This window comes from Streptomyces sp. NPDC051243 (assembly GCF_044455405.1).
GTDB lineage: Bacteria > Actinomycetota > Actinomycetes > Streptomycetales > Streptomycetaceae > Streptomyces.
Map to the genome: position 1 here is coordinate 1 of NZ_JBITES010000015.1, position 57,671 is coordinate 57,671.

Annotated in this window: 48 protein-coding genes and 1 pseudogene (1 of these 49 running past the window's edge); 17 read left to right on the forward strand and 32 right to left on the reverse strand. The window is 70.7% G+C overall.

Annotated elements, in window-relative coordinates; translation table 11 throughout:
- Positions 1-338 precede the first annotated feature (338 nt).
- The gene (locus tag ACIBAG_RS33220) at positions 339-1,577 is read right to left on the reverse strand and encodes a glycosyltransferase family 39 protein (RefSeq protein WP_399110245.1); all 1,239 of its coding nucleotides are present in this window, start codon (positions 1,575-1,577) and stop codon (positions 339-341) included.
- 228 nt (positions 1,578-1,805) lie between these two features.
- Between ACIBAG_RS33220 and ACIBAG_RS33225 the strand changes: the two genes are divergently transcribed.
- A complete protein-coding gene (locus tag ACIBAG_RS33225) occupies positions 1,806-3,686 on the forward strand; it encodes a protein kinase (protein WP_399110247.1) in 1,881 nt (626 codons plus the stop codon).
- 33 nt (positions 3,687-3,719) lie between these two features.
- On the opposite strand, the gene ACIBAG_RS33230 is transcribed toward ACIBAG_RS33225, so the two are convergent.
- The 4 genes from ACIBAG_RS33230 to ACIBAG_RS33245 all read right to left on the reverse strand — a co-directional run bounded on the left by ACIBAG_RS33230 (position 3,720) and on the right by ACIBAG_RS33245 (position 6,893).
- Positions 3,720-4,190 carry a DUF6099 family protein gene (locus tag ACIBAG_RS33230; protein WP_399110581.1) on the reverse strand — a complete coding sequence of 157 codons (471 nt, stop codon included), beginning with the start codon at positions 4,188-4,190 and terminating at the stop codon, positions 3,720-3,722.
- A 319-nt stretch (positions 4,191-4,509) separates the two neighbouring features.
- Positions 4,510-4,836: a nucleotide pyrophosphohydrolase gene (locus tag ACIBAG_RS33235; RefSeq protein ID WP_399110248.1), complete on the reverse strand. Its 327-nt coding sequence runs from the start codon at positions 4,834-4,836 to the stop codon at positions 4,510-4,512.
- On the reverse strand, positions 4,833-5,954 hold the full coding sequence (locus ACIBAG_RS33240) for an AAA family ATPase (protein ID WP_399110250.1): 1,122 nt from the start codon (positions 5,952-5,954) through the stop codon (positions 4,833-4,835). The genes ACIBAG_RS33235 and ACIBAG_RS33240 overlap by 4 nt, the downstream gene beginning before the upstream one ends.
- 549 nt (positions 5,955-6,503) lie before the next feature.
- Positions 6,504-6,893: a cell division protein SepF gene (locus ACIBAG_RS33245; protein WP_399110252.1), complete on the reverse strand. Its 390-nt coding sequence runs from the start codon at positions 6,891-6,893 to the stop codon at positions 6,504-6,506.
- Positions 6,894-7,146: 253 nt separating this feature from the next.
- On the opposite strand from ACIBAG_RS33245, the gene ACIBAG_RS33250 reads away from it, so the two are divergent.
- Both ACIBAG_RS33250 and ACIBAG_RS33255 read left to right on the forward strand, forming a co-directional pair.
- Positions 7,147-11,193 carry a molybdopterin-dependent oxidoreductase gene (locus tag ACIBAG_RS33250; protein ID WP_399110254.1) on the forward strand — a complete coding sequence of 1,349 codons (4,047 nt, stop codon included), beginning with the start codon at positions 7,147-7,149 and terminating at the stop codon, positions 11,191-11,193.
- 106 nt (positions 11,194-11,299) lie between these two features.
- A complete protein-coding gene (locus ACIBAG_RS33255) occupies positions 11,300-13,012 on the forward strand; it encodes a hypothetical protein (protein ID WP_399110582.1) in 1,713 nt (570 codons plus the stop codon).
- On the opposite strand, the gene ACIBAG_RS33260 is transcribed toward ACIBAG_RS33255, so the two are convergent.
- Complete coding sequence (locus ACIBAG_RS33260) at positions 12,990-13,508, reverse strand: YceI family protein (RefSeq protein ID WP_399110256.1); 519 nt, start codon at positions 13,506-13,508, stop codon at positions 12,990-12,992. The two genes, ACIBAG_RS33255 and ACIBAG_RS33260, sit on opposite strands and share 23 nt — an antisense overlap.
- A gap of 117 nt (positions 13,509-13,625) precedes the next feature.
- Here ACIBAG_RS33260 and ACIBAG_RS33265 point away from each other — a divergent pair, with 117 nt between their 5' ends.
- Positions 13,626-14,183, forward strand: a complete 558-nt coding sequence (locus tag ACIBAG_RS33265; protein ID WP_399110258.1) for a MarR family winged helix-turn-helix transcriptional regulator — start codon at positions 13,626-13,628, stop codon at positions 14,181-14,183.
- 63 nt (positions 14,184-14,246) lie between these two features.
- Here the strand turns inward: ACIBAG_RS33265 and ACIBAG_RS33270 are convergent, their stop codons facing one another.
- Positions 14,247-15,017 carry a carbonic anhydrase gene (locus tag ACIBAG_RS33270; protein ID WP_399110260.1) on the reverse strand — a complete coding sequence of 257 codons (771 nt, stop codon included), beginning with the start codon at positions 15,015-15,017 and terminating at the stop codon, positions 14,247-14,249.
- Positions 15,018-15,204: 187 nt separating this feature from the next.
- Here ACIBAG_RS33270 and ACIBAG_RS33275 point away from each other — a divergent pair, with 187 nt between their 5' ends.
- From ACIBAG_RS33275 to ACIBAG_RS33285, 3 genes are all read left to right on the forward strand, one after another.
- On the forward strand, positions 15,205-15,699 hold the full coding sequence (locus ACIBAG_RS33275; protein ID WP_399110262.1) for a DUF6174 domain-containing protein: 495 nt from the start codon (positions 15,205-15,207) through the stop codon (positions 15,697-15,699).
- Positions 15,700-15,911: 212 nt separating this feature from the next.
- Positions 15,912-18,965, forward strand: coding sequence for an FAD-binding and (Fe-S)-binding domain-containing protein (locus ACIBAG_RS33280; RefSeq protein ID WP_399110263.1), 3,054 nt, complete (start codon positions 15,912-15,914; stop codon positions 18,963-18,965).
- A gap of 26 nt (positions 18,966-18,991) precedes the next feature.
- A complete protein-coding gene (locus ACIBAG_RS33285; RefSeq protein ID WP_399110264.1) occupies positions 18,992-20,797 on the forward strand; it encodes a thiamine pyrophosphate-requiring protein in 1,806 nt (601 codons plus the stop codon).
- Positions 20,798-20,821: 24 nt separating this feature from the next.
- Here the strand turns inward: ACIBAG_RS33285 and ACIBAG_RS33290 are convergent, their stop codons facing one another.
- From ACIBAG_RS33290 to ACIBAG_RS33320, 7 genes are all read right to left on the reverse strand, one after another.
- The gene (locus ACIBAG_RS33290; protein WP_399110266.1) at positions 20,822-22,573 is read right to left on the reverse strand and encodes a complex I subunit 5 family protein; all 1,752 of its coding nucleotides are present in this window, start codon (positions 22,571-22,573) and stop codon (positions 20,822-20,824) included.
- Positions 22,573-22,923: an NADH-quinone oxidoreductase subunit K gene (locus ACIBAG_RS33295; protein ID WP_399110268.1), complete on the reverse strand. Its 351-nt coding sequence runs from the start codon at positions 22,921-22,923 to the stop codon at positions 22,573-22,575. Before ACIBAG_RS33295 ends, ACIBAG_RS33290 begins: the two co-directional genes overlap by 1 nt.
- Positions 22,924-22,930: 7 nt before the next feature.
- Positions 22,931-23,671 (reverse strand): MnhB domain-containing protein, encoded by a 741-nt coding sequence (locus ACIBAG_RS33300; RefSeq protein WP_399110270.1) that lies wholly within the window; start codon positions 23,669-23,671, stop codon positions 22,931-22,933.
- Positions 23,668-23,934, reverse strand: a complete 267-nt coding sequence (locus tag ACIBAG_RS33305; protein ID WP_399110271.1) for a Na(+)/H(+) antiporter subunit B — start codon at positions 23,932-23,934, stop codon at positions 23,668-23,670. Before ACIBAG_RS33305 ends, ACIBAG_RS33300 begins: the two co-directional genes overlap by 4 nt.
- Positions 23,927-24,379 (reverse strand): monovalent cation/H+ antiporter complex subunit F, encoded by a 453-nt coding sequence (locus ACIBAG_RS33310; RefSeq protein WP_399110272.1) that lies wholly within the window; start codon positions 24,377-24,379, stop codon positions 23,927-23,929. The genes ACIBAG_RS33305 and ACIBAG_RS33310 overlap by 8 nt, the downstream gene beginning before the upstream one ends.
- Positions 24,376-24,558, reverse strand: a complete 183-nt coding sequence (locus tag ACIBAG_RS33315; RefSeq protein ID WP_399110274.1) for a hypothetical protein — start codon at positions 24,556-24,558, stop codon at positions 24,376-24,378. The genes ACIBAG_RS33310 and ACIBAG_RS33315 overlap by 4 nt, the downstream gene beginning before the upstream one ends.
- 87 nt (positions 24,559-24,645) lie before the next feature.
- Positions 24,646-25,068, reverse strand: a complete 423-nt coding sequence (locus ACIBAG_RS33320; protein ID WP_399110276.1) for a CBS domain-containing protein — start codon at positions 25,066-25,068, stop codon at positions 24,646-24,648.
- Positions 25,069-25,289: 221 nt separating this feature from the next.
- On the opposite strand from ACIBAG_RS33320, the gene ACIBAG_RS33325 reads away from it, so the two are divergent.
- Positions 25,290-26,309 carry an SDR family oxidoreductase gene (locus ACIBAG_RS33325; RefSeq protein ID WP_399110277.1) on the forward strand — a complete coding sequence of 340 codons (1,020 nt, stop codon included), beginning with the start codon at positions 25,290-25,292 and terminating at the stop codon, positions 26,307-26,309.
- 463 nt (positions 26,310-26,772) lie between these two features.
- Here the strand turns inward: ACIBAG_RS33325 and ACIBAG_RS33330 are convergent, their stop codons facing one another.
- A complete protein-coding gene (locus tag ACIBAG_RS33330) occupies positions 26,773-27,069 on the reverse strand; it encodes a hypothetical protein (protein ID WP_399110278.1) in 297 nt (98 codons plus the stop codon).
- A gap of 280 nt (positions 27,070-27,349) precedes the next feature.
- Between ACIBAG_RS33330 and ACIBAG_RS33335 the strand changes: the two genes are divergently transcribed.
- Positions 27,350-28,363, forward strand: a complete 1,014-nt coding sequence (locus ACIBAG_RS33335) for a hypothetical protein (protein WP_399110280.1) — start codon at positions 27,350-27,352, stop codon at positions 28,361-28,363.
- A 118-nt stretch (positions 28,364-28,481) separates the two neighbouring features.
- Here ACIBAG_RS33335 and ACIBAG_RS33340 read toward each other — a convergent pair whose 3' ends face one another.
- Positions 28,482-29,555 carry a zinc-dependent alcohol dehydrogenase family protein gene (locus ACIBAG_RS33340; RefSeq protein WP_399110282.1) on the reverse strand — a complete coding sequence of 358 codons (1,074 nt, stop codon included), beginning with the start codon at positions 29,553-29,555 and terminating at the stop codon, positions 28,482-28,484.
- Between the two features lie 227 nt (positions 29,556-29,782).
- On the opposite strand from ACIBAG_RS33340, the gene ACIBAG_RS33345 reads away from it, so the two are divergent.
- The 3 genes from ACIBAG_RS33345 (at position 29,783) to ACIBAG_RS33355 (ending at position 32,128) form a co-directional block, all read left to right on the forward strand.
- A complete protein-coding gene (locus ACIBAG_RS33345; protein WP_399110584.1) occupies positions 29,783-30,436 on the forward strand; it encodes a DNA alkylation repair protein in 654 nt (217 codons plus the stop codon).
- Between the two features lie 250 nt (positions 30,437-30,686).
- A complete protein-coding gene (locus ACIBAG_RS33350) occupies positions 30,687-31,583 on the forward strand; it encodes a LysR family transcriptional regulator (RefSeq protein WP_399110284.1) in 897 nt (298 codons plus the stop codon).
- A gap of 122 nt (positions 31,584-31,705) precedes the next feature.
- Positions 31,706-32,128 (forward strand): CBS domain-containing protein, encoded by a 423-nt coding sequence (locus ACIBAG_RS33355; protein WP_399110286.1) that lies wholly within the window; start codon positions 31,706-31,708, stop codon positions 32,126-32,128.
- A gap of 127 nt (positions 32,129-32,255) precedes the next feature.
- Here ACIBAG_RS33355 and ACIBAG_RS33360 read toward each other — a convergent pair whose 3' ends face one another.
- From ACIBAG_RS33360 to ACIBAG_RS33370, 3 genes are read right to left on the reverse strand one after another with little or no spacing between them, the layout of a single operon-like run.
- Positions 32,256-33,065, reverse strand: a complete 810-nt coding sequence (locus ACIBAG_RS33360) for a TIGR03943 family putative permease subunit (RefSeq protein WP_399110288.1) — start codon at positions 33,063-33,065, stop codon at positions 32,256-32,258.
- The gene (locus ACIBAG_RS33365) at positions 33,062-34,078 is read right to left on the reverse strand and encodes a permease (RefSeq protein ID WP_399110289.1); all 1,017 of its coding nucleotides are present in this window, start codon (positions 34,076-34,078) and stop codon (positions 33,062-33,064) included. Before ACIBAG_RS33365 ends, ACIBAG_RS33360 begins: the two co-directional genes overlap by 4 nt.
- A complete protein-coding gene (locus ACIBAG_RS33370) occupies positions 34,044-34,502 on the reverse strand; it encodes a hypothetical protein (protein WP_399110291.1) in 459 nt (152 codons plus the stop codon). The genes ACIBAG_RS33365 and ACIBAG_RS33370 overlap by 35 nt, the downstream gene beginning before the upstream one ends.
- Before the next feature lie 185 nt (positions 34,503-34,687).
- Here ACIBAG_RS33370 and ACIBAG_RS33375 point away from each other — a divergent pair.
- Positions 34,688-35,628, forward strand: a pseudogene (locus ACIBAG_RS33375) (AMP-binding protein); the annotation flags it as partial.
- Here ACIBAG_RS33375 and ACIBAG_RS33380 read toward each other — a convergent pair.
- Positions 35,574-36,725 carry an RNA-binding protein gene (locus ACIBAG_RS33380; protein WP_399110293.1) on the reverse strand — a complete coding sequence of 384 codons (1,152 nt, stop codon included), beginning with the start codon at positions 36,723-36,725 and terminating at the stop codon, positions 35,574-35,576. The pseudogene ACIBAG_RS33375 and the gene ACIBAG_RS33380 overlap by 55 nt on opposite strands.
- 183 nt (positions 36,726-36,908) lie before the next feature.
- On the opposite strand from ACIBAG_RS33380, the gene ACIBAG_RS33385 reads away from it, so the two are divergent.
- Positions 36,909-38,021 carry a hypothetical protein gene (locus ACIBAG_RS33385; RefSeq protein WP_399110295.1) on the forward strand — a complete coding sequence of 371 codons (1,113 nt, stop codon included), beginning with the start codon at positions 36,909-36,911 and terminating at the stop codon, positions 38,019-38,021.
- A gap of 287 nt (positions 38,022-38,308) precedes the next feature.
- Here the strand turns inward: ACIBAG_RS33385 and ACIBAG_RS33390 are convergent, their stop codons facing one another.
- Together ACIBAG_RS33390 and ACIBAG_RS33395 are read right to left on the reverse strand one after the other, a co-directional pair.
- Positions 38,309-39,025: a cellulase B precursor gene (locus ACIBAG_RS33390; protein ID WP_399110297.1), complete on the reverse strand. Its 717-nt coding sequence runs from the start codon at positions 39,023-39,025 to the stop codon at positions 38,309-38,311.
- A gap of 129 nt (positions 39,026-39,154) precedes the next feature.
- Positions 39,155-41,512, reverse strand: coding sequence for a xyloglucanase (locus ACIBAG_RS33395; protein WP_399110298.1), 2,358 nt, complete (start codon positions 41,510-41,512; stop codon positions 39,155-39,157).
- Between the two features lie 908 nt (positions 41,513-42,420).
- On the opposite strand from ACIBAG_RS33395, the gene ACIBAG_RS33400 reads away from it, so the two are divergent.
- A complete protein-coding gene (locus ACIBAG_RS33400) occupies positions 42,421-43,806 on the forward strand; it encodes a condensation protein (protein ID WP_399110299.1) in 1,386 nt (461 codons plus the stop codon).
- Between the two features lie 323 nt (positions 43,807-44,129).
- Here ACIBAG_RS33400 and ACIBAG_RS33405 read toward each other — a convergent pair whose 3' ends face one another.
- Positions 44,130-45,458, reverse strand: a complete 1,329-nt coding sequence (locus ACIBAG_RS33405; protein ID WP_399110301.1) for a class I SAM-dependent RNA methyltransferase — start codon at positions 45,456-45,458, stop codon at positions 44,130-44,132.
- Between the two features lie 121 nt (positions 45,459-45,579).
- Positions 45,580-47,628, reverse strand: coding sequence for an APC family permease (locus ACIBAG_RS33410; RefSeq protein WP_399110303.1), 2,049 nt, complete (start codon positions 47,626-47,628; stop codon positions 45,580-45,582).
- 504 nt (positions 47,629-48,132) lie between these two features.
- Here ACIBAG_RS33410 and ACIBAG_RS33415 point away from each other — a divergent pair.
- Together ACIBAG_RS33415 and ACIBAG_RS33420 are read left to right on the forward strand one after the other, a co-directional pair.
- Positions 48,133-48,804 carry a potassium channel family protein gene (locus tag ACIBAG_RS33415; RefSeq protein ID WP_399110305.1) on the forward strand — a complete coding sequence of 224 codons (672 nt, stop codon included), beginning with the start codon at positions 48,133-48,135 and terminating at the stop codon, positions 48,802-48,804.
- The gene (locus ACIBAG_RS33420) at positions 48,804-49,481 is read left to right on the forward strand and encodes a potassium channel family protein (protein ID WP_399110306.1); all 678 of its coding nucleotides are present in this window, start codon (positions 48,804-48,806) and stop codon (positions 49,479-49,481) included. Before ACIBAG_RS33415 ends, ACIBAG_RS33420 begins: the two co-directional genes overlap by 1 nt.
- Before the next feature lie 128 nt (positions 49,482-49,609).
- On the opposite strand, the gene ACIBAG_RS33425 is transcribed toward ACIBAG_RS33420, so the two are convergent.
- The 8 genes from ACIBAG_RS33425 to ACIBAG_RS33460 form a co-directional block, all read right to left on the reverse strand.
- Entirely contained in the window at positions 49,610-50,335 is a 726-nt protein-coding gene (locus ACIBAG_RS33425) for a DUF3159 domain-containing protein (protein ID WP_399110308.1), read from the reverse strand.
- A 3-nt stretch (positions 50,336-50,338) separates the two neighbouring features.
- Positions 50,339-50,737, reverse strand: coding sequence for an OB-fold nucleic acid binding domain-containing protein (locus tag ACIBAG_RS33430; RefSeq protein WP_399110310.1), 399 nt, complete (start codon positions 50,735-50,737; stop codon positions 50,339-50,341).
- A gap of 77 nt (positions 50,738-50,814) precedes the next feature.
- Positions 50,815-51,498 (reverse strand): response regulator, encoded by a 684-nt coding sequence (locus ACIBAG_RS33435; protein WP_399110312.1) that lies wholly within the window; start codon positions 51,496-51,498, stop codon positions 50,815-50,817.
- Complete coding sequence (locus tag ACIBAG_RS33440) at positions 51,495-54,224, reverse strand: DUF4118 domain-containing protein (RefSeq protein WP_399110314.1); 2,730 nt, start codon at positions 54,222-54,224, stop codon at positions 51,495-51,497. The genes ACIBAG_RS33435 and ACIBAG_RS33440 overlap by 4 nt, the downstream gene beginning before the upstream one ends.
- Before the next feature lie 135 nt (positions 54,225-54,359).
- Entirely contained in the window at positions 54,360-55,523 is a 1,164-nt protein-coding gene (locus ACIBAG_RS33445) for an alginate lyase family protein (RefSeq protein WP_399110315.1), read from the reverse strand.
- Between the two features lie 262 nt (positions 55,524-55,785).
- Positions 55,786-56,544 (reverse strand): DUF3710 domain-containing protein, encoded by a 759-nt coding sequence (locus ACIBAG_RS33450; RefSeq protein ID WP_399110317.1) that lies wholly within the window; start codon positions 56,542-56,544, stop codon positions 55,786-55,788.
- 1 nt (position 56,545) lies between these two features.
- Positions 56,546-57,097, reverse strand: coding sequence for a dUTP diphosphatase (gene dut, locus ACIBAG_RS33455; protein WP_399110318.1), 552 nt, complete (start codon positions 57,095-57,097; stop codon positions 56,546-56,548).
- Positions 57,094-57,671, reverse strand: partial view of a PaaI family thioesterase gene (locus tag ACIBAG_RS33460; RefSeq protein ID WP_399110320.1) — the 3' portion only. 7 nt of this gene lie beyond the right edge of the window; only the last 578 of its 585 coding nucleotides appear in the window; its start codon lies off the right edge, out of view — the gene reads right to left on this strand; its stop codon occupies positions 57,094-57,096. Before ACIBAG_RS33460 ends, dut begins: the two co-directional genes overlap by 4 nt.

Genomic DNA, 57,671 nt, shown 5'->3' on the forward strand with positions numbered 1-57,671 from the left:
GCCCTCGTACTGGTTGTACGTGGGCTTTCGCCCGGTGCGGCGAGAGTGCGTGCCAGGCGTCGCGGGGCAGGCGGGACTTTGCGGACACGGCCTAGTGCATCCGTTCCGCAGTGGGAACTTTCGGTCGACGTCGAGGATCTGGACAGCGTCGCCGTACGCGCGCAGAAACACGGCCAAGACTCGGCCACCTGGTCCGACAAAACCGATCGTCGTGTTGTGCGGTTGAGCAGCCCGGAGGGACTGACATTCCTGGTTCGCTGCCTTGAGCAGTGACTCGGCCGTCGATCAGGCGGTGCTCGCATCCTGGCCCAACCCGGCGGACCTATGTGGTCACAGCACTAAACGCGGCTGCGCGGGCGGGGATTGTTGCCCGATGCGCTCGCCGAGGTGTCTGTGCTGCGCGACGAAAGGAACCCGCAGCCCGCGAGGACCGCGAACACCGGCATGAGAGGGAAGCGGAAGCGGTCCCAGGTCGGGAAGAGGCACCAAAGCGCCGTGTAGAACACGAGGAAGCCACCGAGCAGTGACAGCGCCTGCCGTCTACGGCGCCCCAGTGCGAGGGCTCCCACGCAGGCCACCGCCATGAGCGACCAGTACACGAGGTCAGCGGCCCGCTGCCACCGGCGGTAGGTTTCCGGCGACCAGTCCCCGTGGATGTGCAGCCAGCGGAACGGGGTCTCATTGCCGCTGTACAGCCCGGCGATCCTCGACGGCGCCTCTGCCACGAGTCTGCCCGGATGTTCCGACCAGAACTCGAAGGCCAGGTCGGTGCCCATCTGATCGCGTACCACCTCGTCGTCGGTGCGCAGCAATGGGTTGTCCGCCGGATCACTCGACCACCAGTAACCGGATGTGGTCCGCGTCCCCTGATAGAGGTTGATGCCGCCGTTGGTCGAGACCGGCACCGGCGAGCCCAGCACAACCGCGTTCCGCGACGTCCACGGAGCGATGACCACCGACATCGCCAGGGTGAACGCCACGGTGTGGAGCAACGCTCTGCGCAGGGCGCACCGGCGCAGCAACTCAATGAGGAGCAGTGCCGGCGGGAAGACGAGAAGGGTCGGGCGAACCAGGCAGGCGAGTCCGGCCAGGGCGCCCGCCACGGCGAACCGCGACGAGCCCTCCGCACCGGCCAGCACCAGTAGCATCGCGACGACAAGCACGGTGAAGGTCTGTTCCGAGCCCAGTTGGGAATCCCAGGCCCAGCCGGACGGCAGAAGCGTGTACGCCACACCGGCGGCGACCGCGACCCGCAGGTCGCCGGTCAACCGATGGGCGAGCACCGTGACGAGTGCGGCGGTAACCGCGGAGAGCACCGTCTGCAAAACGAGCCCCGCTGCCACCGAAGGGCCGGTGAACCGGAAAATCACGGAGAGGGTGAAAGGCCATCCCACGGGCCAGAACGCTGTGGGTTCCCCGTTCCCCTGTACATAACCGAGGCCGTCGGCGAGACGGGTTGCCGCGTTGAAATACCAGGCGTAGTCACTGGACGGGTCCGGATGAACAGCCGCGATCCACGTGCCACGAATCGCCAGGTTCACTGCGGCAATACAGGCTGCCGCCAACCACAGTCGCACCCCAACTCCCGCGCATTTCCTTCCGACTTTCCTTCCAGCCACCCCCGTTCCACCCTGGCGCAATGCGAAATCCCCCTTCATTCAACCTCCTTTCCTCAACCCAGCGTAGCGAATTTTGTCCGGAATTCTTCTATTTGCGGATCTATGGGAGGCAATCTAACCTTATAGGGGGTTACTCGGGGTGACGGTGGGCCTTCCGTGTACCGGAAACGCCTTGGAGGTGCTGCTGTGTCACCGACGGATGACGGCGTCGGCCGCGTCATCGCGAGGCGGTATCGCCTGGTCCGCAGGCTCGGCGCCGGCGGCATGGGGAGAGTCTGGCTCGCCATCGATCTCGATCTGGCATGCGAAGTGGCCGTCAAGGAGATGGCCTTGCCACCGGGTGTGTCCGAGCAGGAACTGACCGCCCGAATCGCGAGGGTCCGCGGAGAAGCCCGACTCGCCGCCAGCCTGCGCGGCCATCCGCACGCCGTCACCGTGCACGACGTCTTCGAGGAGGACAGCCTGCCGTGGATCGTCATGGAGTATGTCCCGGGAGCCGTCGACCTGTATGAGCTCGTGCGAGCCCAGGGGCCGTTGTCGAGGCCTGAGGTCACACAGATCGGACTCGGCGTACTGGACGCGCTGACTGCCGGTCACCGGCTCGGCATCCTCCACCGGGACGTCAAACCGGCCAACATCCTGGTCACTCGTGAGCCACGCCCCACGACCCCGGGCAGGTACCGGATCGGCCGAGTGCTTCTGACCGACTACGGGATCGCGCTGCGCCCGGACTCCGGAGAACCCAGACTCACGGCCGACTCCCGCATCATCGGAACGCCCGGGTTCCTGGCTCCGGAGAGGGCCCGCGGATCGCCTCCGAGCCTGGCGGCCGACCTCTTCTCACTGGGCGCCACACTGTACTTCGCCGCGGTCGGGGAGGGGCCGTTCGACCGTGACACGGAAGTCTCCACACTGACCGCGCTGCTCTTCGAGGAGCCCCGGGAAATGCACCTGACGGGGGAGCTGGAGCCTGTCCTGCGCGGCCTTTTGCAAAAGGATCCGGCCCGGCGCATGAACGGCACCGAGGCGACGGTTCTTCTCGAAGGGCTTCCCGGGGACGGCCCAGCGAAGGCCGCACCGGACACCCACCCGCCCACACAGCGGGTGGAGCGGCCGGCGCCTTCCCCAGCCGATCGCCCTCCACCGACCGCTCCACAGCAGGACGGGAGGGCACCGGGGAGGGGTCCGCGGAGCGAACCGGTGGTCGAGCCGGCCGGGGAACCGGAGCCGTCCGGGAAGAAGCCGACAGCCACCGTCATCGCCGTGGCGGCTGCTGCGGTGCTGATCGTCGGCGGTGGCGTATGGGCGGCGACCGCGCTGCTCGGGAGGGGGGCGGAGGACCAGGCGGAACAGCCGACTCCCACCGGGAGCATGCCGTATGGAGACCAGGTCGAGCTCAGCCGCGCACTGCGGCCCGGCGAGTGCGTTTCGGCGGCCTGGGACGAAGGCAAGTTCAAAGGGCTTCCTCGCCTCGCCCTGGTGGACTGCGTCAAGGAGCACGAAGAAGTGGACGCGCAGGTCGTGCGGAAGGATGCGGCGAGTTCCCTCGAAGATGCCCAGCAGAACGGGCCCGAACGCTGCGAGTCACTGCTGCGTGAGACCGTGGACAGCCTCGCCGACGCCCATCCCTTCTCACTGGTACCCAGCGAGAAGGGATGGGACCGCGGCGTCCACGACACCGCATGCCTGGTCTTCAACAAGAGCGTCGCCCTCAAGGGTGAGGTAGGCGGTTACAGAGCCGTCGGTGAAGAGGTCTACCTCCAGAACATCTCGGTCGGCGACTGCCTGAACTGGAGGAAGGAAAGGACCTATTATTCCGCTTTCCTGGCCGACTGCGATGCTCCGCACGACGAAGAGGTCGTAGGTTTTGTCAGGGCTCCCGACGGCATGGGATTCAAGAAGGCGATCGACGAAGCGCCCGTGCTCTGCTCGAACACCTATCAAGCGGAGGTGAAGAGCCAGGAGTACGGCCTTGACGCCTGGTACCTGCTGGAGGATTCCTGGGACCAAGGGTTTCGATACATCATGTGCGCGTTGCAGCGCACCGACAAACAGAAGCTCCCCTGACCCTGTCCTGAGACACCAGTGCACACCGGGGCCTCAGCCCGCCTCCCTCTCCGCCAAAACCTGATCCCGGTCCGCCAGTCTTCGCAGCATCTCCACCACGCGGTCCCGGGACTCGTCCGCCGCGTCGATCGCCTCCATGCACTGCCAGTACGTCGTCTCGTCGTCCGCCGCGCTGGCCATGCCCACCAGGGCGATGCCCACCTCCCCGAGCAGGCTTCCCAGGTGCATCAGTGCCTGGCGTGCGTCCCCCAACTCCGTGAGCTGGGCGGCGCGTAAGTCGGCCTCGGCGAGATCCGGCGCCTCCAGCACTCCGCAGCCACGCCCCGCCAGTTCCGTCAATCCCAGGGCCTCGCCGCGCAGTTCCGGTGGGCCGAAGACCGCCAGCCGACTCCCTATCGCCTGGGCCAGGGCCTGCGCCTGCCACACCTCGGTCATGGTTTCCGGCACGCCCCCACTACCGGCCAGCGCACGCCTGCTCGTCACGATGAGCCGCACCGCGTCCATCCGCTGTCCCCGTCTGTCGGGACGCGCTGCCCACGCGTCCACCCGAACTCCCTTGTCCACTACCCAGAGTGAAGGGCTCTGAGACGAAAAGCCAGAGGAAGACGGAAATCTCTGGACAACTTTTCGGCTACGGGCGCTGAAATTAATACGGAGCGTGAAAGTGGACGGATCTCCTCCCATGCCGGACGGTGAACCTCCGAGCGGTGCACGGTGAACCTCCGAGCGGTGGAAGGTGAACCTCCGAGCGCCGGGCGGTGGGCCGCCGAGCACCGGGCGGTGAACCTCCGAGCGCCGTAAGCCGCCCCTGCACGCGACCTCCCTACGGCGCCGGAAATCTCCGCTCGTTGCGGTCGATCTTCGCGTCCAGCGCCGCGAGCGGATCGATCCCGAGCACCTCGCACAGCTGCAGCAGATACGCCAGGACGTCCGCGACCTCGTCCGTCACCCGCTCCGCGGTCTCCGCGTCGTCCATGACCCGCGCCGACTCCTCCGGCGTCAACCACTGGAAGATCTCCACCAGTTCGGACGCCTCGACGCTCAGCGCCGCGACGAGGTTCTTCGGCGTGTGATACGGCTGCCAGTTGCGCGCGGCGGCGAACTCGGCCAGCCTGCGCTGCAGCTTGGCCACGTCAAGAGGTTCGGTCACGGCTCCAGGTGTACCACCGTCACCCCGTCCGCCTCCGCCAACCCCGAGGCGTCGCTCACCGCCCCGACGACCCGGATGTGTCCGCGCTCGCACATCCGCGCCGCCAGCCGCACCACCTCCGCCCGCTGCCCGGGGTCCAGGCCCCGATCCAGCCCGTCGGCGAGCACGGTCAACGTCTGCATGGCCTCCGGCACCTCGCCCACCGGGTCGACCTCCAGCACCCCGGGCCCGGTCAGCAGCACCAGCGACAGCGCGAGATACCGCAGCTCACCGTCGCCCAGCCGGCCGAGCTCCGTGCGGACCCCGTCCCCGCGGTCGAGCAGCGCCCGCACCGTCCCGTCGCCCAGCACCTCCGAGGCCACATCCGCCACCGGCCCGGCACACCCCGCCCGTACCGCGGCCACCAACTGCGCATGCCGCCGCCCGCACTCGACCCGGGTCCGCCACAGCACATCGGCGAGGTTGTCGCAGCCGCCGAGGAGGCGACCGGAGCCGACCGGCACCCGGCCTCGCATCCGGTCGGGCCGCGGGTCGCAGGCGAAGACCGACCGTAACGCCACGACCATCTGCTCCGCGGCGGCGAGCACGCGCCGCTGCCCGTCCGTCTTGCCCGCCACGCGCAGCGGCAGCAGCGCCGTGCCGAGCCGGTCGTCGGGCAGGGGCGCCCGGGTCACCGGCGACTGACCGGCCGTGTGCCAGGCGGCCTGCACCCAGGGCCGGCTCGGATCGCGCAGGGCCGTCTGCAGCAGCACCACGCCGTCCGCGCTCAACCGCTCCCCGACGATGCGGAGTTCGGGCTCGGCCTGCACGGCGACATCGAGCCGGACCGGCCCTTGGGGACCGTCGGCGGTACAGCCGATCCGAAAGCCCCGCCGGCGCTGGGCATCGGGCCGGGCCCGCTCGGGCACACAGCCGACCGGATCGGGGAACGCCTCACCGAGCCCGATACCGCCGGCGAGCCGCGCCAGCGCCTCGTACGCCCGCAAGGCACTCGACTTCCCGCACCCGCTCGGCCCGGCGAAGAGCGTGAACGGCCCGAGCGGCAGCGCCACCCGCCGATGCCCGGCGAACGCGGACAGCCGAAGCTCGGTGAGGTGGGACCGACCGGAGCGCACCACATGCGGCTCACCAGCAGAGCGCGCCGCAGATCGCTCACCACCGGGGCGCACCGCAGACGACCCCCCACCGGGGCGCACCGCGGACGACGCCCCACCGGGGCGCACCGCAGACGACCCATCACCGGGGCGCACCGCAGACGACCCATCACCGGGGCGCACCGCGGACGGCTCACCACCGGGGCGCACCGCGGACGACCCCCCACCGGGGCGCACCGCAGACGACGCCCCACCGGGGCGCACCGCAGACGGCTCACCACCGGGCCGTTCCCGCGGCGGCGGGGAGACCCCACGGCCTTCCCCCGACGGCAGGGAGACCCCACCGCCCTCCCCCGACGGCAGGGAGACCCCACCGCCCTCCCCCGACGGCAGGGAGACCCCACCGCCCTCCCCCGACGGCAGGGAGACCCCACCGCCTTCCCGGGACGGCGGGAAAACGGCACCAGACGCAGATGACACGGTCATTCCCGGACCGTAGGACCGCCGCCGTCAGACGAACCGTTCCACCCCGGGACCCTTCCTACGATCGAGGGACCGCCCGGCCGGCGCGCCTCAGGTGCCGGGCACCCCCGCACCCTCCATCAGCCCGCTCACCTCGGTCCCCGGAGGGGTCAGCAGGAACACGTTCCGGTCCACCCGGTGCATCCCGCTCCCCAGTCCGAAGACGACACCCGTGCTGAAGTCCAGCACCCGCTTGGCGACGTCGTTCTCCGCCCCGGTCAGATCCAGCAGCACCGGAATCCCCGCCATCAGCGTCTCGGCGACCTCACGGGCGTCCCCGAACACATTGACCCGCAGGACGACGAAGCGGCGACGCGGCTCGGTCTCCGCTTCCGGCATCGCACGGTGATCCACCGCTGACGGCCAGGCGTCGCGGCCGCGCAGCGGCACGACCTGGGCGAGCCCCTCCCACTGTTCATCGGTGACGTCGTGGCTGTTCACCGGCTCCCCCCGCCCTGACTCGCCTTCATTGCCTGCACCTGCCAATTCTTACGCCAAGTCACCCGTTCGGCCCAACAGCGACACGGTGCGCGACCGCCTCACACCCCGCTCATCGCGCCCCCGCGCCCCCTCACATCGGACATCGGGCGGCTGTGTGGCCGACGTAACTCCTCATGATCAAGGGATGTGACATCGACGTAACGGGCAATTCGTACGCTCGGGGCACACCCCGGCCGCAGGAGAAGGGCAGCACGTGACCTCGACCACCTCCACGACTCAGGTCAGGACGGTCTGCACGTACTGCGGGGTCGGCTGCGGAATCCTGCTGGACGTCGGGATGGGGCCCGACGGTCGGCGTACGGTCCTGAAGGCCTCCGGTGACAAGGCGCACCCGGCGAACGCGGGACGGCTGTGCACGAAGGGCGCGACGACGGCGGAGATGCTGGCCGCGCCCGGGCGGCTGACGACCGCGCTGGTCAGGGGTGAGCGGGGCGAGGAGGCGGTGCCCGCGCCGATGGCCGACGCCATCGCCGAGACCGCCCGCCGGCTGCGCGCGATCATCGACGAGCACGGGCCGGACGCGGTGGCCTTCTATGTCTCCGGGCAGATGAGCCTGGAGGCGCAGTACCTGTCCAACAAGCTGGCCAAGGGGTTCGTGCGGACGAACCAGATCGAGTCGAACTCGCGGCTGTGCATGGCGAGCGCCGGCATGGGTTACAAGCTGTCCCTGGGCGCGGACGGGCCGCCCGGGTCGTACGAGGACTTCGACCGCGCCGACGTCTTTCTCGTCATCGGCTCCAACATGGCCGACTGCCATCCCATCCTCTTCCTGCGGATGATGGAGCGGGTCAAGGCGGGTGCGAAGCTGATCGTGGTCGATCCGCGGCGCACTGCCACCGCCGCCAAGGCCGATCTGTTCCTGCAGGTCAAGCCGGGGACGGACCTCGCACTGCTCAACGGCCTGCTGCACCTGCTGGTCGAGAACGGCCACACCGACCCCGACTTCATCGCCGACCGCACCGAGGGCTGGGAGGCGATGCCAGGGTTCCTCGCCGACTACGCCCCGGCCGCCGTGGCGGAGATCACCGGCATCGACGAGAACGACCTGCGCGCCGCCGCCCGGCTGATCGGTGAGGCCGGCGAGTGGATGAGCTGCTGGACGATGGGACTCAACCAGTCCACGCACGGCACCTGGAACACGAACGCCCTCGTCAACCTGCATCTGGCCACCGGGGCCATCTGCCGGCCGGGGTCCGGCCCGTTCTCCCTCACCGGGCAGCCCAACGCCATGGGCGGGCGCGAGATGGGCTACATGGGGCCGGGGCTGCCGGGGCAGCGGTCGGTCGCCGTCGAGGCCGAGCGGGCCTTCGTCGAGGAGCTGTGGGAGCTTTCGCCGGGGACCCTGCGCGCCGACGGGGTCGGCAAGGGCACCGTGGAGATGTTCCGGAAGATGGCCGACGGCGAGATCAAGGCCTGCTGGATCATCTGCACCAACCCCGTCGCCTCGGTCGCCAACCGCCGTACGGTCATCGAGGGTCTTGAGGCCGCCGAGTTCGTCGTCACGCAGGACGTCTTCGGTGAGACCGAGACCAACGCGTACGCCGACGTCGTCCTGCCCGGCGCCATGTGGACCGAGGGCGAGGGCGTCTTCGTCAACAGCGAGCGCAATCTCACCCTGACCGCGCCGGTGGCGGACCCGCCGGGCGAGGCGATGGCGGACTGGCGGATCATCGCGGCCGTCGCGTGTGCGATGGGGTACGAGAAGGGGTTCTCGTACGACAGTGCCGAGGACGTCTTCGAGGAGATACGGCGGGCCTGGAACCCGGTGACCGGCTGGGATCTGCGCGGGGTGACGTACGAGCGGCTGCGGGCCACGCCCGTGCAGTGGCCGGCCGCCGATGTGGAGGGTCCGGAGCGCAATCCGATCCGGTACGTCGACGCGGACGGCGGGCTGCGGTTCCCGACCGCGAGTGGGCGGGGCGTCTTCCACGCTCGGCCGCACCTGCCGGCCGCCGAGATGCCGGACGACGACTATCCCTTCGTACTGAACACCGGGCGGGTGCAGCATCAGTGGCACACGCTGACCAAGACGGGGAAGGTCGGCAAGCTCAACAAGCTGAACCCGGGGCCGTTCGTGGAGGTGCATCCCGAGGACGCGCGTGCGCTGGGGATCGCCGACGGGGACCGGGTGGAGGTCGCCTCGCGGCGGGGGCGGGCGGTGCTGCCGGCGGTGGTGACCGAGCGGGTGCGGCCGGGCGGCTGTTTCGCGCCGTTCCACTGGAACGACCTGTTCGGGGAGTATCTGAGCGTCAACGCGGTGACCAGCGACGCGGTGGATCCGATCTCCTTCCAGCCCGAGTTCAAGGTGTGCGCCGTGTCGCTGGCCAAGGTCCATGAGCCGGCCTCGGCGGAGCCCGCCGAGGTGATCGTCCCGACCGCAGTCACCCCGACCGCCGTCACCCCGGGCGCCAACCCCTTCGGGCTCGAGCCCGCCCCGCCGCCCGTCCTGACCGCGCAGGAACGCCTCTATCTGACCGGCTTCCTGGCCGGCATCGAGACCGGCGCGCCCGGCATCCCTGTCCTGCCGCCGGACGCGCCCTTCAGCCCCGAGCACGCGATGTGGGTCAACGGCGTACTCGCCGGGATGTACTCGCGATCGGCGGGCGAGCCCGCCGCGACACGCCAGCCCGGCCGCGAGGTCGTCGTGCTGTGGGCCTCGCAGACCGGCAACGCCGAGGAGTTCGCCACCAGCACCGTCGAGCGGCTCGGCGCGGCAGGACACCGGACCACGCTGGTCGGCATGGACGAGGCCGACGTCGGCACGCTCGCGCGTACGGCCGACCTGCTCTTCATCACGAGCACCTTCGGCGACGGCGACGCGCCCGACAACGGGTCCGGCTTCTGGGACACGCTGTCCGCCGAACAGGCTCCGCGGCTGGAGGGCGTGCGGTACGCCGTGCTCGCCTTCGGTGACTCCTCGTACGACGACTTCTGCGGACACGGCCGCCGCCTCGACGCGCGGCTGGACGAACTGGGCGCGGTGCGCCTGGCTCCCCGTACCGACTGCGAACCGGACTACGAGCCGTCCGCCGGGGCGTGGCTCGACCAGGTCCTCACGGCGCTGGCCGGCACCGACGCCCCCGCCGTCGGGAACCCGAAGGCCGAGCCCGCCGCGCGTCCCGCCAGGCCCGCCCCCACCACCGCCCGCCTCGTCGGCAACCGGCTGCTCAGCCTGCCCGGCGCGGGCAAGGAGGTGCGGCGCTTCACCTTCGACACGAGCGGGACCCCGCTCACGTACGAGGCGGGCGACGCGCTCGGCGTGCGGCCGGTCAACTCGCCCGCGCTGGTGGCGGAATGGCTGGCGGTGACCGGCGTGGACGGGGCAACGGCCGTGGAGCTGGACGGCGTCGGTGAAGTCACCTTCAGCGAGGCCCTGTACCGGCATCTCGACATCACGAAGATCACCCCGGACCTGCTCCGCTTCGTCGCCGAACGCGTCCGTGACGACCGGGAGCTGCGCCGCCTGCTGCGACCGGACAACAAGGACGGGCTGGCGCAGTGGAGTTGGGGGCGGCAGGCCGTGGACGTCCTCGCCGAGCACCCCGTACGGGCGGGTGCCGAGGAATGGGCCGGTGTGCTGAGGAAGCTCCAGCCGCGGCTGTACTCGATATCGTCCAGCCCGCTCGTCGACCCGCACAGCGTCTCGCTGACGGTCTCCGTCGTGCGGTACGAGAACCTGCACGGCCGGCCGCGCGGGGGCGTCTGCTCGCCGTTCCTCGCCGACGCCGAGCCGGGCACCGAGGTGCCGGTCTTCGTGCAGCGCTCCCCGCACTTCCGGCCGCCCGCCGACGCCTCGACGCCGATGGTGATGGTCGGCCCCGGCACGGGCGTCGCGCCGTTCGTCGGCTTCCTGCAGGAGCGGCGCGCGCTCGGGCACCGGGCGCCCAACTGGCTGTTCTTCGGCGAGCAGCACCGGGCCAGCGACTTCTACTACGAGGACGAGCTGACCGCGCTGCTCGACGAAGGCACCCTCGCCCGCCTCGACACCGCCTTCTCCCGCGACCAGCGCAACAAGGTGTACGTCCAGGACAGGATGCGCGAACACGGCCCGGAGCTGTGGCGCTGGCTGCAGGACGGCGCCCACTTCTACGTCTGCGGGGACGCCTCGCGCATGGCCAAGGACGTGGACCAGGCGCTGAGGGACATCGCGGTCACGCACGGCGGGCTGGCGCAGGACGAGGCGTCGGCGTACGTGAAGCAGCTGGCGGCGGCGAAGCGGTACGTCCGGGACGTCTACTGACGGCCCTCGCGAGGGCTGAGGTCTCTTCTCACCCGCCTCACACCGGACTCTTCACCTCCGGCGGCACCCCCTTCACCAGGCCTGATTACGGTCCGGTGCCGTGCAGTTGACAGAACAGCGGCTGGTGACGCCCGCCCTTCGGACACGCCCCGCGGCGCCCGCCGCCCCGGAACCCCCCGCCCAGTGGCACCGCGTCCTGACCCTCCTCGCGGACGTCAGCCTGTTCATCGGCACGCGGGCGACCTGGACACAGGCGGCGAGCCACCGTCTCATCGTGGCCGCCGCCATCACGGCGTGCTACGCCTCGATCCTGGTCTGCGGGGTGCTGGCGCTGGTCGTACGGCGGGCGAGGTCGCTGGCGCGGCTGGACCTGTGTGTCCTGGTGACCGCCGTTGCGCTGACGCTGTGCGCGTGGGCGATGAACCACGCGGGCAGCGACGAGGCGATCCTCACCACCCAGGCAGCCCGTGAACTGGTCGCCGGGCACCCCGTCTACGGGCAGCCCTGGCCCTGGCTCTTCGGTCACGGCGTCGCGCTCACCCCGACGGTGACGGGCGGCTACGACTTCACCTACGGCTATCCGCCCCTGGCCCCGCTGCTGACGGCCCCGCTGCTGTGGCTGGGGCACGGGGGCACGCCCGCGACAGCGGTGAGCACTGCGGCCCTCGTCGCCGGGGCCGTCGCGCTGTGGCGGGCACTGCCCACGCCGTGGCGGTCGGCGGCGACCATGGTGTGTCTCGGCTTCGGGTTCCTGCCGTCGTACGGCCGCCTCGGTTATCCGGCGATCGTGGCGCTGGCCCTGCTGGTGCCGGTGGTGGTGCGGTGGCCGCGGATCGGGCGGGGCGGGCGGCTGGGGGCGTCCGGGATGGCGCGCGCGGCGTGTCTGGGGGCGGCGTGCGCGGCCCAGCAACTGCCGTGGTTCGTGGCGCCGTTCCTGCTGGCCGGGAGCTACGCCGTGCGGCGCGGGGAGCTGGGCGGGCGGGCGGCGGCGCTGGTGGTGGGGAGGTTCGCCGGGGCGGCCGGGGTCGTATGGCTTCTGGTGAACACGTACTTCGTCGTCAGCGAACCGGGGACCTGGATCCGGGGCATAGCGCTGCCGCTGACGCAGGACGCGGTGATCCACGGGCAGGGCGTGGTCGGGATCTCCCTGTACTTCACCGACGGCAGCGACCGGCTGGACTGGTACTCCCACGCGAGCATGCTGCTGGCGGCGGGACTGCTCGCGCTGTTCGTGCTGTTCGTACGGCGGTTGGGGCCCGCGGCGACGGTGCTGCCATGGTGCGCGTTCTTCGTGGCGACCCGGTCGCAGGACGGCTACTACCTGATGATGACGCCGCTGTGGCTGGCGGCGGCCGTCACCGCGCCCGCGTCGGAGTTCACCACGGCCTGGCAGCCGCGCCCGCGGGTACTCGCCGGGAGACCGGCACGGATCGCGGCGGCCGTTGTGCTGCTCACCCCGGCCCTGGCGAGCGTGGCGTGGGCCGCGACGGGGACGCCTCCGCTGGGCATGCGGGTGACGTCGGTCCGGTGGGCGACGCCGACTGCCGTGGCCCGGCTGGACGTCGAGGTCCGCAACACGGGCGCCGCCGCGCTCGCGCCCCACTTCACGCTCACCACGGGCCAGGGCATGAACGCGTACTGGACGGTCGTCCGGGGCCCGGCCACGCTGCCCGCACACGCGGCGGCGCGCTATGAACTCCGGCCGCCCGCGGGCCGGTTCCCGCTGCCCCGTCCGGGCGTACGCATCCGGCTGCGGGCCTTCACGGCCGTACCGCAGACGCTGTCGAGTGCCGACGTCAGGCTGTCGCGGTCCGGGTGAAGCGGAGCGTGGCGGCGACCGTGGCGTGGCCGCGCATCATGCCGAGCTGGTTCCAGCCCATGCCGAACTGCTCGCGGTCCACGGTGAACTCGGCGTCCAGGGTGAGCGCTTCGGCGTCCGCGCCGACGAGGCGGGCGGTGAAGGACTTGGGGCGGCTGATGCCGCGGGCGGTGAGCTGGCCGACGACGTGCACGCCGTCGCCGTCGCGGAGTTCGGCGCTGCGGACCGAGAAGGTGATCTCGGGGTGGTTGGCGGCGTCGAAGAAGTCGGCGGAGCGCAGGTGCTCGTCGCGCTTGGCGTTGCGGGTGTCGAAGGAGGCGACGTCCAGGGTGATCGTGCCCACGGATGAGCCGTCGGGCCGCACCTCGCATTTGCCGGTGACGGCGGCGAAGGTGCCCTTCACGTTGACCAGGCCCCACATGGTCCGGTGCCGGACGGTGACGGTGGTGGCGGCGGGGTCGAGCTGCCACAGGCCTGTTTCCACGGCGACGGTCATGATCGGTCTCCTGGTGTCGTTCAAATTTGGATGACTGCGACGAGACCGCACGCTAGCCCATAATCCAAAACTGAACAACCCTGTCGTCCAAAAATGAACGACAGGTAGGATCGAGCCATGTCCGCCGCACAGGAACACCCCGCCGACCAGCTCGAATGCCCCTCCGCCCAGGGCGGCGGTCTGCTCCCGCCGGAACTGCGCGGATGGATGCTGCTGCTGGCCGCGACGGGGGCCGTGGAGCAGCAGCTGCGGACCGTCGTCAAGGAGCGGCTGGACGTCTCCCACGACGAGTTCCTCATCCTGTGCCTGCTGGCCGAGCAGCCCCCGGCGGGCAGCCTGCGCATGACCCGGATCGCCGAGCTCCTCGGCCGCCCCAAGACCCGGCTCACCTACCAGATCGCCTGCCTGCAGCACGCCGGCCTCGTCACCCGCAAGTCGGTCTGCGGGGACAAGCGCGGCGTCGAGGTGGCCCTGACGGAGAAGGCGCGCCGGCTGCTGACGGAGTCCTCGCAGGCACTCGGCGAGACGGTCAAGGCGGCCCTCGCGCGCTTCGTGGGGGCGGAACAGCGGGAGGCGCTGTGCCATCTGCTGCCGGATCTCGCCGTGGAGGCGGGGCGGGAGGACGCGGGGCGGGAGGACACGGGGCGGGAGGAGGCGGGGCGGGAGGAGGCGTAGACCGGCCGGACGGGTGACGCGGAGGACGACCGGCCGCCCCCGACAGCGGCCGGTCGTCCCCGGTCAGGCGACGGGCGCCCCGGAGAGGACCTCCACCCGGCCGGTGTCCAGCGAGTAGTAGGCGCTGACGACGGCCAGGTCGCCCTTCTTCACCAGCCGGGCGAGATCGGCGCTTCTGCGCAGTTCGGCGGCGGTCTGCTGGGCGTGGACACGGATCATGGCGTCGACGGGGTCGGCGTGCTTCTCCCTGGCCACCGCCTCGTAGGCCGGGCGCAGCGTCTCGACGATCGACTGCAGGTTGCCCGGCAGCGGCTTGCGGTCCTTCAGTGCCTGGTACGCCGCCTTGACCGCACCGCAGCTCTGGTGTCCGAGGACCAGGATCAGCGGGGTTCCCGAGGTCACGGGACCGTACTCGACGGAACCGGTGACCACCGGGGCCACCACCTGACCGCCGGTGCGTATCACGAACAGGTCGCCGAGGCCGGTGTCGAAGACCATCTCCGGCGGCACCCGGGAGTCGATGCACGACACTATGACGCCGTACGGGTCCTGCTCCGCGGCGACCGACTCGCGCCGGTCGACACCCTGGTTGGGGCGCTGGAGCGTGCCGGCCACCCAGCGCGTGTTGCCCTCCAACAGCCGCGCGTACGCGCCCCGGGCCGTAGTAGGGGGCGCTTCGGCGGACGACGACGGAGTGGCCGCCGCGCCCACGACCGTCGCCTTCGACGCCGAGCCGCCGTCCGACTTCGACGAACAGCCGGTGATCAAGGCCGCGGAGGCCACGAGACCTCCGGTGAGAACGGCTCGGCGCTGCGGTCGCGAGACACTGCCCATGGCACTCTTCCCTTCTGGGTGTTCTCCCTGGTGGGGCGGGTGATGCCACTGTTGCGAGGCGGCGGTTAACGCCCGTACAGGGCTGATGCAGCGCACGAGAAGGACACGTCCACATCACGGAGAGTGGCCCGAACGTTCAGCGGGTGGTCGGCGTCATAGCGGTAGCCGTGTCGAAGGGACTGCCGCCATGACCTCCATGACCGCCGTGAACTCCGGGAATCTCACAGCCCGTTCCGTGTTCCGGGCCGTAGTGCTCGGGGGGCTGCTCTGCGCGCTCGCCGCCTGCGGTACCGAGACCGCCCCGCGGCAGGAGCCCCAGCGGCTCGCGACCGCCTCGTGGCAGGAGCCCGCCGCGTACACGTACACGCTTCAATCGAGCGAAGGGGAACGGGCGTTGATCGGCACCTTCCGGATCACGGTCCGCGACGGCGCCGTGGTCGAGGCGGTGGGCCTGGACGACAGCGGCCGACGCGTGGTCGAGGACGTCCCCGACGCGGTGCCCACCATCGGGGAACTCCTGGGCGAGTTGGAGGGGGCACGGCGGGACGGCGCGGACGAGGCCGAGGCCAGGTACACGGCCGACGGGCGTCCGGTGCGGATCTCCCTGGACTGGGAGAAGAACGCGATCGACGACGAGGCTCTCTACGTCATCAGCGCCTACGAGGCGGCCGCCAGGAGCTGACCGGGCAGGACGGCATCGTGGGTGCGTGCGGTCCGCTCTGCGAGGGCCTTCAGGGGCGTGTCTCCGGGTGCGTGCCGGGTCAGCGGGGTGAACGAGTTGTCCGGCCGGCGATCGATCTCCCGTAATCGACGCCCTTCCGCCGTTACCCGCCCCTCACCGGGGTACCCGGGTGGCCGTACCGGACACTGACCGTACGCGCCCGGAGGCAGACGATGAGCAAGCGCGCCCTCGGAGCACCTCCCGATGGCCTTGTGCCCGCGCTGCGGGCCGAGGTCGACGCCGAGGTCCGCTTCGACGGCGGCAGCAGGGCCGCCTACTCGACGGACGCCTCCAACTACCGGCAGGTACCCCTCGGCGTGGTGGTGCCGCGGAGCGTCGATGCCGGCGCCCGCGCCGTGGAGGTGTGCGCGCGGCACGGCGTCCCGGTCACCTCCCGGGGCGGCGGCACGAGCCTGGCCGGGCAGGCGACGAACTCCGGCGTGGTGATCGACTGGAGCAAGTACTGCGACGCCCTGGTCTCCGTCGACCCCGAGGCGCGTACGTGTGTGGTGGAGCCGGGCATCGTCCTCGACGAGCTCGACCGGCAACTCGCCGACCACCACCTGAAGTTCGGGCCCAAGCCCTCGACGCACAGTCACTGCTCCCTGGGCGGGATGGTCGGCAACAACGCGTGCGGGGCGTCCGCGCAGGCGTACGGCAAGACCGTGGACAACGTGCGTCGGCTGGAGGTGCTCACCGCGGACGGGCTGCGCATGTGGGTGGGGCCCACGACGGCGGCCGAGCGGGCGCGGATCGTCGCCGGGGGAGGTCGCGCCGCCGAGCTCCACGCCGGGCTGGAACGCCTCGTCACCGAGTACCTGGGCGACATCCGGCGCGGCTTCCCGAAGCTGCCGCGCCGGGTCTCCGGCTACAACCTCGACTCACTGCTGCCGGAGAACGGCTTCGACGTCGCCCGCGCCCTGGTCGGCAGCGAGGGCACCCTGGTCACCGTCCTGCACGCCGAGCTCGACCTGGTGCCGGTCCCTCCGTACGAGTCGTTGCTGGTCCTCGGCTACGACGACATCTGCCGGGCCGCCGACGACGTACCGCACCTGCTGGAGCACTGCTCCCCCACCCAACTGGAGGCCCTCGACGGACGGATGGCCCAGCTGATGCGCGAGGAGCACGCCTACCTCGACTCCCTCGCCACTCTTCCGGAGGGCGACAGCTGGCTGCTGCTGCAGTTCAGCGGGGACAGCCGGGAGGACGTCGACGAGCAGGCGCACGCGCTGCTGGCGGCCGTCGGGCGAGCCGAACAGGACGCCTCGGTCGCCTTCTCCGACGACCCGGCACGCGAGCGCCGGATGCTCAGGGCCCGGGAGGCCGGGCTCGGGGTGACCGCGCGCCCGCCGGACGACCGGGAGACGTGGGAGGGCTGGGAGGACTCCGCCGTACCGCCCGACCGGCTGGGCGACTATCTGCGCGACCTGAAGCGGCTGTTCGCGGAGTTCGGCTACGGCCACCCGTCCCTGTACGGCCACTTCGGGCAGGGCTGTGTGCACACCCGGATCCCCTTCGGGCTGACCTCGGCCACCGGCGTGGCGGACTTCCGCCGCTTCCTGGAGCGGGCCGCGGACCTCGTGGCCTCCTACGGCGGCTCGCTGTCCGGCGAGCACGGTGACGGCCAGGCCCGGGGTGAGCTGCTGACCCGGATGTTCGGCGAACGGCTCGTGACGGCCTTCCGGGAGCTGAAGTCGCTGTTCGACCCCGGCGATCTGATGAACCCGGGCAAGGTCGTCGACCCGAACCCGGTCGACGGGCAGCTGCGTCTGGGCCCCGCCTGGCGCCCGACCGCGTCGCGCACCCACTTCGGATATCCGGAGGACGAGCACTCCTTCAGCCGGGCGGTGCTGCGGTGCGTGGGCATCGGCAACTGCCGTTCGCGGCAGGGCGGGGTGATGTGTCCGTCCTACCGGGCCACCCTGGAGGAGGAGCACTCCACACGCGGCCGCGCCCGGCTGCTCTTCGAGATGCTCGACGGGCACCCCGACCGGGCGGTCGGCGACGGCTGGCGCTCGACCGAGGTACGCGACGCCCTCGACCTGTGCCTGGCCTGCAAGGGCTGCAAGTCGGACTGCCCGACGGGCGTGGACATGGCCACCTACAAGTCCGAGTTCCTCGCCCACCACTACGCGCGCCGCCTGCGCCCGGCCGCCCACTACTCGATGGGCTGGCTGCCGCTGTGGGCTCGGCTGGCGGAACACGCACCCCATGTGGCCAACAGTCTGCTGCGCGCCCCGGGCCTCGGCCGGGCCGGGCGGCGGCTCGCGGGAGTGGATCCCGCCCGGCAGGCTCCGGTCTTCGCCGAGCGGACCTTCCTGCGTTGGTGGCGTGCCCTCGGCACCGAGCCGCCCGACCCGGCCGACCCGGCGACGGTGCTGTTGTGGCCGGACACCTTCAGCAACCACTTCCACCCGTCCGTGGCGATCTCCGCGGTACGGCTCCTGGAGGACGCCGGCTTCCGGGTCGCCGTACCGCGGGCACCCGTCTGCTGTGGACTGACCTGGATCTCCACCGGTCAGCCGGCGATCGCGAAGCGGGTGCTGCACCGCACCCTGCGGACCCTGAGTCCCTACCTCGACGCGGGCACCCCCGTCGTCGGCCTGGAACCCTCCTGCACCGCCGTCCTGCGCTCCGACGGCCCCGAACTGCTCCCCGACGACCAGGACGTACGGCGGCTGGCCGAGCGGACCCGCACCTTCGCCGAACAGCTCGTCCATCACGCGCCCGACGGCTGGCGCCCGCCCCGGCTGTCCCGTGCGGCGACCGTGCAGACGCACTGCCACCAGCACGCGGTCCTGGGGTTCGACGCCGACCGCGAGCTGATGCGCCGCGCCGCTGTGGACGCCGACGTCCTCGACGAGGGCTGCTGCGGTCTGGCCGGCAACTTCGGCTTCGAACGCGGGCATCACGAAGTCTCCATGGCGATCGGCGAGTTGGGCGTACTGCCCGCCGTGCGGGCCGCCCCGCCCGGCGGCCTGGTGCTCGCCGACGGCTTCAGCTGCCGTACCCAGATCGAGCAGGGCGACACCGGGCGCCGCGCCCTGCACCTCGCCGAGGCACTGTCCCTGGGCCTCGACGGGAACCTGCCCTCCGACCATCCCGAACGACTGGCCCGCCGTACCGACCCTCCGTCCCGCGCCGCCCGCTGGGCGGCCGGCGCGGGTGCGGCCGCGCTGACCGGTGCGGCCGCCGCGGGAGTCGCAGCACGTCTGCGCCGCTCCTGACCGACCACCCCGGAAGGATCCCGATCATGTCGACGAAGGTCTCCGACCACCTCCTGCAGCGGCTGCGCGAATGGGAGGTGGAGCACGTCTTCGCCTACCCCGGCGACGGCATCAACGGGCTGCTCGCCGCCTGGGGCCGGGCGGAGGACAAACCCCGGTTCATCCAGTCCCGGCACGAGGAGATGTCCGCGTTCGAGGCCGTCGGTTACGCCAAGTTCTCCGGCCGGGTCGGCGTCTGCGCGGCCACCTCCGGACCCGGCGCCATCCACCTGCTCAACGGCCTGTACGACGCGAAGCTCGACCATGTGCCCGTCGTCGCGATCGTCGGCCAGACCAACCGCAGCGCGATGGGCGGCTCCTACCAGCAGGAGGTCGACCTGCTGAGCCTCTACAAGGACGTCGCCTCGGACTTCTGCGAGATGGTCACCGTCCCCGAACAGCTGCCCAACGTGCTGGACCGGGCGATCCGGACCGCCGTGGCGCGCCGCTCGGTGACCGCCGTGATCATCCCGGCGGACGTCCAGGAACTCGACTACTCGGCGCCCGAGCACGCCTTCAAGATGGTCCCCTCCAGCATGGGCATGCCCCACTACGCCCCGGTACCGGACGACGAGGACCTGCGACGGGCCGCCGACGTCCTCAACTCCTGCGGAAAGATCGCCCTGTTGATCGGGCAGGGCGCGCGCGGGGCCCGGGCGGAGGTGCAGGCGGTCGCCGACCGGCTCGGCGCCGGCGTCGCGAAGGCGCTGCTGGGCAAGGACGCCCTGGACGACGATCTGCCGTATGTCACCGGCGCGATCGGCCTGCTGGGCACCCGGCCGTCGTACGAGATGATGATGGAGTGCGACGGCCTGCTCGTCGTCGGCTCCAGCTTCCCCTACAGCCAGTTCCTGCCGGAGTACGGCAAGGCGCGGGCCGTGCAGATCGACGTCGACCCGCACATGGTCGGCCTGCGCTACCCCTTCGAGGTCAACCTCGTCGGCGACGCCGCCCGCACCCTGCGCCGGCTGCTGCCGCTCCTCGACCCGGTCGAGGACTCCTCCTGGCGCAAGAAGATCGAGGACAACGTGGCCCGCTGGTGGGAGGTCATGGAGCGGCGGGCCACCGTCGAGGCCCGGCCGATAAACCCTGAGTACGTCTTCCACGCGGTCGACGATCTGCTGCCGGAGAACGTGATCCTGAGCGCGGACTCCGGGTCGGCGGCCAACTGGTACGCCCGGCACCTGAGGCTGCGCGGCGAGATGCGCGGCTCGCTGTCGGGCACCCTGGCCACGATGGGGCCGGGCGTGCCGTACGCCATCGGCGCGAAGTTCGCGCACGGCGACCGGCCGGCGATCGCCCTGGTCGGTGACGGGGCGATGCAGATGAACGGCATGGCCGAGCTGATCACCGTCGCCAAGTACTGGCAGGAGTGGACGGATCCGCGGCTGATCGTCGCCGTCCTCAACAACCAGGACCTCAACCAGGTCACCTGGGAGATGCGCGCCATGTCGGGCGCCCCGCAGTTCCTGCCCTCGCAGGCCATCCCCGACGTCGCCTACGCCGACTTCGCCCGCTCCGTCGGTCTGACCGGCGTGCGGGTCGAGAAGCCGCAGGACGTGCGGGGCGCCTGGGAGACCGCGCTGGCGTCCGACCGGCCCTGCGTCCTGGACTTCGTCACCGACCCCGCCGTACCGCCCATCCCGCCGCACGCCACCCTCGACCAGATCGAGGCCGCGGCGGCCTCCGTCCTCAAGGGCGACAGCGACCGCGCGGCGATGGTCAAGCAGGGTTTCAAGGCGAAGGTCCAGGAGTTCCTGCCGGGGCGTCGCCATGACGCCCACCGGCCGTGACGGGTCCCTGAGTACGGCTGTCGCTCAGCCGCCCAGCACCCCCGGCAGCGTCAGCGCCCCGAGTGCCGTGGCGCCCAGGAGCAGCCACGCCACGTAGTCCCCGACGTGCCCGGTCTGGAGGTGGCGCAGGAACCGGGCCAGGGCGGGGGCGGGCGCCCGGTGCGGGTGGAAGACTGCCAGGGCGGCCAGGCCCAGGGCGAGCAGCGTGGCCAGGACGCCGAGGAGGATTCCGGGAGGCGTCCAGTGGACGGGGGCCGGTGCGGCGCCGGAGCCGGCCTCGGTGACGGCGCGGGCCACGTGCTCGCCGAAACCGGGGACCACGCCCACGGCGAGCCCGGCGGTGAGCAGCAGCGCGGGGACGGCCGCCATGGTGTCCGGTACCCGGCGCAGTCTGGCCTCGGTCTCGGGCCGTTCGTCGGCCCCGGTGGTCTCGTAGGCGTCCGATGCGGCGGGGTGGGGGCCGAGCCCCCAGAACACCCGGGCGGCCAGCCGCAGTACGGCGGCGGCGGTGAGCGCCGACGTGACGACGTACAGCGCCGTGAGCGGCCCGGCGACCGTCTCCTCGACGAGCGACTTCCCGAGGGCCGTGCCGAACGGGAACAGCCCGGCGAGCCCGAGCGCGCCCGCCACGACCATGACGCCCACGCCGCGCATTCGGCCGACGGCCCTGCCGTGCAGGGCGAGTTCGTCGACGCTGCCGTACCGGTCGAGGAGTACGCCCGCGCAGGCGAACAGCGCGGCCTTCACTCCGGCGTGCCCGAGGACGTACAGCGCCACCCCGGTGTCCGCCGCCGGGGCCGGCACACCGATGCCGACGAGGAACAGGCCCAGGTGGGCGACCGTGGAGTAGGCCAGCAGCCGCTTGATGTGCCGCTGGTACCAGCACATGACGGCGCCGATCGCCGCCGTGAGGACGCCGAGTGTCACCAGCGCGCGTTCGAGGTCGGCCGCCGGGATGCCGCCCGGCCCGGCGAAGACGGTGGTGTACACCCGCCAGACGCCGTAGACGCCGAGTTCCACCATGACGCCGGACAGCAGCATGCACACCGGGGTGGGGGCGACCGCGTGGGCGTCCGGGAGCCAGAAGTGGAACGGCACGACGGCGGCCTTCACCAGCAGTCCGGTCATCACCAGCACGAACGCCGCGAGGACGAGGGCGTCGGGACCGCCGTGCGCGTCGAGACCGCGGCCGATTCCCGTCATCGACAACGCGCCGGTGCGCGCGTACAGCAGCCCGATGCCCATCAACATCGCGTACGCGCCGAGGGAGTTCACGACGCCGAAGGTCAGGGCGCCCTGCACGGCCTTCGCCTCGTCGATCCGGTAGCCGGTCAACGCGTAGGCGACGACGCTCATCAGCTCGAAGAACACGAACGCGTTGAACAGGTCGCCGGCCAGGGCGAAGCCGCTCATGCCCGCCTGGAACACCAGCATCAGGGCCGGGAAGGAGCCCGCGTGGCGGCGCGGCGGCTCGTCGAAGTAGCGCCAGGAGTACGTGAGGGCCGCGAGTGTCAGCAGTGCGGCGAGGGCGGCCATGCCGAGGGCGGGCCCGTCGCCCACCAGCGTGATGCCGATGCCCGGCCGCCGGCCGCCGACCTGTTCGGTCAGGGGCGGCGAGGAGTGGACCAGCAGCACCACCGCGAGCGCGGCCCCGCCGCCGGAGACCGCGCAGCCGGTGATCTCGGCGGCCCGGCGCGGCAGCCTTCGCCCCGCGGCCACCAGGACGGTGGCGCCGAGCAGGGGCAGCGCGGTGAGCAGCGGGAGAAGATGGCGCATCAGCCGCGCAGTTCCGACAGCTCGTCGGGGTCGACCGTGCCGTGGCGCTTGGCGACCTGGAGGACGAGCGCGAGCAGCAGCGCGGTGACGGTGGCGCCGACGACGATGTCGGTGAGGGCGAGGGCCTGCACGACGGGGTCCACCAACGGCCGGGTGCCGGGCTCCAGATCGGAGAAGACCGGCGCGGTCGCGCCGTCGCGGTAGCCGACGGCCAGCAGCAGGACGTAGGTCGCGGACTGGCACACGGCCAGGCAGCCGACGGCGTGGATCAGGTTGCGGCTGGTCGCGAGGCCGTAACAGCCGGCCAGGAAGATCCATACGGCGATCAGGTACGGGAAGACGTGCGTCATCGGGCGGTCAACTCCCCTGTTCCTCCTCGATCTCGACGGCCTGGTCCAGGAACCGGGCGAGCAGCACCACGACCGCGCTGGTCACCTCCATGCCGATGGCCGCGTTCAGCAGGGGCACGGTGCCGCCGGAGGACAGCGTGTTGAAGGTGCCGTACGGCAGCAGCGTGTTGGCCAGGAAGGCGGTGCCGGCGAGGACGCCCGCGAGTCCGACGACCAGGTAGGCGCAGGTGCCGAGCGCGTCGGTGACCTCGTACGTCCCGATCGGGCGGACGCGTTCGAGGGCCCGGTAGTCGGCGCCGAGGTACAGCAGGTGCAGCGCGGTGGCGGCGACGACGCCGCCCTGGAAACCGCCGCCGGGGCTGAGCTGCCCGTGGGCGACGACGTAGAGGCCGACGACGAGGGCGACGGGCAGCACGAGGAGGGCGTAGCGGCGCACCGGCGGTGCCACCTCGGACGGTTCGGGCGGTTCCCGGTGTTCGTCGCGGGCCTGACGCAGCAGCACCACACAGCCGACGACCGCGGCGAACAGGATGCTCATCTCGCCGAGGGTGTCGTGGGCACGCAGGTCGAAGTTGACGAAGGCGACGGTGTTCGCGGTGTGGCGGTCGAGCGAGGCGCGGACGGCCGCCTCGCCGTAGGGGTGCCACCGCCCGCCGAACGACGGGAGGTCCAGGCAGGCGAGGACCAGCAGCACGGCGAGGCCGGTGCCACCGACGGCCAGCACGGCCAGGCGTACCCGGCGGCTCATCCGTCGCCGCCTTCCTCCCTCGTCCGGGCGCGTCGTTTGACCTTGCGCACGGACAGCATGATCAGCAGCGGGGTGAGGGCCGAACCGACGGCGAGCTGCGACAGACCGACGTCGGGCGCCTGGAGGACGGTGAAGAGCACGGCCAGGACGACGCCCTGCAGGGACAGCACGAGGGCCTGCCGGGACGGGTCACGGGTGGCGACCGCCGCGGTGGCGGTGGCGGCCACCAGGAGGAGGACGACGACGATCACCGCGTCAGCCACCGCGCACCTGCCGGAAGCCGCCCTGGAGGGCCCGGGAGGCGACGAGGTTCCCGCCGATCAGCAGGACGCCGGTCACCAGGAGCTTCACCATCGCCCGGCTCGGGCCGGCGGCCGCGCACACGGCGATCACGACGGCCGCGCTCATCGCGGCCGCCGCCCAGGTCAGGCCGCGTGCCGTGGGTGGGGCCGCCGCGAGTTCGTCGGCGAGCAGCCGGGCGAAGACCAGGGTGCCGACCGGCCCGAGGAGCGCGAGGAGCAGGGCCAGGTCCACGTAGGAAGGGCGGTCGTAGCCCTGGGCGAGCAGGAGCAGGCTCGGGCACGCCACGGCGGTGGTGAGGTTCTGCGCGACCATCCGCCGGGACAGCGGGCCGCTCACCACTCCCCACAGAGCCGCCGTCAGGCCCGCCCCGAGCAGGATCGTCGCGGCCAGGATCCAGCCGTTCAACGTCCCGTCACCGCCCGCCGGCCCGCCCGCGCGGCGATCGCCCCGACGGCTGCGGCGCCCGCGCCGACCAGGACCTCCAGGGCGTCGACCGCGCTGACGAGAACGAGCCACAGCAGACCGAACACGGCCCACCAGGCCGCCAGTTCGGCGGTGGCGGCAAGGGCCGTACGCCGGGTCATGGCCCATCTCCTCTCGACGCCCCTGGCATCCAAACACCGGCGTCACCAGGGGGCGCGGCGGCGCGCAGGCCCATGCGGGGGAACGGGCTACGTGTTGGGCCGGGCGGCGCTGATGTCGCCGAGCGCGGACTTCTCGTCCCGCTCCATCGCCATGTCTCCCAGCGAGACGATGCCGACGGGCTCGTCCTCGGCGCCGACGACGGGCAGCCGCCGGACGGAGTGCTCGCGCATCAGCGCGACCGCTCGGTCGAGGGTGTCGTCCGGGGAGACGGTGACGAGATCATCGCTGCAGGCCCGGGCGACGGTCGTGTTCTCCGGGTCCTCGCCGTCCGCCAAGGACCGGACCACCAGGTCACGGTCGCTCACCAGGGCGCGCAACCGCCCCTCCTCCGTGACCAGTACGGCGCCGACGTCCCGGTCCCGCATCAGCCGCGCCACGGCGCTGACGGACGCCTGCGGTTCCACGGTGACGAGAACGCCGGTCATGATGTCCTGCACCTGCTGGGCCATGACGGCCCCCTTTCCGCTGTCCGACTGTGCCTTTCGGCAGCCGGGTACCCGAGCGCGGGATTCCTCACCTCGTCCGAGGCCACCGGACGCCGGGTGTCCGGCCGGCCGCTTCGGGCGGAGGATCCTCTGTCTTCGAGCGGAGGATCCTCGGTTCTTGAGCGGAGGGCCCTCGGTCTTTCACGGGAGGCATCGGGGGTACCCGCTGAGCGGAAGGAGCCCCCATGTCACAAGTCGTCGTCATCACAGGGGCGAGCGCCGGCATCGGACGCGCGACCGCCCGGCTCTACGCGCGGCGCGGCGCGAGCGTCGCCCTGATCGCACGAGGCCGGGAGGGATTGGAGGCAGCGGCGGCGGAGGTGGCGGAACTGGGTGGCCGCCCGTTCGTCCAGGAGGCCGACATGGCCGACGTCGAGCAGGTCGAGGAGGCGGCCGAGGCGACGGAGAAGGTCCTCGGGCCCATCGACGTCTGGATCAACTGCGCCTTCACCGGTGTGCTCGCGCCCTTCGACGAGATCACCCCGGAGGAGTACCGACGCGTCACCGACGTCACCTACCTCGGCTTCGTCAACGGCACGAGGGCGGCGCTCGCCCGTATGCTCCCGCGCGACCACGGCACGATCGTGCAGGTCGGCTCCGCACTCGGCGAGCGTGCCATTCCGCTGCAGTCGGCCTACTGCGGCGCGAAGCACGCCATCAACGGCTTCACGTCGTCCCTGCGCGTCGAACTGCTGCACCGGGGCAGCGCCGTGCGTCTCACGATCGTCCAGATGCCGGCGGTCAACACCCCGCAGTTCTCCTGGGTCCGCTCACGGCTCCCGCGCCACCCGCAGCCGGTCCCGCCGATCTACCAGCCCGAGGTCGCCGCGCGCGGCGTCCTGCACGCCGCCGACCACCCCGAGCGCAAGCAGTACTACGTCGCCGCCGGCACGGTCGCCACGATCTGGGCCAACCGTCTGGCCCCGGCCCTCCTCGACCGCTACCTGGCCCGCACCGGTTTCGCCGCCCAGCAGACCGATGCCCCCGCCTCGACCGAACCGGACAACCTCTTCACCCCCGCCGACGAACTCCCCGCCACCGACCACGGAGCCCACGGCGCGTTCGACGACCGCGCACACGCCCGCTCCTGGCAGGCGGCGCTCGCCCGCCACCCCGCAGCGGCCGCCGCCACCGCGCTGGGCCTGGCGGCCACGGCGACGGTCCTGCGACGACGTCGCGCGCCCGTCCGTGGCACGTCCTGCTGACCGGACCCGGTCGCGACGGCTCAGCGGCTCAGCGGCTCATCCTGAACGCATCCGCGACAGCCGTGCGCGGACATGCCCGGGCGGGGGCCTGACCCACTGTCATGGATCAGACCCCCGCCCGGTTCTCCGAGGGGCAAACGGCCCGGCGGCCCCGGCATCGGCATGGCATCGCTCTGCGGCCAAGTCGGCACGGCTCGCCGGACACCGGTGCACTGCCGTCAGCGGGACCCATGGGCCCTATGGCACGGCCCGTCCTCCACCGGAGGGTCTCGCTCTGGGCCGCCGGTCCGCTCCCGCCGGCTGATCCCGTCGGTCAGCCTCCGTCGACATGCGGACGGCCGGCCGACCTCTGCAACAGGCGACCGCGGTTCCACACGGCCCACTGCTCATCCGGGATCCCCAAGTCCCACGCCGAGATCGTCACGGCACGGGACGTGGCGAGCTCCCCGTTCCACGCCACAGGCTAGAAGGCCTTGTTGCCGCAGCCCATCTCCGAACCGAGGTGGGTGGGTGCCTGCCCACCCGCGATGCCCTCACCGTTCAGAGCGTTGCCCAACGCGCCGTTCAGCACGCCCACCTGGCCGAGTACGTCGACGTTCAGGTCGTGCGACTTGCAGTTGGAGCTCTGAAGGACGCTGACCTTGTCCCCGCCCTTGCCGCCGTGTCCATCGAGGCCCTGAGCGGTGGCCGTTCCGGCGCTGATGAGTCCGACACTACCGAGGGCGACGACCAGGACGGCGGCCTTCCGAAGCTTGTGCATGTCATCTCCGATGGAGTGAGTGGGTGCGATCCGTGACAGATCGACTTCGTACAGTGAGAAAAGATTAATGGTAAAAGTCCCAATATATTCCCAGGCGCGCCGGGGCGCGCGGGCTGGCCTCGGAAGCGCGGCCATTCGCGCGACAACTCCCCGGGCGCCAAGACTTTCTGAGTCTGCGTCACTCGTACGTCGTCCGCCGCCCGTCCGCGTTCGGCGCCTGCGCCCTATTGTCTGAGGGCCCGTCACTCCCCCAGCGTCCGACAGCAAGGAGCGCCACGCCGTGAACGTCGAGGTTCCGCAGGAGATACGCGACACCGCCGCCCGGTTCGGGAGCGGCGCTCCCTACGCCCTGAAGGTCATCGCCGGACAACTGGCGCATGACCCGGACATGGGCCGACCCTCGGGGTTACCCGGCATCCTCACGGTGAGGGTCGACGGCGACCTGTTCGAGGACTGCCCCGACCTGGCCATCGGCTACATCCGCGAGCCCGACCGGATCCGGATCCGGTATCTGAACCGGGCTCGCTCGGCCGAGCCCGCCACTGACGCCCAGGGGCCGGACGACCAGGGGCCGGACGACCAGGGGCCGGACGACCAGGGGCCGGACGACCAGGGGCCGGACGGCCAGGGTTCAGGGCAGCCTGCCGATCCTGCCAGCGACGCGATCACCGTCCGGGAGATCGCCGACGCCTGGCATCGCATCACCGCCTGGCTCCGGCGCAACGCCCCCGATTCGCATGCCGCGCTCCGTGCGGGCGCAGGCTCGGCCGCCCTGGCCGCTCTGGAAGCCGACCTGGGCACTCCGCTGCCCCTCGAGCTCCGCGTCCTGTGGTCGCTGACCGCGGGTGACGACGGGGTCGACGGCGGGGGGTGCCTTCCGGGCAACCAGGCTCTGATGCGTCTGGACGATGTCGCCACCGTCCACCGGCGGTGGATGGGCTTCCAGGCCCACGAGGACACCCTCAATGCCCGCCGCCCCGAGGACGAGCGGATCACCGCGTGGAAGGCGACCTGGATCCCGTTTGTCGCCCGCGGCCCGGCTGACAGCGTCTCAGGCCTGTACCTCGACGCCGCGACCGGCTACCTGGGCCGCTGGTCCCGCTTCAACGACGACCCCGTCGAAGAACTCGACACACTGGTCACCTACCTGGAAGAGGCCGCCGACATGCTCGAAGCCCCGGCCCTCGCGACACGGGACAGCCCCGGCCTGGTCGACGGGGCGCTGGTGTGGCTCAGCGGAGTCGACCCCGCGCGGGAGGGCCGGTGGCAGCCCCTCGCGCAGGATCGTAGGTGAGCGTCCAGGATCAGGGGCCGTCAGCCCTTGGCGGCCGCGCCGACCCGAGAGACAGTGGAGACAGGAGCGGCACCGATCCCCCGCGGTGTCGCTCCGTACACACCCCCACGTCCCTTCGTCAGGCCGCGCCCACGGCGACGACCTCGTCGTGCCGCTCCTCGCCGAGCACGACCTTGAGCGCGCCGGTGTCGGCGGCGTGGGCGAAGACGTCGTACGCCTCCTCCATCTGGTTCAGCGGGAAGGTGTGGGTGACCAGCCGGGCGGTGGGCAGGCGGCCGGCGGCCGTCATACGCAGCAGGGTCGGGATCGAGTAGGTGTCGACCAGGCCGGTGGTGATGGTGACGTCCCTGCTCCACAGGTCCTCGAGGTGCAGGGTCGCGGGGGCGCCGTGCACACCGACGTTGGCGACGTGCCCGCCGGGCCGGACCGTGCGGGTGCACAGCTCGAAGCTCTCCGGGGCCCCGACCGCCTCGATGGCGACGTCCGCGCCGAGTCCGTCGGTGAGGTCGGCGACCAGCTCTTCCGGTGCCTCCGCGGCCTCGACCACCGCGTCGGCGCCCAGCTGCCGGGCGGCCTCCAGCCGGGCGGGAGCCAGGTCGACGGCGACGATCCGTTCGGGAGAGAACAGCCGGGCCGTGGCGACGGCCGCCAGTCCGACGGGACCGGCGCCGACGATCACGACGGTGTCGCCGGGACGGACATGCCCGTTGAGCACGCCGACCTCGTAGGCGGTGGGGAGGATGTCGGCCAGCAGGACGGCGTCCGCGCTGTGCAGGGCGCCCGGCAGGGGGTGCACGGACAGGTCCGCGCAGGGCACCCGGACGTACTCCGCCTGCGTGCCGTCGATCAGATGGCCGAGGATCCAGCCGCCACCGCCCCGGCACTGGCCGTACGTCCCCTGACGGCAGTACGCGCACCGCCCGCACGCGGTGATGCAGGAGACCAGCACCCGGTCCCCCGGCCGCACGGTCCGCACGTCGCCGCCGACCTCGACGATCTCGCCGACCGCCTCGTGGCCCAGCACGGTGCCGGTGCGCACCTCGGGCACGTCGCCCTTGAGGATCTGCAGGTCCGTCCCGCAGATGGTGACGACATCGACGCGCACGACCGCATCGGTGGGTTCCTTGACGGCCGGGTCCGGAACCTCTTCCCAGGCGGACCGGCCCGGGCCGTGGAACACATAGCCCTTCATGACGTTCCTCACCTCACTCGATGAGCTGCGGAGCCCGGCCCGGCGGCGCGGCCCCTCGCCAGTACGAGCCTGGCGCGGCCCCGCGCCGGAATCGCCCCGCACATCCAGCTTGACCTGACTGCCGCCGAGCCGGCAGGTACGACGGGCGGCGACGTCCTCGTAGGCTGAACCCCGCACGCGACGGACGGGAGGCTGCGGTGGCCGGGACCACGACGGTGGCCGAGGTGATGGCCGAGCTGGCCGCGCTCGAGGACCCGAAGGCACGCGCGGTGAACGAGAGACACGGTGACGATCACGGTGTGAACCTCGGCAAGCTGCGCGCCATCGCGAAGCGGCTGAAGACGCAGCAGGAACTCGCGTGCCGGCTCTGGGAGACGGGTGACACCGCGGCCAGGCTGCTGGCGCTGCTGATCTGCCGCCCGAAGGCGTTCGGGCGTGCCGAGCTGGACGCCATGCTGCGCGAGGCGCGCACGCCCAAGGTGCACGACTGGCTCGTGAACTACGTCGTGAAGAAGAGTCCGCACGCCGAGGAACTGCGCCTGGCCTGGTCCGCCGATCCGGACCCGGTGGTCGCGAGCGCCGGCTGGGCGCTGACCACCGAACGCGTGGCGAAGAAGCCCGAGGGCCTCGACCTCGCGGGGCTGCTCGATGTGATCGAGGCGGAGATGAAGGACGCCCCGGATCGCCTGCAGTGGGCCATGAACCACTGCCTGGCCCAGATCGGCATCGAGCATGCCGAGCACCGCGACCGTGCCGTCGACATCGGGGAGCGCCTGCAGGTCCTCAAGGACTACCCGACCTCACCGGGCTGCACGTCCCCGTTCGCGCCCGTCTGGATCTCCGAGATGGTGCGCCGGCAGCAGGGCGGGACAGTGGCCTGATCGGCCGACGCGGCCGCACGGGGACGAGCGGCCACGCGTCGGGCAGCGACCCCGTGAGGTGCTCCCACGCCCTGTGCTGCACCTGTTCACCTGTTCACCTGTTCACCGACGATGCCGAACTCCGTGATGACCGCGCCGCAGCACCCGTCCAATAGCTGCTGATTATGCTGGACCAGCAGGATCCCCACCGTAGGCACAGGGAGACAGGCCCGGCAGGGGACATCAGTGAATGCAGCGATAAGGCATGGCTATGAGCGATCGCCTGAATCCCGAAGGACTCCGCTACGCGCAGGCGGTCGCCGAGACCAAGTCGTTCAGCGCGGCCGCCCGCGCTTACGGAGTCACCCAGCCCGCGCTGTCGAACGGCATCGCCAAGCTGGAGGAGCGCCTCGGCGCCAAGCTCTTCGACCGATCGCCGCGCGGCGTGACCCAGACCGCCTTCGGCGCCCGGATCCTGCCGTTGATCGAGCGCGCGCTGGACGCGCTGGACGCCGTCGCGGCGGAGGCCAGGCGGCTGACCGAACCGGGCGAGCAGAAGATCCGCATGGGCCTCTCGCCGCTGATCGGCTCGCGCCTGGTCGCCCGGGCCTTCAGCATGGTCCAGGACCTTCCCACGCCACGCGACCTCGTGCTGCGTGAGGCGAACATGCAGGACCTGCGCGAATGCCTGCTGGCCGGCCGACTCGACATCATCCTGATCCCGGCCGTGGCCGCCATGCCACGCTTCGAGCACCGGGTCATCGACGTCGAGCCCATCGTCGTCGTCACCCCCGATTCCGCGGAGGCGGCTCCGCTCGAACTCCAGGACGCGGGCAAGGAGCAGTTCATCCTCGTCCCCGACACCTGCGGCCTGACCACCTTCACCACCCAACTCTTCCAGGCCAACGACATGATCCTGCACGCGTATCCGGGAGAGGCCGCCGGCTACCAGGTCCTGGAGGACTGGACGAAGCTGGGCCTGGGCTCGGCCATGGTTCCGCGCTCCAAGCTCACCTCGCCCGACGTCCCCCACCGGCCGCTGATGAACGAGGGCCGGGAGGTACAGATCTCCTTCGAAGCGGTCTGGAGCGCCGACGCCCCGCTCGCCGCGGATCTGCTCCGCCTCGCCGACAGCCTCGCGGCCGCCCGGCGTCAGACCGCGCGTTGACGATGTCGACGCACCCGGAGGTGAGGCGTCGACGAGGACGTGGGAGTCGGTCACCTGCGGGTACTCGGTGGCTGCAAGGCGGTGAGGAGCACCGCCGCACCAGCTATGGAGGGATGATCCCCATGACCCGACATGTCCGCGACGTCATGACGACCGACCTGGCGACCGTCGAACCGCAGACCCCTGTGACGGCGGTGGCCCGGATGATGCGAGACGAGGACATCGGCGCCGTTCTGGTCACCGAGGGCGATGAACTACGCGGACTGGTCAGTGACCGTGACCTCGTGGTTCGCGCGGTGGCCGAGGGCGGCGACCTGGCCCGGACGACCGTGGCCAACGCATGCAGCGAGGACCTGGTCACCGTCGGGCCCGACGACGACCTGGCCCGTGCGGTGCACGTGATGCGTGAGCATTCCGTGCGGCGTGTACCGGTCGTCGACGAAGGACATCACGCGGTGGGCATCGTCTCCATCGGCGACCTGGCCATCGAGCGTGATCCCGATTCGGCTCTCGGTGACATCAGCGCCGCGGAGCCCAACCGGTGAACCAACCTGACAATGTGCTCGGTCAGCCGGACCGGCCTACGCCTGGACGTGCCACCAGGTGAGGCGGAGGTCCGGCTGACGCTCGCATGCGGTCCGGGCCGGGCGGTGCCCAGCCCGCTACGTGTGCTCAGCCGAGCGGAAGCGCGTCCATGTAGCTGTTCGAGGGGCGCTCCACCTCGTTCACGGTACGGACGTCGAGGGCGACCTCCGCGGAGCTCGTACCCAGGGTGCCGCCGGGGTGCCAGACACCCGTCACCGACACCCAGGTGTCCGCCTTCGGCGCCGCGACTCCGTACACCCGCACCTTCACCGACTGGACGTCCGCGGCACAGCAGCTGATCAGCAATCGGGTCAGATACCAGCTGCCGTCCTCCCCGGCGGGCGTGACAAAGCCCGTCATCTCCACGGTCCTCCCCTCGATCGCCCGGGTACGGTCCTGCTGCACGCGCCGGGTGAAATCGCCCAGGGTGATCGGGAGGGGCGAGGTCGCGGGCAAGGGATCGAAGTCCTCGTCCCGCGCGTCCTGCGTTTCCGTGTCGACAACCCTGGGCTCTTCCCGGGCCGCCGTGTACGCGCCGAGCGCCGGCGGGGCGTAGAAGAGGAGGCTCAGGGCGGGAAGGAAGAGCAACCAGGCGACGCGGGGCGGCGGGTGGGCTTCGTGGTGCCCGGGCGGTGTGTCGGCTTCGTGGTGTCGGGACGGCTTGTCGGCTTCTTGCTGTGGGGGCGGCTGGTGCGCTTCGTGGTGTCGTTTGCTCCGGCTCCGGTACGCAGCCCTGGCCTCCGCCAGCCCCAGCGCCAGCAGGACGACTCCGGAGGCGATCAGCAGCGGACGCATTCCCGGCTTCACGTACCGCAGGAACAGGTCGGTGAAGAGGGACGCCTGCAGCAGGCCGAGGCCGCTGAGGACGAGCAGGACCATCTGTACGGGCCGTTTCACAGCAGCACTCCTCCGATCAGCACGCTGCACACGATCGCCACCACTGCCGTCGCGGCGGAGAAGCGCACCGCGAACGCCCGCCCGAACGTGCCCGCCTGCAGGGCGATCAGCTTCACGTCGACCATCGGGCCGACCACCATGAACGTCAGCCGCGCGACCGGCGAGAAGCCGGACAGCGACGCCGCCACGAACGCGTCCGCCTCCGAGCAGACCGCGAGGAGAATGGCCAGCGCGGCCAGGAAGAGCACCGACATCCACGCGGAGTCGGCGAACGTGGCGACGACCGAGGGCGGCACAGCGACGTTGAAAGTGGCCGCCGCGAGCGCGCCCACCACGAGGAAGCCGCCGGCGTGGAGGAAGTCGTGCTGGAAGCCGCTGCGGAACTCGGCCCAGCGGCTGCGCCCCGGCTGGTGCCCGGTGTGCCGTACGGCCGGCCGCAGCCACTCCTCCTTGCCCAGCCAGAGCCACAACCAGCCCATCGCGGCGGCGGCCAGGAGAGAGGCCAGCAGCCGGGCCAGCACCATCTCGGGTCGGCCGGGGAAGGCGACAGCCGTGGCGGTCAGCACGATCGGGTTGACGGCCGGGGCCGACAGCAGGAACGCGAAGGCGGCGGCGGGCGTGACCCCGCGTCCGATCAGGCTGTTCGCAACCGGCACGGACGCGCACTCACAGCCCGGCAGCACCACCCCCGCGGCCCCGGCGACCGGCACCGCCAGCGCCGGCCGCTTCGGCAGCAGCCGGGTGAACACCGACGCCGGCACGAAGGCGTTGATGGCCCCGGACATCGCCGTGCCCAGCAGCAGGAACGGCACCGCCTGCACGACCACCGAGAGCGCGACCGTCCGCCAGGCCTGTATCGCAGGCAACTCCGCCGACCGCCCCACGAGGTAGAGCACCGCACCGGGCACAACGGCGGCACCCAGCAGCAGGAGCGGCCAGTGCCGCGGCCAGCCGGGGCCCGCCCGCACGATGGGCGCCTCAGCCTCTCGGACCCGTTCCTGTGTCTCCCGCATCCCCGCCCCGACGCATCACATGTTGTTCACAAGTTCGGATCAACATATCGGTCCCGAGTGCAGGTCCCCACATCGCAGGCCGAGGTCGGCCGACCACTGCTGCCCGGCCTCTGCCGACGAGGCCGGGCAGCGTTCCGTGCGGGTGCGGCCCGGATGACCGAGCGGCTTCCGCGCATTCCTTGTCCCGGTCGGCGCCCGCCGTGACCTGCTCGGCCGAGCGGTGCTTGCCGGTGGCCTCGCGGCCGGGCAGGACCGCGATGACGATCATGGTGCCGGCGGCCATGATGATCGCGCCGATGAGGCTGGTCTGGGCGATGGCGTGGGCGAAGGACTCGTGGACCGCGTCCACCAGAGCCTGGGCCTGCCGGGCAACGCCGTTCGGGTTCTTCGCGACCTGCTCGGCGACCGCGAGGCCGCCGCCCATCGAGTCCTTGGCGGTGTCCATCCATCGCGGTGCCCGGGAGAAGGCCGCCGACCAGGTCGGCCAGCTTGTCCTTTTGTCCTTGTAGGACGTGGCGAGGAGCGAGCCGAGGATGGCGAAACCCAGGGAGGCGCCGAGTTCCAGTGCGGTGCCGTTGGCGCCGCCGCCGACGCCCAGTTCGGACTCGGGGCCTGCCGTGGCCGTCGAGGGCGTACTCCTCGCTGGTGGTCCCGTGGGAGGACGCGGCCACCCGCGCCGAGGAACTCCTCTGCACGCCGGTGCCGTTCGACCAGCCCCTGTGGGTCGTCTCCTCTGGTACACCACCACGCACTGGATGATGTGGAACCTGGTCGCCTCGACCCTGCTGACCGGCGCGACGACGTGTACGTACGACGGCAGCCCGGCGCCCTTCGCCAAGCTCGACGTCCTGTGGGAACTGGCCGCCCGCCACCGGGTCACCGTCTTCGGTACCAGCCCCCAGTACCTGCTGGGCACGGCCAACTTCGGCATCGACCCCTCCGGGCACGACCTGTCGTCGATCCGCGTGGTCGGCTGCACCGGCTCGGCCCTGCCGGCCTCCGCCCACCCCTGGGTCCGCGACCATGTGGGGGAACGGGTGCTCCTGGCCTCCATCAGCGTGAGCTGGTCGTCAACCGCCCCATGCCGTCGATGCCGCTGTAATTCGTGAACGACCCCGACGGCACCCGCTACCGCGACGCCTACTTCTCCTCCTACCCGGGCATCTGGCGGCACGGTGACTGGATCACCCTCACGGGGCATGGCTCGGTGATCGTCCACGGCCGCTCCGACAGCACGCTCAACCGCAACGGCGTCCGCCTGGGCAGCGCCGACATCCACGACGTCGTCGAACGCCTCCCCGAGATCACCGAAGCCCTCGTCATCGGCGCGGAGGAACCCGACGGCGGCTACTGGATGCCGCTCTTCGTGGTCCCGGCCGCGGAAGTGACCCTGGACGACGCCCTGCGCGAGAGGATCAAGGAGGCCATCCGCACCGGGGCCTCCCCCCGTCCGGGTCGTCAACCCCGCCGCCGTAGACAACCCGGACCTCATCGACTACTTCGCACGCCTGGGATCCGAGCGCCGCTGCCGCAGGACCGCCGGGACATGAGAAAGCCGGCCGCGCTGCTGCGCTGCCGCAGCGAGCAGCCGCAGCAGCGCCGGGCTCGGATTCCGTGGCTGAGACAGGCCGGTCGAAGCGCTCACCCTTGGGGCTGACGAAGTGCCCAGTCGCGATCGCCCGGCGTCGGCTCGGTTCGCCAACGAGCCCGTAGGACCCCGTCGTTGTCGGGCATCACAGCAGTGCACAGCGGCACACGTTCGCCCGCATACACGGACAGGAGCGCGGCGGCATGAGCACGGGATATCCGGGCGGTCATCGGGGAACTCGTCCTCGTCGGCGATGGCGCTGCGGATGATGCCCTCGTCGTCCTGCCACACGCCTTCCACGAGGCCATCAGCGGGCAGGGCGCTCAGGACGGCGTCGATGTCGGTGGACAGGGACGGCCAGACGGCGAGACGGGCCCGCGGAGCCAGTCCGACGCGCACGGCGTCGATGGTGTCGTCGGTGAGGTGGTGCCATCGTGAGGCACCTTCGAGATACGTCTCTTCCAGGATTCCTGCACGGCCGGTGACGACTGCCCTGTGCAGGTCGGCCCAGAAGTCGTCATCGCCGGGCCGCTGGACGACCTGCTCCTCCTCGTCCTCGAAGGCGTACGGGGAGGCGTCCAAGCGTACGGGGAACAGTCCGAGCTCCCGGGTGTGGGCCAACGCTTCCTCGCAAGGCCGGCTGCTGCTGATGTAGAGGTACTGGTCCCATCCCACATGGACCGCGAACGTGCCTTCCACCTCCAGCCGGCACCAGGCGCCGTTGTCGCGCAACATGGCGCGCACCAGCTGCAGCCCGATGTCGAGCGGTACTTCCGCCCCGTCGTGAAAACCTGCAGGGCCGGCAGGGAAGAGCCCGTCCAACCCGAAGCCGTCCACCGCAGGCTCCGCACCGAAGTGCACGAAGGACGGGATCTGGGGTTCCCGTACGGCCAGGTGATCGACGCCGGTGTCCCCGGCGAAGGCCGCGACCGCCCGGAGATAGGACGCCTCGACCTCGCCGTGATCGCTGACGGTGTCCTCACTCCCGGTGTAGTGCCCGTGTTCGTCACGGTCGGCGGGGTCGTACTTGGTGACGCAGTAGACGTAGGGGAGCTGCACCGCCCCATCATCCGCCGGCAGCCGAGCCGGTCGCGACCGGGGAGAGAGAGAACAGGCCCGCGCGGGGACCCCTCCCGGCCACCCGCGTATAGAACGGTCCGAAGACCACAGGCCCTACGGCGGGGGCCGGTGACTTCTCCTGCGTCTGACAGGAGTCACGCATGCACGGGGAGGCAGCGAACTGTGACCCGCTCAACCACTCGGCTCGGAGCAGCCGGTCTGGTGACCTTGCTGGCGCTGTCGGTCGGCTGCACGTCGTCCGCGGACGTTTCCTCGCAGGAAGACGCAGCACCGCCGTCCGCTTCCGCACGAGTACCGGTCATCACGACGGCACAGGCCCGGCAGGTCTTCGAGCAGTTCGACCGTGGAAGCGCCGCCGCCGACGCCGCGTTGGACGACTCGGCCGTCCGCAAGGTGCAGGCCGGAGTTCTGCTCAAGGAGTCGCTTGCCGTATACCGGCTCTACCGCGAGGCGAAGATCGGGGGCAGCGCCACTCACTTCACGAAGCCCCGATATCTCATCCCGGCGGTCAAGGACCCGAACAGGTATCCGCGGTTCTTCGCCGTGACCAGCAAAAAGGAGGGGGAGGAGGACGACCGCAGCTCGGTGATCTTCTACTTCGTCCAGCCGGAGGCGGACGCGCCGTGGAAGGCCACCGCGGACACCTTCGCAGTGACCGAACCCGTCAAGGAGTCCGCAGCCTCGGAAGCATCACCGACTCCTGCACCAGCCGAGAGCGAAGAGGGCCTCGTGTCTGTGGAACCGAAGCAACTCCCCGACGTACACCGCGACGCCTCGGGAGCAGTACGGCTCTCACCGGCCGAGGCGTCAGACCGCTCGGCATGCAACGATTTCGCCGACTACCTCAGCTTCACACTGCCGCACGGACGCCCGGTCGATGCCCGCTTCACGGCAGGCGGGTTCACGAGCGGCGTCGTCCGGCACTACAACGCATGGGCGAGCGACAGCCTCACCCGGCGCTTCAGCACCAGGACAACAGGCACACCACTCCCCGTCTTCCGCCTCGTCACGGGAAGTTCCCTCGTCGCGTGCCAGTTCGTCCAGGAGTACCACGCGGAGGGAAGGACGCCGTCGGACACGATGCAGTTCGACGAAGGCTCGGACATCGACGCGCTACTCGGCGGTGGAGGCGAGAGCTGGCGCAAGGTTGACGTGGTGTACAGCATGACCGCGCTGATCGAGGTACCCCCGGCCAAGTCGGCCGCCGCCACAGTCCTCGCCTGCGACTGCTACGACCCTCAGCCGCTCTCAGCGACCGGCGTCCGCCCCGGCTGACACGCTGCGGCGACACTCCGGCGTTCCGGACGGTGTTGCCCCGATTGCACTCCAGAGGCCTTACGGCGTGCGGCTCGCGACTGGTTCTCACCGGTGATGCGTCATGCGGTTTTCCTAGGGCGAGCCCGCCCAGGCGGTCAGTGATGCAGCGTGTGGTCCTGACGATGCCGCCCTGTGGGGAGGCGGGCGCTGCTCCCGGGCCGCCCGACCCTCCGTACGAAGAGTCGGGCGGTACTTTCCGGCAGAGGGCGGCCGGTCACCGGTCCGCCCTTCTGCGTGGGACGGCGTCAGAAGCCCACGGCGCCCCAGGAGTGAGCGGTGTAGTCACCCGGCCCGAATTCCCAGCCGGCCATGACGCTGTTGAGGTAGTGGTCGTTGGTGTAGAGGCCCTTGTTGAGGCCGTAGTTGAAGAACGGGGTGAGGCTGCCGGACCACCAGCCGGACCTGCTCCTGTCCAGGAAGCTGAGGGTGTGGTCGCCGTTCGGCCAGTGGTAGTCGTAGATGTCCCAGCTGCGACCGGCCAGGCTGACGTTGGTCACGGTCGGGATGGCGTTGCCGTTCCCGTCGTAGCGGTCTGCCAACGGCTGGGTGTTGGACCAGTTGAGCCAGATCATCAGCTCGGTCTTGGAGTTGCGGTTGTTCGGCTCGGGGTAGGGGTCGATGAAGATGTCGTACGTGGCGTTGTAGCGCGAGCCGGACTTCGGCCACGCCGACTGGCTGAACCACGTGTTGTTGTTGGGGTTTACGGCGCCGATCTTCTTGGGGAGTGTGGTCACCGGGGACGACCAGCCCCAGTCCTTGCCGTTGACCATGGCGACGAAGCCGGTGCCGGTCGGGGAGTTCACACCCCAGGAGTTGTCGTTGGCGTACCACGTCGAGGCGTTGCCGCCGGTCGAGTAGTGCTTGAACCAGTACGTCTGTGACGCTGCCAGTGCCGAGTTCGGCAGGGTGAAGACGAGAGCCAGAGCCGCGAGAAGCGCGGCCCAGCCGATACGGAATTTCATCAGCCCTCCGGAATGTGTGCTGAGTGGGGGGATCACACAGGAGAGGAGAGGTCGGTCGTCCTGCCTTGACGGCAGGGCTACGTCCGTCTCCCCTTCGGGACGGCGGGTGCGGATCGCGGTGACCGGGAGTCAGACCTCACTCGGGTCGCCGTAGATGACTCCGCGTCCGTTGGTCCCGAAGTAGACGCGGCCGTGGACCCGGGGGTCTCCGGTCATGGTGTTGCCGGTCCAGGCGTACTGGTGGCGGTCGTCATTGATGCGGGTCCAGGTCCGGCCCGCGTCGTCGGAACGGAAGATGCCGCGCACGCCGTGGATCTTGGAGCTGGTGTAGACGGCGGGGTACGTGGCGCCGGGCGCGGCCTTGCCGAATCCGACGACGTCGCCCTCGTCCACCGCCTCGAACCTGGTGAAGGACGTTCCGGAGTCGGTCGACCGCCACAGCCCGTACGGCGTGGGGGTGGTGGGCTTGTCGGTGCCGCCGGCCAGCCAGATGTCGCCCTCGTGGCCCGGTACCGGCTTGAACCGGACGTTCCCCGCGGTGGGCAGACCGGTCGCCGCCGTGGCCTCGAAGCTCTGGCCGCCGTCCGTGCTGAGGTAGAAGACGCCGGAGTCGTAGGCGTAGAACTTCGCCGGGTTCACCCGGTCGGAGCGTACGGCGGCCCCGGCCGGCAGCCCCTTCGACGCCGTCCAGGTCGCTCCGTGGTCGTCGGACCAGCTGACCGGCGCACCGGCCGGGGACCAGACGATCCGTCTGCCGTCGGCGCTGATGGCGACGGCCTGGTCCTCGACTCCGGGCCCGGTGACACCGGCCGGCTCACTGCGCGACGGCGTCCAGGTGTCGCCGCTGTCGGTGGAGACGGCGAAGTGCTGCGTCCAACCGCTGGTGGGGTGGCCGACCCGCACGATGGTGTGGGGCGCCAGCTCCGCGTAGTCCAGGGCCGGGGTGCCGCCGAAGGTCGGGCTGTCGTACATCTTCGGCGCCTTGCGGAAATCCTTGTGCCGGAAGCCGCCGACATCGCCCACGCCGGAGAAGAGGTGCGCCGCGCCCACGGGCGGGCTGATCACGCACATGACGGCGGTTTCCTCCAGCCCCTGGGCCCGCACGGACAGGTGCACCGTGCCGCCGCTGTCCCAGTCGGTCAGGTTGTCCGCGCCGTAGATCGTCGCTCCGGTTCCGTACATGAAGTGGTCGGAATCGAAGGGGTCGATCTGGACGGACTCCATCATCCAGCCCAGCTTGGGGGCCATCTCGGGCAACGACGGCGAGGCGTTCCAGGTCAGCCAGGGGGCGGCGGAGATGTCGATGTCGTAGCGCAGGGTGCGCTCGGAGTTCGGGCCCAGGTCCCACGCGCGGGTCCAGCTCGCGCCGCCGTCGGTGGAACGGAAGAGGATGCAGTCGGGGTACCACTTGACCTGGGTGGACACCATCAGGATGTTCGGGTTCTGCCGGTCGATGGTCAGTCCGCTGTAGCCGTACTGGTTGTCGTCGCTGGTGGACGGGACCGGGCTGATGCGGGTCCAGGTGACGGTGGCGGTGTCCAGCTTCCACACGTCGCCCTTGGAGCCGTCGTAGGGGCCGGCGGTGTTGCTGGTCGCCAGATACAGGCAGCCGCCGACGTGGTCGAAGACCGCGTGGTGCGGGATGAAGCCGGTGGGCTGCCCGGGGACGCGTTCCCAGGTCGCTCCCGCGTCGGTCGACCGGTAGAGGATGTTGTCCTTGTCGGCGACCGTGACATAGATGGTCCGGGTGGCCTTCCCCGCTCTGCCGGTGCGCTTGTCGAAGACGACTTGCAGCACGCCCAGGTTGTCGCCGTTGTAGCCGTCGGGGTCGGAAGGGTCGATGACGAAGTTGCCCGCGTTGGGGAAGCTCGTCACCTTCGCGAACGTCTTGCCGTGGTCGGTGCTGCGCCACAGCCCGTGGCCCCCGCGCACTCCCAGGTAGAGGATCCTGTTGCGGTTGGGGTCGATCACCAGCCGCTCGCCGATGCCCCGGCCGGGCATGTTGCCGCCCAGCCGGAACGGCAGCGGGGTGGTCTTCCAGGTGCGGCCGCGGTCGGTCGAGCGCAGGATCGCCGCCATGCTCGGGTCCCATTCGGGCATGGTGTAGGTGCCCGCCGCCAGGTAGACGCGGTCGGGGTCGACCTCGTCGGTGGCGATGCTGATGATGCCGGTGTGTCCGTACTCGTCCCAGCCGATCCAGTCGGTGAGGGGAATCCACCGCCGGGACGCCGTGTCGAGGCGGTAGGCGCCGCCGATGTCGGTACGGGCGTACACCAGTCCGGGTTCGCGCTGGTTGAAGACGATGCCCGTGACGAAGCCGCCGCCGACTATTTCCGCGTTGCGGAAGGTGTAGGGCGTGCGTCTGACCTTCCCGGCCGCGCGGGTGGTCGCGACGGAGGCAGTGGAGGGGGCGAGCACGGGGAGTGCGGCCGCGGCCGTCCCGGCGGCCAGCAGCCCTCGGCGGGAGAGGTGCGGGGCATGGGTCATGACGGGTCCTTGCCTTTCGGGTGCGCGGGAAAAGTCAGGTAACCCGGCTCCGTGACCGCTCCGTTGGGGAGTCCGACGGACGCGATGTCCGGATTGCCGACCGGGCTGGGCCGTGGGCGGGCAGCGCGGCGGTCAGGTCTTTTCGTGCTGCTCAGGACAGCTCGGCCGTTCGTCTCGAGGCTCATGCCGTTTGCCGCCCTTCGTTTTCGAGAGATCCGACCGGCGGCCGGCCGACGCTGAGTCGTCCGAGGGTGAGTCCGCACTGGCGGTGAAAGCGGCGTCGATGCGCTTCGACGTTTCGGTGAGACTAAGACCGTGTTTCCGGGCGCGACAACGGGCCGTCCAGGTCACTTTTCGATAACAGGCGCGGCCAAGGGTGATTGACCGCTCCGGCCTCCATACGGCTTTGATCGAGGTGAACCGGCCTCTGGGCGCACTCTCGGAGAGGAACGTCAGCGCTCGAAGAACGGCTTGCTGCGGCTGGACGACCTGTGATGGACACGGGGCTCAGCTCGAGACAGAAATCGAAGCGCTTCGATACCCCCACAGGGAAATCACGGAAAGCCGTACGCCGCCCCCGCCCGGGTGGAGATCGGTGGGATGCGGTGAAGCCCGGCGGGACAAGGTGACAACCGGTCCGACAAACCGGTCTGACACGGTGACGGCCGGACGCGGGTGCAACGGTCTGCCGCTGCCGCATTCCATGCCTTCCGAGCATTGACGCACGCGGTCCGCGTGAACCTATCCTCTGCCTGAAGATGGGGCGCCCGCGCTCCGGCCGCGTCGTCGTACCGCCGTACGGCGTGGGGAATCGGGGGCCTCCACCACGCCGTCCGGTCGGCGTACTTGCGGCACGCACTACGAGACGTGGCGCGCCGCCGACGTAGCGGAGGAGGGCCGGGGCGGGTATGCGACAGATCGCGCGCCATGACGTCGTCTTCGTCGCCGGCACCGCTGGAGAGCACGAACTGACGTGGTCGCAGAAGGCCCATGAACGCGAGGGATGCCACCCCCGTCTGCACGGACCCCGCAACAGGAACGTACGGATGGGGCGGGCACTCGACGGCACGCCCGACATGGCCGCGGTGTTGCACGCCTTCGCCGTGGTCATGGCCCACTTCGAGGCGCTGCGCACGCTGTATCCACCTGACGCGGACGGGCACCCGCGCGCGGTCGTCGTGGCCTCCGGGGTGCTCCAGGTCGACGAGTACGCCTGCGACGCCCCGGCGACCTACGACGAGCTGAGCGCCTTCACCTTCCGGCTGGCCGAGCCCGGATTCGCTCCGGACGACCTGCCGTTGCGGGCCGCCGTCGTCACAGCGGACGGCAGGCCCATCCACATCGCGCTGTCATTGCATCACTTCTCGGCGGACACGACGGCCGCCCGGATCCTGGCCGAACGCATCGCCCGACTGGCCGCCGATCCGCGCACCGACCTCGGTTCGGGGTGGCAGCCGCGGCAGATCGCGAGCTTCGAAGCCAGTCCCTCGGGGCTGCGGCACGCCCATCGTGTCGACACCCATGACCGGGCCATGCTCCGTCAGTCCGTCATGCCCGAACTCCACGCGCCCGCGAGCCGCGACGGGGACGCCGTCTACAACTTCGTATGCCTCGACTCGTCGGCGGTCACGCTCGCGGCAGCCTCTCTGGCGAAGAGATACCGGACATCCGTGGCCGCCGTCCTGCAAGCCGCGTACGCGTGCGCGCTCGCCGAGCACCTCGGCATCGGCAACTGCGTGTTCAACACCGTGATGGCCAATCGGCAGACCACCTTAGCCCGCGAGGCGGTGGCCCATATCGCCGGCAGGGTCCTCGTCCCGGTCGACACGTCCCTCGGCAGCGACCGGTTCCCGGCGCTGTGCCGGGCCGTCGACGCGACGCTCGTCAGGTCCTCCTCCGTCAGCCTGCGGGAGCCCGACCGCTACGCCCGATCCCTGGCCGAGGTCTCCGCCGAACTGGGCCGCTCCGCCCACAACCCGTACGTGGTCAACATCCGCCCCATAGCGCCCCGCACGCTGATCCGAGCTCGCGCGGACAGGGCACAGCAGGACATCGAGCGAGCCATGGAATCGAGCCGTTACAGACGATTCCCCAAACCCGTCGACCCGTACTCCGGAAAGCTCTGCTTCGATGTGTGGGGGATGTCCGAGACGGCCGGAATCAGTCTCGGGACTGATGCGACGTCGTTCGACGCGACGGATCTCGAACAGATACTCCTCTCCTTCGAGAGGCGGCTGGTCGGAGCCGCGATCGGCGGTCACGCCGCACGGAGCGGCTCCTTCACCGACACCTAGAGACGCGGCGGGCTGCGGATGGCCGACGCCGAGTTCCGGCTCGGCCTGGTGGAACCGGGTCGGACCGGAGCCGGGGCACTGCTGCGTTCGCAACCCCGCACTCCGTCAAGGCAGCGCCCCACGGTGTGGGAGTCACCGAGGCGGCAGATCTCGCAAGACGCGACCGGCACATCAAGCAAACCTCTGGGAGTCAGCACCGCTCGCGGGAAGCCCCGTCATGCCTGGCCGTCCGCGGTGGGCTACCAGGCATGACGAGGTTTCAGCACGAGCGTCACCTGAGCGTCAAGAGGCAGAAGGAGCCATCCAGTTGGCGAACCCGAAGGTCAGGAACCCTTGGCCACCGGCTCCAGAATCGCCACGCACTCCACATGATGAGTCATCGGAAACAGATCGAACGCCCGCAACATCCGCACCCGATACCCCCCATCCCGGAAGTACCCCAAATCCCGAGCCAACGCCGCCGGATCGCAAGCCACATAGGCGATCCTCCGCGCCCCCAGCGCCGCCAGATGCGCCACGGTCTTGCGGCCCGCCCCGGCCCGCGGCGGGTCCAGGACGATCAGGTCCACCTCGGTGATTCCCGTACGCGGCAGCACCGCCTCGACCTTGCCCTGCTCGATCCGCACCCGGTCGAAGTCGGCCAGGTTGTGCCGCGCGTCCTCCACCGCCCGCTTGCCGGACTCGATGCCGAGGACCGCGCCCTTCTCGCCGAGCCGGTCGGCGAGGGCGCCCGCGAAGAGGCCCACGCCGCAGTACAGGTCGAGGGCCATCTCGCCCTTGCGTGGCAGCAGGCCCTGCATGACCGCCGTCACCAGCGTGTCCGCTGCCTTCGGATGGACCTGCCAGAAGCCGCCGCTGCCGACCCGGTACGTGCGGCCGTCGGCGCGCTCGCGGACGAAGGGACGGCCGTGCACCCGATGTGTCCCGCCGTCCTTCTCGCCGACCCGCATCACCGACACCGGCCTGTCGAGCTCGACGATCGGCAGGCGGGCGCCCGGTCGGGGCGTCAGGATCACCTGCCGGTCCTGCGACCCCGTCGCCGCGATGGCCTCGACCGACGCCATGCCCGTCCAGTCCCGCTTCTCGATGCCCAGCTCGCTGACACCCTCCGCGGCGATCATGCAGTGATCGATCGGCTCGACCTCGTGCGAGCGGTGCCGGCGCAGTCCCGCATGGCCGTCCGCGTCGACCGCGTACTGCACCCGGGTCCGCCACTGCGGCACCTGCCCGGCCGGCAGCTTGTCGCCCTCGGCCGGCATCACCGTGCCGTCCCACCCGACGTCCTCCGGAGTCAGCCCCGCGAGCCGGTGCAGCTGCTCGGCGATGACCTCGCCCTTCATCCGGCGCTGCGCCCCGGGCTTGGCGTGCTGCCAGTCGCAGCCGCCGCAGCGGCCGGGCCCGGCGAAGGGGCAAGGGGCCTCGATGCGGTCCTTCGAGGCCGACAGGACCTCGACCGCGTCGGCGCGCAGGAAGCGATCGCCCTCCTCACCCTCGGTCACCCGGGCCACGACCCGCTCGCCGGGCAGCGTGTGCCGGACGAACAGCACCTGGCCCGCCTCGGTGCGGGCGATGCAGTGCCCGCCGTGGGCGACGGGGCCGATCTCGACCTCGTACTCCTCCCCCACCAGCGACTTCTTCGGTTCTGCCTGCATGGTGGGGTGACTCCAGATCGAGAAACGGTACGGCGGGAAGGGGTACGGCCTCAGCGGCGGTCTCCGAGGGCCCGACAACAGCCCACCAGTCTACGTGGTTCCGGCAGGGCGCCGGCCCGCGTCAGCGCTGGGCCTCGGCCTCCTTCGCCCGCTCCTCGGCCGGCCCCCGCCGCACCGAACCCGGCGCGTTCCACTCCTGCCGCTTGCGGGCCCTGGCCTTGGCCACCTCGGAGGACTGGAGCTGGTACGGCACCGAGGTCACCATGATGCCCGGCGTGAAGAGGAGCCGGCCCTTCAGGCGCAGGGCACTCTGGTTGTGCAGCAGGTGCTCGTACCAGTGGCCGACCACGTACTCGGGGATGATCACCGACACGGCGTCGCGCGGCGACTCCTTGCGCAGCCCCTTCACGTACTCGATGATCGGCCGCGTGATCTCGCGGTAGGGCGAGTCGAGCACCTTGAGCGGTACGTCGATCCCGCGCCGCTCCCACTCCTCGCGCAGCGCCTTGGTCTCCGCCGGGTCGACGTTGACGCTGAGCGCCTCCAGGGTGTCCGAGCGCAGCAGTTTGGCGTAGGCGAGGGCACGCAGCGCGGGACGGTGGATCTTGGAGACCAGGACGACCGAGTGCACCCGGGACGGCCGTACGCTGTCGTCGCTCGGGCCCTCGGGGGCGGCGAGTTCCTCGGAGACGTGGTCGTAGTGGCGGCGGATCGCCGTCATGGTGGCGTAGAAGATCACCATGCCGAGCAGGGCGACCCAGGCGCCGTGCGTGAACTTGGTGACGAGGACGACGACCAGGACCAGTCCGGTGAAGAAGGCGCCGAAGGTGTTGATCGCGCGGGAGCGGATCATGTGGCGGCGCCTGGCCTGGTCCGTCTCCGTGGTCAGCAGGCGGTTCCAGTGGCGGACCATGCCGGTCTGGCTGAGCGTGAAGGACACGAACACGCCGACGATGTACAGCTGGATCAGCCGGGTCGAGTCGGCGCCGTAGATCCACACCAGCAGCATGGCCGCGCCCGCCAGGAGCACGATGCCGTTGGAGAAGGCGAGCCGGTCGCCGCGGGTGTGCAGCTGGCGGGGCAGATAGCGGTCCTGCGCGAGGATCGAGCCGAGCACCGGGAAGCCGTTGTAGGCGGTGTTCGCCGCCAGGAACAGCACCAGGGCGGTCGCCGCGGCGAGCACGATGAAGAAGAAGCTGCCCTTGCCGAAGACCGCCTCGGCGACCTGGGTGATCACCGGGTTCTGGACGTAGTCCGCGCCGACCGCGACCCCGTCCTTCAGCAGGTCGACGGCCGGGTTCTCGGCCATACGGACCTTGGTCACCATGGCGAGCCCGATGATGCCGCAGAACATCGTGACGGCCAGCAGGCCCATCATCGCGAGCGTGGTCGCGGCGTTCTTCGACTTGGGCTTGCGGAAGGCCGGGACGCCGTTGGAGATCGCCTCGACGCCGGTGAGCGCGGCGCAGCCGGACGAGAAGGCGCGCAGGAGCAGGAAGACGAGTGCGAAGCCCGCGATTCCCTCGTGCTCCGGCTTGATCTCGTACGACGCCGTGGGCGCCCGCATGGTGTCGTCCAGGACCAGCCCGCGGAACGCGCCCCACGCGATCATGATGAAGACGCCCGCGACGAAGACGTACGTCGGGATCGCGAAGAGACTGCCGGACTCCCTGACGCCGCGCAGGTTCATCAGCGTCAGCAGCACGATCACACCGACCGCGCACTCGACCTTGTGCTCGACGACGAACGGGATCGCGGAGCCCAGGTTCTCGATGCCGGAGGAGATGGAGACGGCGACGGTCAGGACGTAGTCGACGAGCAGGGCGCTCGCGACCGTCAGGCCCGCCTTGGGGCCGAGGTTGGTGGTGGCCACCTCGTAGTCGCCGCCGCCGCTGGGGTAGGCATGCACGTTCTGCCGGTACGAGGCGACCACCGTGAACATCAGCACGACGACCGCGACCGCGATCCAGGGGCTGAAGTGGTAGGCCGACACGCCCGCGATGGAGAGGACCAGCAGTACCTCTCCGGGCGCGTACGCCACGGAGGACAGCGGGTCGGAGGCGAAGACGGGGAGTGCGATGCGCTTGGGCAGGAGCGTTTCCGCCAACCGGTCACTGCGCAGCGCGCGCCCGATCAGAATCCGTTTGGGCACGTCGGTCAGTTTGGACACAACAGAGAATCGTAGGCCCCCGGCCTGGTCCGGAGCACATCCGGGTGAAATCGCGAGCGGCGCGGGGGTGAATTCCGTGCCCCGATCGCGCCGGGCGCCGGACCGGGAGGCATCCGCATGCCTCCATGACCTGCGTCGGTACGCTCATCACACCCGGGAGACCTCATGTCGCAGACGACCGCTCAGCTCGTCGGAGCCCTCGTCTCGCTCGCCGGCCTCGGCGTCCTGGCACTGGCGAGCCTGCGCAGCTTCAACCGCCGTTGACGGGACGAGCGGGACTACCCGACTCCCCGGTCGGTCTGTCAGAGGCGAACGTTACGGTGGACTGAGGCACAGGCGAGTCCACGATCCGTACCGCGAGGGATCATCCCCGGCATTCACCGGCATGATGTTGCCCAGCGGTCCGCGACCGGCCCGCGTCTGTTGCCCGGCGAACCGAGAGAAGGTTATGAGCACCACGTTCACGCAAGTCAGACGCCTCACGAGGAGTGCGGGGTAAGCGCCGTGCACATCGTCATCATGGGTTGCGGAAGGGTGGGCTCCGCTCTGGCCCAGACCCTGGAGCAACAAGGGCACACGGTCGCGGTGATCGACCAGGACCCCACCGCGTTCCGGCGGCTGGGCCCCGGTTTCGGCGGCCGTCGCGTCACCGGCGTCGGCTTCGACCAGGACACCCTGCGCGAGGCGGGCATCGAGGAGGCGGGCGCCTTCGCCGCCGTCTCCAGCGGTGACAACTCGAACATCATCTCCGCGCGGGTGGCCCGCGAGATGTTCGGCGTGGAGAACGTCGCGGCCCGTATCTACGACCCCCGCCGCGCCGAGGTCTACCAGCGCCTGGGCATCCCCACCGTGGCCACGGTCCGCTGGACCGCCGACCAGATGCTGCGCCGTCTGCTGCCGTCCGGCGCCGAGCCGCTGTGGCGTGACCCGACGGGCGGCGTCCAGCTGGCCGAGGTGCACGCTTCGAGCGCCTGGGTGGGCCACAAGATCAGCCGGCTCCAGGAGGAGACGGGCGTCCGCGTCGCGTTCCTCACCCGGCTCGGCGAGGCGATGCTGCCCTCGTCGCAGACGGTGCTGCAGGAGGGCGACCTGGTGCACGTGATGATGCGCACCGACGAGGTCGACAAGGTCGAGGCGGCGTTCGCCAAGGGTCCCGAAGAGGAGGGCGGTCACTGATGAGGGTCGCCATTGCCGGTGCCGGCGCGGTGGGCCGCTCCATCGCGGGCGAACTGCTGGAGAACGGCCACGAGGTCCTGCTCGTCGACAAGGCGCCGACCGCCATCTCGGTCGAGCGGGTCCCGCAGGCGGAGTGGCTGCTCGCCGACGCCTGCGAGATCACGTCGCTGGACGAGGCGGCGCTGCAGCGCTGCAACGTGGTGATCGCCGCGACGGGCGACGACAAGGTCAACCTGGTGGTCTCGCTCCTGGCCAAGACGGAGTACGGCGTCCCGCGCGTCGTGGCCCGGGTGAACAACCCGAAGAACGAGTGGCTGTTCAACGAGGCCTGGGGCGTGGACGTGGCGGTCTCCACCCCCCGCCTGATGTCCGCGCTGGTCGAGGAGGCGGTCTCGGTCGGCGACCTGGTCCGTCTGCTCCGCTTCAGCCACGGCGACGCCAACCTCGTCGAGCTGACCCTGCCGGAGGAGTCGGCGCTGGCCGGCACCCAGGTCGGCGACGTGGAGTGGCCGCAGGACACGTCCCTGGTGACGATCATCCGCGGCACCCGCGTCCTGACCCCGTCCCGCGAGGACTCCCTGGAGGCGGGCGACGAGCTGCTGTTCGTGGCCGCGCAGGCGCGGGAGGAGCAGCTGGAGGACCTGCTGTCGGTGCGGCGCGAGGACGCGACGGGCTGACGGGCTCCGGTTCACGGGATCCACGACGCCGAAGGGCGCCCTGGTTCACAGGGCGCCCTTCGCGCATTCCCGACACCGTCGGGCTGTATCAACCCGTATCAACCCGTCCGGCGATTGAGGACAAGGCCCTACTCGGCAGCCTTGGCGGCAGCCTCCCGCTCAGCCTTCTCGGCCGCCTCCATCTCCGCGAACACATCGATAGGCGCGGGCGCCTTCGCCAGGAACACCCAGGTCAGCCACACAGCCAGCAGGAACGGCGGAATCTTCAGCGCCACCAGCACCCACCCGAACTGCGTGGTGTCCGCCCACCAGTACAGCGGGAACAGGATCGCGCACTTGGCGAGCAGAATCAGACCCCACGCGTAACTGGCCTTCGCATACGCCTTCTTGCGCCCGGGGTTCCGCTTGCGCCAGGAGAGGTTCTCCTTGAACACCGGCCCGAGGATCAGCCCGATCAGCGGCACCCCGCACAGCGTCGTGATGATGTACGCGAGCCCCAGCCCCAGCGTGTAGAGCATGCCGGGCAGATAGAAGTCCTTCGCGTTGCCCGTCATCATCGCGAACACGACACCGAAGGCGACCCCGAAGACACCGCTGAACGCGTGCTTGATGGTGTCCCGCGTCACCAGGCGTACGACCACGAGCACCAGGGACACCACGAGCGCGGCGATCGCCGACAGGTGCAGGTCCTTGTTGATCGTGTAGATGGTGACGAAGAGCAGACCGGGCAGCACCGTCTCGATCATGCCGCGCATGCCGCCGAAGGCCTCGAACAGCGCGGCCTCGGTCACCGCCCGGGCCTCCTGCTCGGCGTCTGCGGTGGTGTCTTCGGTCGGCTTGTCGAGCGACGTCACCGGCTACTCCCGTCCGAGGGGTCTCAGTTCGTATTTCGGGTTGAACAGCACCCGGCGGCCACGACTCATGGAGATCCGGCCCGATGCGATCAGCCGGCGCCCCGGCTCTATGCCGACTATGGAGCGCCTGCCGAGCCACACCACGTCCAGGGCGGCGGAGCCGTCGAACAGCTCGGCCTCCAGGGCCGGGACTCCGGCACGCGGCCGCAGGGTGACCGTGCGCAAGGTACCAGTAACGGTCACTATCTGTCGGTCACGGCATTCACCGATCTTGATACAGCCGGCCGTCTCGGCGTCCTCCCGCAGCTCCTCGGACTCCAGGTCCTCCTGCGACGAGGAGAGCCGGTCGAGCATGCGCCGGAACCGGCCCACCGACTTTTCGGAACGAGGAACAGCACTCATGCCTTGAAGCGTACCGGGGAGCACCGACACCTTCGTACCCCCGGTGCGCCCACGGGAACCGGCCCCCTGTGACCGGCTCACTTCTCGAAGCGGTACCCCATACCCGGCTCCGTTATGAAGTGCTTCGGATGCGAAGGGTCCGCCTCCAGCTTCCTGCGCAGCTGGGCCATGTACACCCGCAGATAGTTCGTCTCCGTCCCGTACGACGGCCCCCACACCTCCTGCAGCAACTGCTTCTGGCTGACGAGGCGCCCGGTGTTGCGCACCAGCACCTCGAGCAGATGCCACTCGGTCGGGGTGAGCCGGACGTCCCTTCCGCCCCTGTTGACCTTCTTCGCGGCCAGGTCGACGGTGAACTCCTCGGTCTCCACCATCACGTCGTCCTCGCCGCCCCCGGTGGGCTCGGCCCGGCGGACGGCGGCCCGCAGCCGGGCCAGCAGCTCGTCCATGCCGAACGGCTTGGTGACGTAGTCGTCGGCGCCCGCGTCCAGCGCCTCGACCTTCTCGTCGGAGGAGTGCCGGGCGGACAGCACCAGGATCGGCACGCGGGTCCAGCCGCGCAGCCCCCGGATCACCTCGACGCCGTCCATGTCGGGCAGACCGAGGTCGAGCACGACCACGTCGGGGTGGCGGGTGGCGGCGAGTTCGAGGGCGGTGGCCCCGTCGTGCGCCGCGTCGACCTCGTACTTGCGGGCCTTGAGGTTGATCACGAGGGCACGCACGATCTGCGGCTCGTCGTCGATCACCAGAACCCGGGTCATGTGGTCTGCCTTTCGGGTCGTACGGAGTGAAGGGGCTCGTCGGAACGAGGAGACCCGCCGGCGGGAGGAGGCCCGTCGGAACGCAGAGGCCGGTCGGACCGGGGAGGCCCGTCGGAGTCGGGAGGCTCCTCGGACGGGCCGGCCTCCCGGGCACCGCCGGCCTCCACGGAGTGGGTGGGCTCGCCGGCACGGGTCGACTCCCACGGACCAGGAGGTTCCCCGCCACGCGGAGCCGCCCGCAGGGTGAGCACCATGGTGAGACCCCCGCCCGGCGTGTCCTCGGCGTTGAGGGTGCCGCCGTTGGCCTCGGCGAAGCCGCGCGCGACCGCGAGGCCGAGCCCGACCCCCGCGCCGCGCGGGGCGTCGCCGTACCGCTGGAAGGGCGCGAAGATCCGTTCCTTGGCCTCGTCCGGGACGCCGGGCCCGCGGTCGACCACCCGGACCTCGACGCGGTCGGCGATGGCGCTCGCGGAGACGAGGACGGGCCTGCCGTCCGGGCTGTACTTGACGGCGTTCTCCACCAGGTTGGCCACCGACCGCTCCAGCAGCCCCGGGTCCACGGCGACCATGGGCAGCGTCTCCGGAACGTCCAGCTCCACGCTGTCCTCCGGCACCCCGACCAGCGCCATCGGCACCACCTCGTCGAGGTCGATGTCGCGGATGAGGGGCGTGACCGTGCCGGTCTGCAGCCGGGACATGTCGAGGAGGTTCCCCACGAGATGGTCGAGCCGGTCGGCACCCTCCTCGATGCCCAGCAGCAGCTCCGCCTCGTCCTCCTCGGACCACGCCACGTCGTCGGACCGCAGCGATGACACGGACGCCTTGATGCCCGCGAGGGGCGTCCGCAGGTCGTGGCTCACGGCGGCCAGCAGGGCCGTGCGGATGCGGTTGCCCTCGGCCAGCTCCTTGGCCTGGTCGGCCTCGTGACGCAGGCGCTGCCGGTCCAGGACGACCGCGGCCTGGGCGGCGAACGCGGCGAGCACCCGGCGGTCCTCGGCGGGCAGCACACGGCCGGTCAGCGCAAGTGCCATGTGGTCGCCGACCGGCACGTCGACGTCGGCGTCCTCCGGCCGCGCGAGCTCACGCCCCTGGCCGGCCCGGCCCGCGCAGGTCCAGGGGTCGACGTCGCCCGCCCGCTCGAGCAGGGCCGCCGACTCCATGCCGAAGGTCTCCCGGACGCGTTCCAGCAGCTCCTCCAGGCCGGTCTCGCCACGCAGCACGTTGCCCGCGAGGAAGGAGAGGATCTCCGACTCGGCGCGCAGCCGGTTCGCCTGGTGGGTGCGCCGGGCCGCGACGTCGACCACCGAGGCCACCGCCACCGCCACGAACACGAAGATCACGAGTGCGAGCAGGTTCTTGGGGTCGGCGATCGTGAGCCGGTGCACCGGCTCCGTGAAGAACCAGTTGATCAGGATCGAGCCGACCGCCGCCGAGGCCAGAGCCGGGTAGAGCCCGCCGAGCAGCGCCGCCGCCACCGTCAGGGTCAGGAACAGCAGCATGTCGTTCGCGAGGCCCAGGTCGGCGTCGACGTGGGTCAGCAGCAGGGTCAGCAGCGCGGGCCCGCCGACGCCGACCAGCCAGCCCCACAGAATCCTGGACCGGCCGAGGCGCGCTCCCCGGGCCACGGGCAGTCCGCGCCCCTTGGCGGCCTCCTCGTGCGTGACGATGTGCACATCCAGGTCGGGGCCCGATTCCCGGGCCACCGTGACGCCCACGCCCGGTCCGAAGACGTACTGCCAGCTCCGGCGGCGGGAGGAGCCGAGCACTATCTGGGTGGCGTTCGCCCCGCGCGCGAAGTCCAGCAGGGCCGCCGGGATGTCGTCGCCGACGACATGGTGAAAGGTTCCGCCCAGGTCCTCGACGAGGGTCCGCTGGACGGCCAGTTCCTTGGGCGAGGCGGAGGTGAGGCCGTCGCTGCGGGAGATGTAGACCGCCAGCACCTCACCGCCGGCGCCCTTCTCCGCAAGGCGCGCGGCCCGCCGGATCAGCGTCCGCCCCTCCGGGCCGCCGGTCAGCCCGACCACGATCCGTTCGCGCGAACCCCAGATCTTCGACACCCGGTGCTCGCTGCGGTACGCGTTCAGGTACTCGTCGACCCGGTCCGCCACCCAGAGCAGCGCCAGCTCGCGCAGAGCCGTGAGATTGCCGGGGCGGAAGTAGTTCGACAGGGCCGCGTCGACCTTGTCCGGCTGGTAGATGTTGCCGTGCGCCATACGACGGCGCAGCGCCTGTGGCGACATGTCGACCAGCTCGACCTGGTCCGCACGGCGCACCACCTCGTCCGGCACGGTCTCCTGCTGGCGCACCCCCGTGATCGACTCCACGACGTCGCCCAGCGACTCCAGGTGCTGGATGTTGACGGTCGATATGACATCGATCCCGGCCGCCAGCAGCTCCTCGACGTCCTGCCAGCGCTTGGCGTTGCGCGAGCCGGGGATGTTGGTGTGGGCCAGCTCGTCGACGAGGGCCACCTGCGGACGTCTGGCCAGGACGGCGTCGACGTCCATCTCGGTGAAGGAGGTGCCCCGGTACTCCAGTGCCCGGCGCCGTACCTGCTCCAGGCCGTGCAGCATCACCTCGGTGCGCGGCCGGTCGTGGTGCTCCACCAAGGCCACCACGCAGTCGGTGCCGCGCTCGGCGCGGCGGTGCGCCTCGGACAGCATCGCGTACGTCTTGCCGACGCCCGGTGCCGCACCGAGGTAGATCCGAAGCTTGCCGCGTCCCATGGTCCTCATTGTGTTCCGGCCCTTACTGCCCACGCAGCGTCGACCTTACGACCAAGAATCGCGACAAATGGGTCCGGGTGCGGCGGCGGGAGCGTCTTTGACGCAACTCTGACGCTCCCGCCGTGCCCCTGGGTCTCAGCCGGGGTTGTCGCCGTGGGTGAGGGTCTCCCAGGCGACGAAGAGGTTGTTGGCGCCGGACGGGCGGCCCTGCTCGGTGAGCCTCTCGGTGTTGGTCATGGCGTGGCCGAGGCGGTTGGCCAGGGCGTTGTGCCCGACCTCGGTGACCGGGCCGAGCCCCAGCTTCAGCGAGCCGCCGCACAGCCAGCCGGGAACGGCGCCGCCCAACTCGTACTTGGCCTGGAACCCGAGCGCGTGCCGCAGCCGCTCGCCGACGTCGGTGCCGTACAGGTCCTGCCCCTGGATCCGGCTGGTCTCGGCCACGTGTGAGATGGCGGAGATGCCGTACCCGGTGTGGGTGAGATCGCGGCAGGTCTCCTGGGTGAGGCCGGTGACGAAGGTGGACTGCCCCTGCCAGTACTTGACGATCTTCTCGCGGGTGTCGAGGTTCTGGCTCGGCACGGTCTTCGGCAGGTCGCCGTCGGAGGACAGGTAGACGTAGGCGGCGGTGCGGGTGCGGAACTTCGCCATGGCCTTGTCGTAGGACGCCTTGTCCTCCAGGAAGACCGAGATGCCGACGGCGGCCTCCATCATCGACAGCTCCCAGTTGCCGTTGGAGTTCGAGCCGTTGATGATCTCGGGCAGGTACACGTTGCGCAGCATGGTGGCGAACCGCCCGGAGTTCGGCCAGCTTCCGCCGTAGGTGAACTTGATGATCTCCGCGGCCCTGGGCCAGGAGGAGCCGGCCCAGCCCGTCTGGAGGGGCGCGTTGCTGTTGGTGTGGTCCCTGATCACCGCGGACCAGGCGTCCATCAGCTCGATGGCCTTCCTGGCGTGCCGCTCGTCGCGGGTGACGTACCAGGCGAGTGCCTGGGTGTAGGCGGCCATGGCGTCCTCGCGCTCGTCGGTACAGCCGTGGTTGGGGTTCGAGTACGAGCCGCACTCGACGACGGCGCGGGGCTTGGGGATGCGGTTCAGATCGGCGTACTTGCTCGCCATCATCCGGTCGAAGGCGCCTTTCCACGGCTGGGCGCCTGCGTTGACCTTGGAGCGGGTGAAGTCCAACTGGCCCTTGGAGACGGTGACTCCGGGGTGCACGAAGGTGGCGGGAGCGGCGTCGGCGGGCCAGGCGAGGACACCGGCGACGAGGGCGGCGGCCGCGAGGAGAGCGGTTCTGCGCATACGTGGGGGGCCTTCCGTTCTCGTATATGAACGTGAAGCGCCTTTATGAACAGACGCGTTGGCCGGAGACGGTAGGTACAGACCAATGCGCCGTCAAGGGTTCACGCACGAGAAAAGGGCCGTACCCCATAAGGGATACGGCCCCTGAAGCGCCCTAGGGGCGCGGGACTGCACTCGATATGCGGCTCCGCCGCGTGGGCGCGACAAACCACGACGCGCCCGCAGCCGAACAGACGACCTGTCGCGGCCCTCCAAGGGAGCGCTAACGCACCTCGGTGATCTCCGGTCCGCGCTGGAGCTGGCCCATGCCGCCGGAGAAGCGCGAGCCCGCCTCCTCCTGCTGGACGCCCTCGGGAACCATCTGGGCGTCGTTCGGCAGCTTCAGGACGATCGGGTCACGGGGCGCCATCGGGCCCTCGCCACGCACCACGACCGTGTCCCGGAAGATCTGCTCCAGCAGACCGGCCGCCTGCGGCTGCACCGCGCCCTGGCCCGAGATCACACCGCGCAGGAACCAGCGGGGACCGTCCACACCGACGAACCGCACGACCTGGAAACCACCCGTGCCGTCCGGCAGCTGCACCGGCACCTGGGCCCGCAGCTCCCAGCCCAGCGGCCCCTCGACCTCGTCGATGATGCCACCCTGCTGGGTGATGCCGGAGCCGATCTCCTCGCGCACCTCGCCCCAGATGCCCTCGCGCTTGGGCGCGGCGAAGGCCTGCAGCTGGATGGCGCTGTCGCGCAGCACGACGGTCGCCGCGACGATCGCGTCGCCCGCGACCTCCACCCGCAGCTCCATGCCGTCGACGCCCGGCACCAGCAGGCCGCCCAGGTCCACCCGGCCCTCGCCGGGCTCACGAACCTCGGAACTGTCCCAGGGCCCGTCGGGCCGCGGTTCCGGCTCGAGCTTCACGCGCTCGCGCGTGCCGTCGTCGTCCGCCTCAGTGTCGATGTCGACGACCTGCTCGGGCTCGCCGGCCGCGTCCTCGGCGGCACCCTTCTTCTTGCGACGTCCGAACACGTCACTGTCCTTCCCGGTCGGATACGACCGAAGCGTATCGATTCCCACCCGCCCGGCCGCCGTCGGCGGCCTGACCGCTTGTGCTGCTTGTGCCGTCCACCGCGGCATGGCCGCCGGTGGACCCGAAGCCCCCTTCGGCCCGCGCCGAATCGGGAAGCTCCGCGACCTCCTGGAAGCGAACCCTCTCGACCTGCTGGACGACCAGTTGGGCAATCCGGTCGAAGCGCTCGAACCGCACGGTCTCATGCGGGTCGAGATTCACCACGATCACCTTGATCTCCCCACGGTACCCGGCATCAACCGTCCCCGGGGCATTCACGAGGGCGACACCGAGACGGGCGGCGAGACCGGAGCGCGGGTGCACGAAGGCCGCGTACCCCTCCGGAAGAGCGATCGACACCCCGGTGGGCAGTACGGCCCGCTCGCCCGGCCCGAGTTCGCGGCTCTCGGTGGTGCGCAGATCGGCTCCGGCGTCACCGGGGTGCTCGTACGTCGGAAGCGGTACGTCGGGGTCGACGCGCCGGATCAGCACGTTCAGGGGATCACGGCTCACGGGTTCACCTCGAAGGCACGGGCACGCCGGACCTGGTCCGGGTCGTTCATGGCGGCCCGGATCTCCTCCGGGCGGCCGTTGTCGATGAAGTGGTCGACCTTCACCTCGATGAAGAGGGCGTCGGCGCGGACGGCCACGGGCCCGTCCGGACCGCCGATCCGGCCGGTGGCGGTGGAGTAGATCTTGCGGCCCGCCACCGCCGTCACCTCCGCCTCCAGATGCAGCACCGTGCCCACCGGGACCGGCCGCACGAAGTCGGTCTCCAGCCGCCCGGTCACGGCGATCGTCCGCAGCAGCCAGTTGAGCGAGCCGAGGGTCTCGTCGAGGGCGGTCGCGAGCACTCCGCCGTGCGCGAGACCGGGCGCGCCCTGGTGGGCGGGCTGGACGGTGAACTCCGCGGTGATGCTGACGCCGTCCCCCGCCCGTGCCTCCAGACGCAGCCCGTGGGGCTGCTCGCCGCCGCAGCCGAAACACTCGCCGTAGTGCGCGCCGAGAAGCTCACCGGGTGCGGGAGCATCAGGGTGACGCACCGGTTTCACGGCGTCGGCCGGAGGCTTGAGAGCTGCTGAAGTAC

Excerpts from the sequence above, each read along its gene's own strand:
- ACIBAG_RS33230 (WP_399110581.1), bottom strand. The coding sequence starts at position 4,190 with ATGGACGCGGTGCGGCTCATCGTGACGAGCAGGCGTGCGCTGGCCGGT.
- ACIBAG_RS33260 (WP_399110256.1), bottom strand. The coding sequence starts at position 13,508 with ATGACCGTCGCCGTGGAAACAGGCCTGTGGCAGCTCGACCCCGCCGCC.
- ACIBAG_RS33265 (WP_399110258.1), top strand. The coding sequence starts at position 13,626 with ATGTCCGCCGCACAGGAACACCCCGCCGACCAGCTCGAATGCCCCTCC.
- ACIBAG_RS33270 (WP_399110260.1), bottom strand. The coding sequence starts at position 15,017 with ATGGGCAGTGTCTCGCGACCGCAGCGCCGAGCCGTTCTCACCGGAGGT.
- ACIBAG_RS33275 (WP_399110262.1), top strand. The coding sequence starts at position 15,205 with ATGACCTCCATGACCGCCGTGAACTCCGGGAATCTCACAGCCCGTTCC.
- ACIBAG_RS33280 (WP_399110263.1), top strand. The coding sequence starts at position 15,912 with ATGAGCAAGCGCGCCCTCGGAGCACCTCCCGATGGCCTTGTGCCCGCG.
- ACIBAG_RS33285 (WP_399110264.1), top strand. The coding sequence starts at position 18,992 with ATGTCGACGAAGGTCTCCGACCACCTCCTGCAGCGGCTGCGCGAATGG.
- ACIBAG_RS33290 (WP_399110266.1), bottom strand. The coding sequence starts at position 22,573 with ATGCGCCATCTTCTCCCGCTGCTCACCGCGCTGCCCCTGCTCGGCGCC.
- ACIBAG_RS33295 (WP_399110268.1), bottom strand. The coding sequence starts at position 22,923 with ATGACGCACGTCTTCCCGTACCTGATCGCCGTATGGATCTTCCTGGCC.
- ACIBAG_RS33300 (WP_399110270.1), bottom strand. The coding sequence starts at position 23,671 with ATGAGCCGCCGGGTACGCCTGGCCGTGCTGGCCGTCGGTGGCACCGGC.
- ACIBAG_RS33315 (WP_399110274.1), bottom strand. The coding sequence starts at position 24,558 with ATGACCCGGCGTACGGCCCTTGCCGCCACCGCCGAACTGGCGGCCTGG.
- ACIBAG_RS33320 (WP_399110276.1), bottom strand. The coding sequence starts at position 25,068 with ATGGCCCAGCAGGTGCAGGACATCATGACCGGCGTTCTCGTCACCGTG.
- ACIBAG_RS33325 (WP_399110277.1), top strand. The coding sequence starts at position 25,290 with ATGTCACAAGTCGTCGTCATCACAGGGGCGAGCGCCGGCATCGGACGC.
- ACIBAG_RS33330 (WP_399110278.1), bottom strand. The coding sequence starts at position 27,069 with ATGCACAAGCTTCGGAAGGCCGCCGTCCTGGTCGTCGCCCTCGGTAGT.
- ACIBAG_RS33340 (WP_399110282.1), bottom strand. The coding sequence starts at position 29,555 with ATGAAGGGCTATGTGTTCCACGGCCCGGGCCGGTCCGCCTGGGAAGAG.
- ACIBAG_RS33345 (WP_399110584.1), top strand. The coding sequence starts at position 29,783 with ATGGCCGAGCTGGCCGCGCTCGAGGACCCGAAGGCACGCGCGGTGAAC.
- ACIBAG_RS33350 (WP_399110284.1), top strand. The coding sequence starts at position 30,687 with ATGAGCGATCGCCTGAATCCCGAAGGACTCCGCTACGCGCAGGCGGTC.
- ACIBAG_RS33355 (WP_399110286.1), top strand. The coding sequence starts at position 31,706 with ATGACCCGACATGTCCGCGACGTCATGACGACCGACCTGGCGACCGTC.
- ACIBAG_RS33365 (WP_399110289.1), bottom strand. The coding sequence starts at position 34,078 with ATGCGGGAGACACAGGAACGGGTCCGAGAGGCTGAGGCGCCCATCGTG.
- ACIBAG_RS33370 (WP_399110291.1), bottom strand. The coding sequence starts at position 34,502 with ATGGGCGGCGGCCTCGCGGTCGCCGAGCAGGTCGCGAAGAACCCGAAC.
- ACIBAG_RS33390 (WP_399110297.1), bottom strand. The coding sequence starts at position 39,025 with ATGAAATTCCGTATCGGCTGGGCCGCGCTTCTCGCGGCTCTGGCTCTC.
- ACIBAG_RS33395 (WP_399110298.1), bottom strand. The coding sequence starts at position 41,512 with ATGACCCATGCCCCGCACCTCTCCCGCCGAGGGCTGCTGGCCGCCGGG.
- ACIBAG_RS33400 (WP_399110299.1), top strand. The coding sequence starts at position 42,421 with ATGCGACAGATCGCGCGCCATGACGTCGTCTTCGTCGCCGGCACCGCT.
- ACIBAG_RS33405 (WP_399110301.1), bottom strand. The coding sequence starts at position 45,458 with ATGCAGGCAGAACCGAAGAAGTCGCTGGTGGGGGAGGAGTACGAGGTC.
- ACIBAG_RS33420 (WP_399110306.1), top strand. The coding sequence starts at position 48,804 with ATGAGGGTCGCCATTGCCGGTGCCGGCGCGGTGGGCCGCTCCATCGCG.
- ACIBAG_RS33430 (WP_399110310.1), bottom strand. The coding sequence starts at position 50,737 with ATGAGTGCTGTTCCTCGTTCCGAAAAGTCGGTGGGCCGGTTCCGGCGC.
- ACIBAG_RS33435 (WP_399110312.1), bottom strand. The coding sequence starts at position 51,498 with ATGACCCGGGTTCTGGTGATCGACGACGAGCCGCAGATCGTGCGTGCC.
- ACIBAG_RS33440 (WP_399110314.1), bottom strand. The coding sequence starts at position 54,224 with ATGGGACGCGGCAAGCTTCGGATCTACCTCGGTGCGGCACCGGGCGTC.
- ACIBAG_RS33445 (WP_399110315.1), bottom strand. The coding sequence starts at position 55,523 with ATGCGCAGAACCGCTCTCCTCGCGGCCGCCGCCCTCGTCGCCGGTGTC.